57 protein-coding genes (1 of these 57 only partly in view) are annotated in these 55,684 nt (G+C 60.4%); 31 read left to right on the top strand and 26 right to left on the bottom strand.

All coding sequences use genetic code 11. From position 1 onward, the window contains the following. Window positions 1–113: 113 nt before the first annotated feature. The 7 genes from mreC to tldD all read left to right on the top strand — a co-directional run bounded on the left by mreC (window position 114) and on the right by tldD (window position 10,131). Window positions 114–1,238, top strand: coding sequence for a rod shape-determining protein MreC (gene mreC, locus J1G18_RS22420; RefSeq protein WP_223008496.1), 1,125 nt, complete (start codon window positions 114–116; stop codon window positions 1,236–1,238). Further along, window positions 1,238–1,729, top strand: coding sequence for a rod shape-determining protein MreD (gene mreD, locus J1G18_RS22415; RefSeq protein ID WP_223008494.1), 492 nt, complete (start codon window positions 1,238–1,240; stop codon window positions 1,727–1,729). The genes mreC and mreD overlap by 1 nt, the downstream gene beginning before the upstream one ends. A 44-nt stretch (window positions 1,730–1,773) precedes the next feature. Next, on the top strand, window positions 1,774–2,370 hold the full coding sequence (locus J1G18_RS22410; RefSeq protein WP_210558900.1) for a Maf family protein: 597 nt from the start codon (window positions 1,774–1,776) through the stop codon (window positions 2,368–2,370). Between the two features lie 58 nt (window positions 2,371–2,428). Further along, complete coding sequence (gene rng / locus J1G18_RS22405) at window positions 2,429–3,886, top strand: ribonuclease G (protein ID WP_007961585.1); 1,458 nt, start codon at window positions 2,429–2,431, stop codon at window positions 3,884–3,886. 75 nt (window positions 3,887–3,961) lie between these two features. After that, complete coding sequence (locus J1G18_RS22400) at window positions 3,962–7,765, top strand: YhdP family protein (protein ID WP_223008492.1); 3,804 nt, start codon at window positions 3,962–3,964, stop codon at window positions 7,763–7,765. Window positions 7,766–7,823: 58 nt separating this feature from the next. Next, window positions 7,824–8,684, top strand: a complete 861-nt coding sequence (locus J1G18_RS22395; protein WP_095139487.1) for a carbon-nitrogen hydrolase family protein — start codon at window positions 7,824–7,826, stop codon at window positions 8,682–8,684. A 4-nt stretch (window positions 8,685–8,688) separates the two neighbouring features. Next, window positions 8,689–10,131 carry a metalloprotease TldD gene (gene tldD / locus J1G18_RS22390; protein WP_007961588.1) on the top strand — a complete coding sequence of 481 codons (1,443 nt, stop codon included), beginning with the start codon at window positions 8,689–8,691 and terminating at the stop codon, window positions 10,129–10,131. A 51-nt stretch (window positions 10,132–10,182) separates the two neighbouring features. Here tldD and yjgA read toward each other — a convergent pair whose 3' ends face one another. Further along, a complete protein-coding gene (gene yjgA, locus J1G18_RS22385; RefSeq protein WP_003221672.1) occupies window positions 10,183–10,707 on the bottom strand; it encodes a ribosome biogenesis factor YjgA in 525 nt (174 codons plus the stop codon). A gap of 108 nt (window positions 10,708–10,815) precedes the next feature. On the opposite strand from yjgA, the gene pmbA reads away from it, so the two are divergent. The 6 genes from pmbA (at window position 10,816) to J1G18_RS22355 (ending at window position 16,174) form a co-directional block, all read left to right on the top strand. After that, entirely contained in the window at window positions 10,816–12,162 is a 1,347-nt protein-coding gene (pmbA, locus tag J1G18_RS22380) for a metalloprotease PmbA (protein ID WP_027610838.1), read from the top strand. A 242-nt stretch (window positions 12,163–12,404) separates the two neighbouring features. Then, window positions 12,405–12,812, top strand: a complete 408-nt coding sequence (locus J1G18_RS22375; protein ID WP_027610839.1) for a hypothetical protein — start codon at window positions 12,405–12,407, stop codon at window positions 12,810–12,812. Continuing rightward, entirely contained in the window at window positions 12,793–14,169 is a 1,377-nt protein-coding gene (locus tag J1G18_RS22370; protein ID WP_223008490.1) for a class II fumarate hydratase, read from the top strand. Before J1G18_RS22375 ends, J1G18_RS22370 begins: the two co-directional genes overlap by 20 nt. 27 nt (window positions 14,170–14,196) lie before the next feature. After that, window positions 14,197–14,637: a hypothetical protein gene (locus J1G18_RS22365; protein ID WP_096795353.1), complete on the top strand. Its 441-nt coding sequence runs from the start codon at window positions 14,197–14,199 to the stop codon at window positions 14,635–14,637. 1 nt (window position 14,638) lies between these two features. Beyond that, window positions 14,639–15,250 (top strand): superoxide dismutase, encoded by a 612-nt coding sequence (locus J1G18_RS22360; protein ID WP_115986705.1) that lies wholly within the window; start codon window positions 14,639–14,641, stop codon window positions 15,248–15,250. Between the two features lie 30 nt (window positions 15,251–15,280). Then, window positions 15,281–16,174: a ZIP family metal transporter gene (locus J1G18_RS22355; RefSeq protein WP_223008488.1), complete on the top strand. Its 894-nt coding sequence runs from the start codon at window positions 15,281–15,283 to the stop codon at window positions 16,172–16,174. 101 nt (window positions 16,175–16,275) lie between these two features. On the opposite strand, the gene J1G18_RS22350 is transcribed toward J1G18_RS22355, so the two are convergent. The 10 genes from J1G18_RS22350 to J1G18_RS22305 all read right to left on the bottom strand — a co-directional run bounded on the left by J1G18_RS22350 (window position 16,276) and on the right by J1G18_RS22305 (window position 23,302). Then, on the bottom strand, window positions 16,276–16,551 hold the full coding sequence (locus J1G18_RS22350) for an HPr family phosphocarrier protein (protein ID WP_003221684.1): 276 nt from the start codon (window positions 16,549–16,551) through the stop codon (window positions 16,276–16,278). A gap of 15 nt (window positions 16,552–16,566) precedes the next feature. Beyond that, on the bottom strand, window positions 16,567–17,424 hold the full coding sequence (gene rapZ / locus J1G18_RS22345; protein WP_027610844.1) for an RNase adapter RapZ: 858 nt from the start codon (window positions 17,422–17,424) through the stop codon (window positions 16,567–16,569). Between the two features lie 2 nt (window positions 17,425–17,426). After that, the gene (gene ptsN, locus J1G18_RS22340; protein WP_027610845.1) at window positions 17,427–17,891 is read right to left on the bottom strand and encodes a PTS IIA-like nitrogen regulatory protein PtsN; all 465 of its coding nucleotides are present in this window, start codon (window positions 17,889–17,891) and stop codon (window positions 17,427–17,429) included. 12 nt (window positions 17,892–17,903) lie between these two features. Next, on the bottom strand, window positions 17,904–18,212 hold the full coding sequence (gene hpf / locus J1G18_RS22335; RefSeq protein WP_025109458.1) for a ribosome hibernation-promoting factor, HPF/YfiA family: 309 nt from the start codon (window positions 18,210–18,212) through the stop codon (window positions 17,904–17,906). Between the two features lie 73 nt (window positions 18,213–18,285). Further along, on the bottom strand, window positions 18,286–19,779 hold the full coding sequence (locus J1G18_RS22330) for an RNA polymerase factor sigma-54 (RefSeq protein ID WP_027610846.1): 1,494 nt from the start codon (window positions 19,777–19,779) through the stop codon (window positions 18,286–18,288). 186 nt (window positions 19,780–19,965) lie between these two features. Beyond that, window positions 19,966–20,691 (bottom strand): LPS export ABC transporter ATP-binding protein, encoded by a 726-nt coding sequence (lptB, locus tag J1G18_RS22325; protein ID WP_007967211.1) that lies wholly within the window; start codon window positions 20,689–20,691, stop codon window positions 19,966–19,968. Beyond that, window positions 20,691–21,236, bottom strand: coding sequence for a lipopolysaccharide transport periplasmic protein LptA (gene lptA, locus J1G18_RS22320; protein ID WP_096795357.1), 546 nt, complete (start codon window positions 21,234–21,236; stop codon window positions 20,691–20,693). Before lptA ends, lptB begins: the two co-directional genes overlap by 1 nt. Continuing rightward, window positions 21,223–21,795 (bottom strand): LPS export ABC transporter periplasmic protein LptC, encoded by a 573-nt coding sequence (gene lptC / locus J1G18_RS22315; protein ID WP_027610848.1) that lies wholly within the window; start codon window positions 21,793–21,795, stop codon window positions 21,223–21,225. The genes lptA and lptC overlap by 14 nt, the downstream gene beginning before the upstream one ends. 8 nt (window positions 21,796–21,803) lie before the next feature. Beyond that, on the bottom strand, window positions 21,804–22,328 hold the full coding sequence (locus tag J1G18_RS22310) for a KdsC family phosphatase (protein ID WP_007967216.1): 525 nt from the start codon (window positions 22,326–22,328) through the stop codon (window positions 21,804–21,806). Further along, window positions 22,328–23,302, bottom strand: a complete 975-nt coding sequence (locus J1G18_RS22305) for a KpsF/GutQ family sugar-phosphate isomerase (RefSeq protein ID WP_027610849.1) — start codon at window positions 23,300–23,302, stop codon at window positions 22,328–22,330. The genes J1G18_RS22310 and J1G18_RS22305 overlap by 1 nt, the downstream gene beginning before the upstream one ends. A 275-nt stretch (window positions 23,303–23,577) precedes the next feature. Here J1G18_RS22305 and J1G18_RS22300 point away from each other — a divergent pair, with 275 nt between their 5' ends. From J1G18_RS22300 to hisC, 10 genes are all read left to right on the top strand, one after another. After that, on the top strand, window positions 23,578–24,387 hold the full coding sequence (locus J1G18_RS22300; RefSeq protein ID WP_003221703.1) for an ATP-binding cassette domain-containing protein: 810 nt from the start codon (window positions 23,578–23,580) through the stop codon (window positions 24,385–24,387). Further along, the gene (gene mlaE, locus J1G18_RS22295; protein ID WP_134785443.1) at window positions 24,387–25,184 is read left to right on the top strand and encodes a lipid asymmetry maintenance ABC transporter permease subunit MlaE; all 798 of its coding nucleotides are present in this window, start codon (window positions 24,387–24,389) and stop codon (window positions 25,182–25,184) included. The genes J1G18_RS22300 and mlaE overlap by 1 nt, the downstream gene beginning before the upstream one ends. Further along, a complete protein-coding gene (gene mlaD, locus J1G18_RS22290; protein WP_007967220.1) occupies window positions 25,184–25,651 on the top strand; it encodes an outer membrane lipid asymmetry maintenance protein MlaD in 468 nt (155 codons plus the stop codon). The genes mlaE and mlaD overlap by 1 nt, the downstream gene beginning before the upstream one ends. Window positions 25,652–25,662: 11 nt before the next feature. Then, complete coding sequence (locus J1G18_RS22285; protein ID WP_027610852.1) at window positions 25,663–26,316, top strand: phospholipid-binding protein MlaC; 654 nt, start codon at window positions 25,663–25,665, stop codon at window positions 26,314–26,316. After that, window positions 26,313–26,618, top strand: coding sequence for a lipid asymmetry maintenance protein MlaB (locus J1G18_RS22280; RefSeq protein WP_202370167.1), 306 nt, complete (start codon window positions 26,313–26,315; stop codon window positions 26,616–26,618). Before J1G18_RS22285 ends, J1G18_RS22280 begins: the two co-directional genes overlap by 4 nt. Window positions 26,619–26,734: 116 nt before the next feature. Next, window positions 26,735–26,974 carry a BolA family protein gene (locus J1G18_RS22275; protein WP_007953556.1) on the top strand — a complete coding sequence of 80 codons (240 nt, stop codon included), beginning with the start codon at window positions 26,735–26,737 and terminating at the stop codon, window positions 26,972–26,974. 22 nt (window positions 26,975–26,996) lie between these two features. After that, window positions 26,997–28,262 (top strand): UDP-N-acetylglucosamine 1-carboxyvinyltransferase, encoded by a 1,266-nt coding sequence (gene murA, locus J1G18_RS22270; RefSeq protein ID WP_027610854.1) that lies wholly within the window; start codon window positions 26,997–26,999, stop codon window positions 28,260–28,262. A 127-nt stretch (window positions 28,263–28,389) separates the two neighbouring features. Then, on the top strand, window positions 28,390–29,025 hold the full coding sequence (hisG, locus tag J1G18_RS22265) for an ATP phosphoribosyltransferase (protein ID WP_007967226.1): 636 nt from the start codon (window positions 28,390–28,392) through the stop codon (window positions 29,023–29,025). A 373-nt stretch (window positions 29,026–29,398) separates the two neighbouring features. Further along, window positions 29,399–30,724, top strand: coding sequence for a histidinol dehydrogenase (gene hisD, locus J1G18_RS22260; protein ID WP_027610855.1), 1,326 nt, complete (start codon window positions 29,399–29,401; stop codon window positions 30,722–30,724). Window positions 30,725–30,726: 2 nt separating this feature from the next. After that, a complete protein-coding gene (hisC, locus tag J1G18_RS22255; protein WP_027610856.1) occupies window positions 30,727–31,779 on the top strand; it encodes a histidinol-phosphate transaminase in 1,053 nt (350 codons plus the stop codon). Window positions 31,780–32,102: 323 nt separating this feature from the next. Here the strand turns inward: hisC and J1G18_RS22250 are convergent, their stop codons facing one another. The 3 genes from J1G18_RS22250 to algW form a co-directional block, all read right to left on the bottom strand. Continuing rightward, window positions 32,103–32,822: a DUF4198 domain-containing protein gene (locus tag J1G18_RS22250; RefSeq protein WP_223008486.1), complete on the bottom strand. Its 720-nt coding sequence runs from the start codon at window positions 32,820–32,822 to the stop codon at window positions 32,103–32,105. A 12-nt stretch (window positions 32,823–32,834) separates the two neighbouring features. After that, a complete protein-coding gene (locus J1G18_RS22245; RefSeq protein ID WP_223008484.1) occupies window positions 32,835–34,940 on the bottom strand; it encodes a TonB-dependent siderophore receptor in 2,106 nt (701 codons plus the stop codon). Between the two features lie 87 nt (window positions 34,941–35,027). Continuing rightward, the gene (algW, locus tag J1G18_RS22240) at window positions 35,028–36,182 is read right to left on the bottom strand and encodes a Do family serine endopeptidase AlgW (RefSeq protein ID WP_096795365.1); all 1,155 of its coding nucleotides are present in this window, start codon (window positions 36,180–36,182) and stop codon (window positions 35,028–35,030) included. 103 nt (window positions 36,183–36,285) lie between these two features. Between algW and J1G18_RS22235 the strand changes: the two genes are divergently transcribed. From J1G18_RS22235 to cysN, 3 genes are all read left to right on the top strand, one after another. Continuing rightward, the gene (locus tag J1G18_RS22235; RefSeq protein WP_135294968.1) at window positions 36,286–37,044 is read left to right on the top strand and encodes a Nif3-like dinuclear metal center hexameric protein; all 759 of its coding nucleotides are present in this window, start codon (window positions 36,286–36,288) and stop codon (window positions 37,042–37,044) included. 256 nt (window positions 37,045–37,300) lie between these two features. Then, window positions 37,301–38,218: a sulfate adenylyltransferase subunit CysD gene (gene cysD / locus J1G18_RS22230; protein ID WP_098967227.1), complete on the top strand. Its 918-nt coding sequence runs from the start codon at window positions 37,301–37,303 to the stop codon at window positions 38,216–38,218. Between the two features lie 9 nt (window positions 38,219–38,227). Beyond that, window positions 38,228–40,126 (top strand): sulfate adenylyltransferase subunit CysN, encoded by a 1,899-nt coding sequence (gene cysN / locus J1G18_RS22225; protein WP_223008482.1) that lies wholly within the window; start codon window positions 38,228–38,230, stop codon window positions 40,124–40,126. Window positions 40,127–40,911: 785 nt separating this feature from the next. Here cysN and J1G18_RS22220 read toward each other — a convergent pair. Genes J1G18_RS22220 through J1G18_RS22210 form a run of 3 tightly spaced genes read right to left on the bottom strand, consistent with a single transcriptional unit; the run spans window position 40,912 to window position 44,304 of the window. Then, entirely contained in the window at window positions 40,912–41,817 is a 906-nt protein-coding gene (locus J1G18_RS22220) for an acyltransferase (protein ID WP_223008480.1), read from the bottom strand. Further along, the gene (gene pta / locus J1G18_RS22215; RefSeq protein WP_098967230.1) at window positions 41,818–43,917 is read right to left on the bottom strand and encodes a phosphate acetyltransferase; all 2,100 of its coding nucleotides are present in this window, start codon (window positions 43,915–43,917) and stop codon (window positions 41,818–41,820) included. It lies immediately after the preceding gene. A gap of 60 nt (window positions 43,918–43,977) precedes the next feature. Continuing rightward, window positions 43,978–44,304, bottom strand: coding sequence for a DUF3565 domain-containing protein (locus tag J1G18_RS22210; protein WP_096795392.1), 327 nt, complete (start codon window positions 44,302–44,304; stop codon window positions 43,978–43,980). Between J1G18_RS22210 and J1G18_RS22205 the strand changes: the two genes are divergently transcribed. The 3 genes from J1G18_RS22205 (at window position 44,273) to J1G18_RS22195 (ending at window position 46,608) form a co-directional block, all read left to right on the top strand. Beyond that, a complete protein-coding gene (locus J1G18_RS22205) occupies window positions 44,273–44,758 on the top strand; it encodes a peptidylprolyl isomerase (protein ID WP_007968032.1) in 486 nt (161 codons plus the stop codon). The two genes, J1G18_RS22210 and J1G18_RS22205, sit on opposite strands and share 32 nt — an antisense overlap. Window positions 44,759–44,880: 122 nt before the next feature. Beyond that, window positions 44,881–45,363, top strand: a complete 483-nt coding sequence (locus J1G18_RS22200; protein ID WP_027610864.1) for a glutathione peroxidase — start codon at window positions 44,881–44,883, stop codon at window positions 45,361–45,363. A gap of 141 nt (window positions 45,364–45,504) precedes the next feature. Further along, complete coding sequence (locus J1G18_RS22195; RefSeq protein WP_223008478.1) at window positions 45,505–46,608, top strand: NADH:flavin oxidoreductase; 1,104 nt, start codon at window positions 45,505–45,507, stop codon at window positions 46,606–46,608. A 111-nt stretch (window positions 46,609–46,719) separates the two neighbouring features. Here J1G18_RS22195 and J1G18_RS22190 read toward each other — a convergent pair whose 3' ends face one another. The 3 genes from J1G18_RS22190 to cysZ all read right to left on the bottom strand — a co-directional run bounded on the left by J1G18_RS22190 (window position 46,720) and on the right by cysZ (window position 50,508). Beyond that, a complete protein-coding gene (locus J1G18_RS22190; RefSeq protein WP_223008470.1) occupies window positions 46,720–47,919 on the bottom strand; it encodes a glycosyltransferase family 4 protein in 1,200 nt (399 codons plus the stop codon). A gap of 84 nt (window positions 47,920–48,003) precedes the next feature. Beyond that, complete coding sequence (locus J1G18_RS22185) at window positions 48,004–49,575, bottom strand: family 20 glycosylhydrolase (protein WP_223008468.1); 1,572 nt, start codon at window positions 49,573–49,575, stop codon at window positions 48,004–48,006. A gap of 174 nt (window positions 49,576–49,749) precedes the next feature. Beyond that, window positions 49,750–50,508, bottom strand: a complete 759-nt coding sequence (gene cysZ / locus J1G18_RS22180; protein ID WP_223008466.1) for a sulfate transporter CysZ — start codon at window positions 50,506–50,508, stop codon at window positions 49,750–49,752. Between the two features lie 311 nt (window positions 50,509–50,819). On the opposite strand from cysZ, the gene trxB reads away from it, so the two are divergent. Beyond that, entirely contained in the window at window positions 50,820–51,782 is a 963-nt protein-coding gene (trxB, locus tag J1G18_RS22175) for a thioredoxin-disulfide reductase (RefSeq protein WP_003221727.1), read from the top strand. Between the two features lie 182 nt (window positions 51,783–51,964). Here trxB and J1G18_RS22170 read toward each other — a convergent pair whose 3' ends face one another. The 6 genes from J1G18_RS22170 to J1G18_RS22145 form a co-directional block, all read right to left on the bottom strand. Continuing rightward, window positions 51,965–52,303 (bottom strand): HopJ type III effector protein, encoded by a 339-nt coding sequence (locus J1G18_RS22170; protein WP_003221728.1) that lies wholly within the window; start codon window positions 52,301–52,303, stop codon window positions 51,965–51,967. After that, window positions 52,296–52,592, bottom strand: a complete 297-nt coding sequence (locus J1G18_RS22165; RefSeq protein WP_003221730.1) for a DUF1244 domain-containing protein — start codon at window positions 52,590–52,592, stop codon at window positions 52,296–52,298. Before J1G18_RS22165 ends, J1G18_RS22170 begins: the two co-directional genes overlap by 8 nt. 96 nt (window positions 52,593–52,688) lie before the next feature. Next, the gene (folX, locus tag J1G18_RS22160) at window positions 52,689–53,060 is read right to left on the bottom strand and encodes a dihydroneopterin triphosphate 2'-epimerase (protein ID WP_007968040.1); all 372 of its coding nucleotides are present in this window, start codon (window positions 53,058–53,060) and stop codon (window positions 52,689–52,691) included. Next, window positions 53,061–53,621, bottom strand: coding sequence for a GTP cyclohydrolase I FolE (gene folE, locus J1G18_RS22155; RefSeq protein WP_103369128.1), 561 nt, complete (start codon window positions 53,619–53,621; stop codon window positions 53,061–53,063). Window positions 53,622–53,642: 21 nt separating this feature from the next. Then, entirely contained in the window at window positions 53,643–54,353 is a 711-nt protein-coding gene (folM, locus tag J1G18_RS22150) for a dihydromonapterin reductase (protein WP_135294973.1), read from the bottom strand. A gap of 179 nt (window positions 54,354–54,532) precedes the next feature. Then, on the bottom strand, window positions 54,533–55,102 hold the full coding sequence (locus tag J1G18_RS22145; RefSeq protein ID WP_098967238.1) for an antibiotic biosynthesis monooxygenase: 570 nt from the start codon (window positions 55,100–55,102) through the stop codon (window positions 54,533–54,535). Between the two features lie 212 nt (window positions 55,103–55,314). Between J1G18_RS22145 and J1G18_RS22140 the strand changes: the two genes are divergently transcribed. Then, window positions 55,315–55,684, top strand: the beginning of a protein-coding gene (locus J1G18_RS22140) for a MerR family transcriptional regulator (RefSeq protein ID WP_096795375.1). The gene runs 590 nt beyond the window's last position; the window shows 370 of its 960 coding nt (coding positions 1–370); the start codon lies at window positions 55,315–55,317; the stop codon falls past the right edge of the window.

Here is a 55,684-nt window from a genome sequence, read left to right as displayed (position 1 = left end):
CACAGGCAGCACTTTGCAGTGCTGCCTGTTGGCGTTTATCTTCTGTCAGTCTTCATCCAGGCCGGTTTGATGCCGTATGAATAAACAGAACATTTGCCTGGGAGGAGCGGCTTATTAAACCGCTTTTCGCCAAAGGCCCTTCGTTGGGTGTGCGCCTGTTGGTGCTGGCCGTGCTGTCGGTCGCGCTGATGGTGGTCGATGCCCGCTTCGACCTGCTCAAACCCGCGCGCAAACAAGCGTCGCTGGTGTTGATGGACGCCTACTGGATCACCGACCTGCCCGGACGGCTGTGGGAAGGGATCGCCAGTCAGTTCGGCAGCCGCACCGAGCTGGTCGCCGAAAACGAAAAACTCAAGACCGAGAACCTGCTGTTGCAGGGGCGCATGCAGAAGCTTGCCGCCCTTACCGAGCAGAACGTGCGGCTGCGCGAGTTGCTCAATTCCTCCGCACTGGTCAACGAAAAGGTCGAAGTGGCCGAGTTGATCGGCATGGACCCCAATCCCTTCACCCATCGCATCATCATCAATAAAGGTGAGCGCGATGGCGTGGTGCTCGGTCAGCCGGTGCTCGATGCACGCGGTCTGATGGGCCAGGTGGTCGAGTTGATGCCGTACACCTCCCGGGTGCTGCTGCTGACCGACACCACTCACAGCATTCCTGTGCAGGTGAACCGTAACGGTCTGCGGGCGATTGCCAGCGGCACCGGCAACCCGGAACGTCTGGAACTGCGGCATGTTGCCGATACCGCTGACATCAAGGAAGGCGATCTGCTGGTCAGCTCCGGCCTGGGTCAGCGCTTCCCGGCCGGTTATCCGGTGGCGACGGTCAAGGAAGTCATCCACGATTCCGGCCAGCCGTTCGCAATTGTCCGCGCGGTGCCGACCGCTGCGTTGAACCGCAGCCGTTATCTGCTGCTGGTGTTCAGTGACAACCGCACCGCCGAAGAGCGCGCCAACGATGCGGCGCAGGCCCAGGAAAATCTCGATGCGCAGGGCGGTGGCCCGATGCTTCCGGCCACGGTGCCGAAAGTCGTCAACACACCGGCTGCCGCTGCAGCGCCAGCCGCCCCGGCAGCACCGGCCGCTGCGGCCAGCACCACGCCGGCCAAACCTGCTGCGAGCAAACCCGCTGCGGCCAAGCCTGCGGCGGCGGCCAAACCGCCAGCATCCCAGCCTGCTGCGCGTCCGGCGGCGAAACCGCCCGCCACTGCGCCGGGCAACACAGGGAGACAAGAATAATGGTCGGCGCTACCGCTTCGCGTAACGGCTGGATTGTCTGGCTGACTTTTGTCTTCGGCATCCTGCTCAGCGTTTCACCGCTGCCGATGTTCATGGAAATCCTGCGTCCCCTCTGGCTGGCCTTGCTGCTGACTTTCTGGGCGTTGTACATGTCGCATACGGTCGGCATGGTCACCGCGTTCTGCCTGGGGTTGGCCGAAGACGTGCTGCAGGGCGATCTGCTTGGCCAGAATGCCTTGATCCTGACGCTGATCACCTTCCTCGTGCTGTCGTTGCAGCAGCGTCTGCGGATGTTCCCGATGTGGCAGCAATGCCTGGTGATCCTGGTGATCTTCGGCCTCGCTCAACTGGTGCAGCTGTGGCTCAGCGCCTTGACCGGCAATCGTCAGCCCACCCTGGCGCTGGTACTGCCGGCACTGGTCAGTGCCTTGCTCTGGCCTTGGGTCAGCTTCGCTTTGCGTGGATTGCGCCGGCGCTACAAAATCAACTGATTCGGTCAGGCATGTGCCCGCACCTCGACAAGGGAGATGTCTTGATGAAGCCGCTTTACCTCGCCTCTGGTTCGCCGCGTCGGCGTGAGTTGCTCACGCAGATCGGCGTGCCGTTTTCCGCCATCAGTGCGGACATCGATGAAACCCCGCTCCCTGAAGAATCGCCCTCGGCCTATGTCGAACGCCTGGCGCGTGGCAAAGCCGAGGCCGGTCGACGCACGCTGGTGTCCGACGCGGCATTTTGCGTTCTGGGCGCAGATACCGCGGTGGTGCTCGACGGCAAAATTCTTGGCAAACCGGTGGACGAAGCCGATGCATGCGCCATGCTGATGATGTTGTCCGGCAAGGAGCATGAAGTGCTGACCGCCATCGCCGTGCTCGAAGGCGAGCGCTGTGAGTCGCGCGTGGTGCGCAGTCTGGTGCGGTTCCGCCCGATCAGCCGCGAAGAAGCGGCGGCCTACTGGGCCAGTGGCGAACCCCGGGACAAGGCTGGCGGTTATGGCATTCAGGGCCTCGGCGCGGTGTTTGTCGCCGGGCTCAATGGCAGCTATTCGGCGGTGGTCGGGCTGCCGGTTTGCGAAACCGCAGAACTGTTGGGCCATTTCGGCATACCCTGTTGGCAAAACCTGAACGCGCAATGAGCGTCGTACGAATCAAGATGCGGCCATTATCGTGAACATGCCTGAACGAGACCCTGCCATGAGTGAAGAGATTCTGATCAACATCACGCCGATGGAATCGCGCGTGGCGGTGGTCGAAAACGGTGTGCTGCAAGAAGTCCATGTCGAGCGCACGCAAAAACGCGGGATCGTCGGCAACATCTATAAGGGCAAGATTGTCCGGGTGCTGCCGGGCATGCAGGCGGCATTCGTCGACATCGGTCTGGATCGTGCGGCATTCATCCATGCCTCGGAAATTTCTTTGCGCGAAGGCCCGGCGGTGGAAAGCATCAGCGCGCTGGTGCACGAAGGGCAGAGCCTGGTGGTACAGGTGACCAAGGATCCGATCGGTTCCAAGGGCGCGCGCCTGACCACGCAGCTGTCGATTCCGTCGCGCTATCTGGTGTACATGCCGCGCACCGCCCACGTCGGCATTTCCCTGAAAATCGAAGACGAAGCCGAGCGCGAGCGCCTCAAGCAGGTGGTCAGCGATTGTGTGGCCAAGGAAGGAATCAAAGAGGCCGGTGGCTTCATCCTGCGTACCGCCGCCGAAGGTGCCGGGGCCGATGAGATTCTCATGGACATCCGCTACCTGCGCCGCCTGTGGGATCAGATCAATGCGCAGATCCAGACCATCGGCGCGCCGAGTGTGATCTACGAAGACCTCGGTCTGGCCCTGCGCACGTTGCGCGATCTGGTCAGCCCGAAGATCGAGAAAATCCGCATCGATTCCCGGGAAACGTTCCAGAAAACCACGCAGTTCGTCGCCGAACTGATGCCGGAGATTGCCGATCGTCTGGAGCACTATCCGGGCGAGAGGCCAATTTTCGACCTGTATGGCGTCGAAGACGAAATCCAGAAAGCCCTCGAGCGCAAAGTGCCGCTCAAGTCCGGCGGCTATCTGGTGGTCGATCCGGCGGAAGCCATGACCACCATCGACGTCAACACCGGCGCGTTTGTAGGCCATCGCAATCTCGAAGAAACCATCTTCAAGACCAACCTCGAAGCCGCCACCGCGATTGCCCGGCAGATGCGCCTGCGCAATCTGGGTGGGATCATCATCATCGACTTCATCGACATGGAAGATGAAGAGCATCAACGCCAGGTGCTGCGCACCCTGGAAAAACAGCTCGAACGTGATCACGCCAAGACCAACATCATCGGCATCACCGAGTTGGGCCTGGTGCAGATGACCCGCAAGCGCACCCGTGAAAGCCTTGAGCAAGTGCTGTGCGAACCGTGCAGCAGTTGCCAGGGCCGGGGCAAGCTGAAGACCCCGGAAACCATCTGTTACGAGATTTTCCGCGAGATTCTGCGCGAAGCCCGCGCCTATCAGGCCGAAGGTTACCGGGTGCTGGCGAACCAGAAAGTGGTGGACCGTTTGCTCGATGAAGAATCCGGTAACGTCGCCGAGCTTGAAGGGTTTATCGGCCGCACCATACGCTTTCAGGTCGAAACCATGTATTCCCAGGAACAATATGACGTGGTGCTGCTCTGAACCCCTGCAGCACAACTAATCCACAACGGCTGGCCTCAGCTTTCAGTAGTTTTTTTGCCATGGGAGCCAACTGACATGGAGCGTCTGACACGCATTTTGGCCGCACTGACCCGCTGGGGGCTGGGCCTGTGCGCGTTGGTTCTGGTGTTGATGGCGTTCTACGTCAGCCTCGGTCGGGAACTGACGCCACTGGTGGCGGAATACCGCACCGATATCGAAGACAAGGCCACGGCTGCGCTTGGCATGCCGTTGCAGATCGGCGAGCTGGAAGGCAACTGGAGCGGCTTCGCGCCGATTCTGCTGGCCCACGATGTGATGGTCGGTGACGGCGCCAATGCCTTGCGTCTGGATCGGGTGCGCGTGGTGCCTGACCTCTGGGCCAGTCTACTGTCGCGCGAAGTGCGTATCGCCCATCTGGAATTGAACGGCCTGAAGATCAGTGTCAAAGAAGCACAGGACGGCACCTGGGCGCTGGAAGGCCTGCCGGTGCAGAACGATCAGCCGCTGGATCCCGAACAATTGTTCAAGCGCTCGCAGATGGTTCAGCAACTGTCGGTGCTCGACAGTCAGGTGACCGTGCAGCCGCTGGATCAGGCGCCGATGACCTTTACGTATGTCGGCCTCAATCTGAAAACCGGCAGCAGCCGTCAGCGTCTTGATGCTCGTCTGACCTTGCCCGACGGGCAACCGGTGGCGATGAGCCTGCGTACACGGATTCGCCCCTCTCAATTGCCGGACAGTTCGCTGGAGGGTTATGTCAGCCTGCCGCAAAGCGATTGGTCGAAGTGGCTGCCGGAGCGTTTGACCCAACAGTGGAATTTTTCCGAGATCAAGGCTGGCGGCGAGCTGTGGGTGAACTGGAACGACGGCGCTCTGCAAAGCGCCGCCATCCGTTTGAACGCACCACAGGTGACCGGCGCTTATGCCGAGCGCAAGCCGATCAAGATCAGCAATCTGGCGCTCAACGGCTATTACCAGCGCGATGACGAGGGCGCGATTGTCACTCTCGATTCGCTGGCGATGAACTTCGGCGAGACCCGCTGGGAATCCCATGTGCAGCTCAAGCAGACGGTGGCCACCGATAAAACCGATGAGTTGTGGCACTTGCAGGCCGACCGCCTCGACCTGACACCGATCACGCCGTTGCTCAATGCGCTGGGGCCGTTGCCCGAAAACGTCGCTACGGTCGTCGACCACCTGAAGGTGACGGGTGGACTGCGCAACGTGCTGCTGGATTTTCGTCCCAATGCCACCGACGGCTCGAAATTCGGCTTTGCGGCCAACCTCGATAATGTCGGTTTCGATGCCTATCACGGTGCCCCGGCGGCGCGAAACGTCAGTGGCAGCCTCAGCGGCAACCTCGACGGTGGCGAGTTGCGCCTGGACAGCAAGGATTTCGTCCTGCACCTCGACCCGATCTTCGCCAAGCCATGGCAATACATCCAGGCCAATGCCCGACTGACCTGGAAGCTCGATAAAGAAGGTTTCACCCTGATCGCGCCGTACCTGAAAGTGCTGGGCGAAGAGGGCAAGATTGCCGGCGACTTCCTGATCCGCCTGCACTTCGACCATAGCCAGGAAGACTACATGGACCTGCGCGTCGGGCTGGTCGATGGCGATGGTCGCTACACCGCCAAATACCTGCCCGAAGTCTTGAGCCCGGCCCTCGACGAGTGGCTGCGTACAGCGATCCTCAAGGGCGCCGTGGATCAGGGCTTCTTCCAGTACCAGGGTTCGCTGAGCAAAAACGCCAAGGACGTGGATCGCAGCATCAGCCTGTTCTTCAAGGTGCATGACGCCGAGCTGGCGTTCCAGCCGGGCTGGCCGCACGTGAGCAAGGTCAGCGGCGATGTGTTCATCGAGGACAGCGGCGTGCGCATCGTGGCCGACAAGGGCCAGTTGCTCGACACCCAGGTCAGCGACGTTTTCGTCAACATTCCCCATGTGCCGGCCGGGCAACCTACCCATCTGTTGCTCGACGGCGGATTTGCCGGCGGGCTGGGCGATGGCCTGAAAATTCTCCAGACCGCGCCGATCGGTACCGGCGAAACCTTTGCCGGCTGGGAAGGCGAGGGCGATTTGCAGGGCAAGGTCAAACTCGACATTCCGCTGGAAAAGGGCGATCTGCCGAAGATCCTCGTCGATTTCAAAACCGCCAATGCGCGCCTGAAACTGGCCGAGCCGAAGCTGGAACTGAGCCAGCTCAAGGGCGATTTCCGTTTTGACAGCGCCAAGGGGCTGAGCGGGCAGAACATCGCCGCCAGGGCCTTCGACAAGCCGGTGACCGCGCAGATTTTCGCTGATGGCAGCCCGAACAAGCTCAAGACTCGGGTCGCGGCTTCCGGGCAGGTCGAGGTCAAGAAGCTCACTGACTGGCTGGGCGTGACTCAGCCGTTGCCGGTGTCCGGGACCCTTCCGTATCAGTTGCAGGTCAACCTTGACGGCACTGACAGTCAGCTCACTGTCAGCTCCAGCATGAAAGGCGTGGCAGTGGATCTGCCGGCACCGTTTGGCATGTCGGCCGAGCAGGGTCGTGACACGGTGTTCCGCATGACGTTGCAAGGTGCGGAGCGGCGTTACTGGGTCAACTACGATCAGCTGGCGAGCTTCACCTTCGCCGCGCCGCCGAGCAATATCGCCGATGGTCGCGGTGAGCTGTTCCTCGGTACGGGCGACGCCGTACTGCCGGAGGCCAAGGGCTTGCGCATTCGCGGTGTGCTGTCGGAGCTGGACGTCGCGCCGTGGCAGGATCTGGTCAGCAAATACGCCGGCAACGATCCGGGCGGCAGTGCCAAGCAATTGCTCAACAGTGCCGACTTCAAGGTGGGCAAGCTCACCGCCTTCGGCACCACGCTGGATCAGGCTGCTGTACAGGTCAATCGCAAGCCATGGGCGTGGAATCTGGCGCTCGAAAGCCAGCAGGCCAAGGGTTCGGCCAGCCTGCCCGATGCCAAGGGCGCGCCGATCGCGGTCAATCTGCAATACGTACGTCTGCCGGCGCCGGATCCGACGGTGCAGGCTGACGAGAATTCGCCTGATCCGCTGGTTTCGGTCGACCCGACCAAGATTCCCGCGCTGGATATCACCATCAATCAGTTGTTTCTGGGCCAGGATCTGGTGGGCGGCTGGTCGCTCAAGGTTCGACCGACGGCCAAAGGCATTGCCCTGAACAATCTCGATATGGGCCTCAAGGGCATTCTGTTGCAGGGCAATGGCGGCTGGGAAGGGGCGCCGGGTTCGACCAACAGCTGGTTCAAGGGCCGGATCAGCGGCAAAAACCTTGCCGATGTGCTCAAGGGCTGGGGCTTTGCGCCGAGCGTGACCAGTGAAGAGTTCCACATGGATGTCGATGGCCGCTGGCCGGGCTCGCCGGCATGGCTGGCAACCAAGCGCTTCTCCGGCACGCTGGATGCCTCGCTCAATAAAGGTCAGTTCGTTGAAGTGGAGGGCGGCGCGCAGGCGTTGCGGGTGTTTGGCCTGCTCAACTTCAACTCCATCGGCCGTCGCCTGCGTCTGGACTTCTCCGACTTGTTTGGCAAAGGCTTGAGCTACGATCGGGTCAAGGGCCTGTTGGTGGCTAATAACGGCGTGTATGTCACCCGCGAGCCGATTCGTCTGACCGGTCCTTCGAGCAATCTTGAGCTGGACGGTACGCTGGATCTGGTCGGCGATCAGGTCGACGCGAAATTGCTGGTGACCTTGCCGGTGACCAACAACCTGCCGATTGCCGCGTTGATCGTCGGCGCGCCGGCGGTCGGCGGGGCGTTGTTCCTGATCGACAAGCTGATCGGCGACCGCGTGGCACGCTTCGCCAGCGTCAAGTACACCGTCAAAGGCCCGTGGAAAGAGCCGAAAATCACCTTCGACAAGCCTTTTTGAACAGCCACATCCCAGGCCTATGGAGTAGCATGGCCGCATACCTGTTACGGAGTGCGCCATGTCTTTAGCGGTGATTCAAATGGTCAGCCAGAGCGATGTGCTGGCCAATCTGGCGCAGGCTCGACGCCTGCTCGAACAGGCTGCGGCCAGCGGCGCGAAGCTGGCAGTGCTGCCGGAAAACTTCGCGGCCATGGGCCGTCGCGACATCGCCGATATCGGCCGCGCCGAAGCGCTCGGCGAAGGGCCGATCCTGCCATGGTTGAAACAGACCGCCCGCGACCTCAAGTTATGGATAGTGGCCGGCACCTTGCCGTTGCCACCGCTCGGGCAACCGGACGCCAAGTCCCACGCCTGCTCGCTGCTGGTCAACGATCAGGGTGAAACCGTGGCGCGGTATGACAAGCTGCACCTGTTCGATGTCGATGTGGCGGACAATCGCGGGCGGTACCGTGAATCCGATGACTATGCTTATGGCAGTGGCGTGGTGGTCGCGGACACGCCGGTTGGCCGAGTTGGCCTGACCGTATGCTACGACCTGCGCTTTCCGGAGCTGTACAGCGAATTGCGCGCTGCCGGGGCCGAGTTGATTACCGCCCCATCGGCCTTCACCGCAGTGACCGGTGCGGCGCATTGGGACGTGCTGATTCGCGCCCGGGCCATCGAGACTCAGTGTTACGTATTGGCGGCAGCACAGGGCGGGACCCACCCGGGACCGCGTGAGACCTTCGGTCATGCGGCGATTATCGATCCGTGGGGCCGGGTGCTGGCGCATCAGGATCAAGGCGAAGCGGTGTTGCTGGCCGCTCGCGACAGTGATGAACAAGCGTCTATCAGGGCGCGAATGCCGGTGACGAATCATCGGCGGTTTTTCTCGCAGGGCGCCCAGCGGCCTGCTTCAGAACATGAATTTAAGGCGTAAACCTATGAGCGAGTTGTTGTCCTCAGTCAGTGATCACCTGTTGGCGCCCGGCGGCGTGACCATCGAGAGCCTGCAAGGCGTGCTCGGCGATCTGGCAGGCCCGGGCATCGATGCTGCCGACCTGTATTTCCAGGGCCAGATCTCTGAGTCGTGGTCGCTGGAGGACGGTATCGTCAAGGAAGGCAGCTTCAACCTCGACCAAGGTGTTGGCGTGCGTGCGCAGTCCGGCGAGAAAACCGGTTTTGCCTACAGCAACGCGATCACCCTCGAAGCCCTGGGCGCTGCCGCCCGTGCCGCCCGCTCGATCTCCCGCGCCGGGCAGAACGGCACGGTGCAGGCGTTCAGCACTCAGGATGTCGCGCAGTTGTATGCGCCGGACAATCCGCTGGAAGTGCTGAGCCGCGCCGAGAAAGTCGAGCTGCTCAAGCGCATCGACGTCGCCACCCGCGCCCTCGATCCACGGATTCAGCAGGTCAGCGTGAGCATGGCCGGGGTCTGGGAACGGATTCTGGTGGCGTCCACCGACGGAGGCCTGGCCGCTGATGTGCGTCCGCTGGTACGTTTCAACGTCAGCGTGATCGTCGAGCAGAATGGCCGTCGCGAGCGCGGCGGACATGGCGGCGGCGGGCGTACCGACTACCGTTATTTCCTCGCCGAAGACCGTGCCATGGGCTATGCCCGTGAAGCACTGCGTCAGGCGCTGGTGAATCTGGAAGCGATTCCGGCACCGGCCGGCACCTTGCCTGTCGTCCTCGGTTCGGGCTGGTCCGGCGTGCTGCTGCACGAAGCGGTCGGTCACGGTCTGGAAGGCGACTTCAACCGCAAGGGCAGTTCGGCCTACAGCGGGCGGATGGGCGAAATGGTTGCCTCCAAGCTCTGCACCATTGTCGATGACGGCACGTTGAGCGGTCGTCGCGGCTCGCTGAGCGTCGACGACGAAGGCACTCCGACCGAGTGCACCACGCTGATCGAGAACGGCGTGCTCAAAGGTTACATGCAGGACAAGCTCAATGCGCGTCTGATGGGCGTGGCCCGTACCGGCAACGGTCGTCGCGAGTCCTACGCGCATCTGCCGATGCCGCGCATGACCAACACCTACATGCTCGGAGGCGAGAGCGATCCGGCGGAAATCATCGCGTCGGTGAAGAAGGGCATCTACTGCGCCAACCTTGGCGGCGGTCAGGTCGACATCACCAGCGGCAAGTTCGTGTTCTCCACCAGTGAGGCGTACCTGATCGAGGACGGCAAGATCACCGCGCCGGTCAAGGGCGCGACGTTGATCGGCAACGGCCCCGAGGCGATGAGCCGGGTGTCGATGGTCGGTAACGATCTGGCGCTGGACAGCGGTGTGGGCACGTGCGGCAAGGACGGGCAGTCGGTGCCGGTGGGTGTCGGTCAGCCGACGCTGAAGATCGATGCGATTACCGTGGGTGGCACGGGCGCATAAAAAGAGGTGGAGCTGCGGGTGGCGCGCAGGGCGGCCACCCGATGGCGAGTATCAACGCAGGCCGCGTTGCGTATCGTCCAGCTCACGGATGTACTTGAAGATCTTGCGGCTGGAAGCAGGAGGTTTGTTTTGCGCAACCTCGTGCTGAGCCTGACGGATCAGGGAACGCAGTTGCTGGCGATCGGCGTCGGGGTATTCGACGACGAATTTCTCCAGCACGGCATCGTCACCGGCGATCAGGCGGTCACGCCAGCGTTCGAGGTTGTGGAAACGCTCGTTGTACTGACGGGTGGAGGCATCGAGTTGATCGAGCAGGACCAGAATCGCGTCAGTGTCCTGATCGCGCATCAGTTTGCCGATGAACTGCAGGTGCCGTTTACGCGCGATGTTCGCGGTGTGCTTCGGCGCATCAGCCAGGGCCCGGCGCAAGGCGTCGGTCAATGGCAGTTTTGCCTGCAAGTCGGGCTTGAGTGTTGTAAGGCGCTCGCCAAGGTCAACCAGAGCATGCAGCTCGCGTTTGACCTGAGATTTGCTTTTTTCTCCCGTATCGAGGGAGTCGTCGTAAGAATCAACCATGGTGGCAGTCCGCAAAGAAACGCCGCCATGATAACCAGTCGGGGGCCGCTTGTCCGGCCCGGTCGCTCGATGACCCCAGCCGAAAGTAGAATTTGAGTGGAGATGAGCATGAGTGCAGTTCAAAGCGTCGGCCCGCAAGCATTGCCGGCACTGCAGGAACAGGTCGAGCAGATCATCGCCGAAGCCAAGCGTCAGGGCGCCAGTGCCTGCGAAGTCGCGGTGTCGCTGGAGCAGGGTTTGTCGACGTCGGTGCGTCAGCGTGAGGTCGAGACGGTCGAATTCAATCGCGACCAAGGCTTTGGCATCACCTTGTATGTTGGCCAGCGAAAAGGCTCGGCAAGCACCTCCGCCACCGGGCCGGACGCGATTCGTGAAACCGTTGCCGCTGCACTGGCGATCGCCAAACATACCTCTGAAGACGAAGCCTCGGGCCTCGCCGATGCCGCGCTGATGGCCAGGGATGTGCAGGATTTCGACCTGTTCCACGAATGGGACATCACCCCGGAGCAGGCCATCGAGAAGGCGTTGCTCTGTGAAGCCGCCGCGTTCGACGCCGATGCGCGAATCAAGAACGCCGACGGCACCACCCTCAGCACCCATCAGGGCTGCCGTGTATATGGCAACAGCCACGGTTTCATCGGCGGTTACGCGTCGACCCGGCACAGCCTGAGCTGCGTGATGATCGCCGAAGCCGACGGCCAGATGCAGCGCGATTACTGGTATGACGTCAATCGTCAGGGCAGCCTGCTGGCGGATCCGGTGAGCATCGGCCAGCGTGCCGCGCAACGCGCCGCGAGCCGTCTGGGCGCGCGTCCGGTGCCGACCTGCGAAGTGCCGGTGCTGTTTTCCGCCGAGCTGGCGGGCGGGTTGTTCGGCAGTTTCCTGTCGGCGGTGTCCGGCGGCAGCCTGTACCGCAAATCGTCGTTTCTCGAAGGCACTTTGGGGCAGAAGCTGTTTCCGGAATGGCTGACCATCGACGAGCGTCCGCACCTGATGCGCGCCATGGGCAGTGCGTCCTACGACGGCGATGGTCTGGCCACTTACGCCAAGCCGTTCGTCGAGAAGGGCGAACTGGTGTCGTACATCCTCGGCACGTACTCCGGGCGCAAACTCGGCATGCCGAGCACCGCCAACGCGGGTGGCGTGCACAACCTGTTCGTCACTCACGGTGACGAAGACCAGGCGGCGCTGTTGAAGCGCATGGGCCGTGGGCTGCTGGTCACCGAATTGATGGGCCATGGCTTGAACATGGTCACCGGCGATTATTCGCGCGGGGCGGCGGGTTTCTGGGTCGAAAACGGCGAAATCCAGTTCGCGGTGCAGGAAGTGACCATCGCCGGCAACATGCGCGACATGTTCAAGCAGATCGTCGCGGTCGGTAATGATCTGGAGCTGCGCAGCAATATTCGCACGGGTTCGGTGTTGATCGAGCGGATGACTGTCGCGGGCAGCTAAGCCCCAGCGGTCAGACAAGAAAGGCGCGCCACCTCATCGGGTGGCGCGCCTTTTTTCTTGGCTCCACACAAAACCTTGTGGGAGCGAGCCTGCTCGCGAAAGCGGCCGACCCCAGCGGTGACTGACACGACGCCTTCGCGAGCAGGCTCGCTGCCCCGATGAAGTCTGTGTAATCAGGCGCTCTTGTTTTGGTTCTCATTATCATATAATAATAAATCTCATCTCCGAACGAGTCCCGGATCATGAGTTCTGCCTTGCACGAGCAGCCGTACCTCGAAAGCTGGCGCTGGATGAGTCGACAGATCCGTTGCGCGATGGATCCTGACGAACCACGCCTGATCGAACATTACCTGGCCGAAGGCCGTTATCTGGCCTGCTGTACGGCGACTTCCCCGTGGACCATCGCTGAAACCTCCTTCCGTCTGCTGCTCGACACAGCCACCGACATCGCGTTGCCGTGGCACTGGCGCAGCCTGTGTCTCGATCAAGCCTGGCGTCCGTTGCGTGAAATGGAGCGCCTGTCGCTGTGCAACTGCCGGCTCCAGCGCTGGCAGCGCTACACCTGGCAACTGGCGACCTGCGAGTTGCTTCCCTCGATTCCTCTCATTGAATTAGTCCAAGGATTTACCGATGACCAAGACTCGTATTGAGCGTGACAGCATGGGCGAACTGCACGTGCCGGTGGACGCTCTCTACGGCGCGCAGACCCAGCGCGCAGTGGATAACTTCCCGATCAGTGGCAAGCCGATGCCAACGCAATTCATTCGCGCGCTGATCCTCGCCAAAGCCGCCGCGGCGCGGGCCAACGTCGAACTCAACCAGCTCAGCGCCGGCCAGGGCAAGGCCATCAGCGATGCCGCCCAAGGCCTGCTCGAAGGCGATTTCATGCAGCATTTTCCGGTGGATATCTTCCAGACCGGCTCCGGCACCAGCTCCAACATGAACGCCAACGAAGTGATCGCGACCCTCGCCAGCCGCCTGCTCGATGAACCGGTCAACCCGAACGATCACGTCAACTGCGGCCAGAGCAGCAACGACATCATTCCGACCACCATCCACGTCAGCGCCGCCCTGGCGTTGCACGAACAACTGCTGCCGGCGCTGTTGCATCTGGTGCAGGTCATCGAAAACAAAGCCGATCAGGTGCACCACCACGTCAAAACCGGCCGCACGCACTTGATGGACGCGATGCCGGTGCGCATGAGTCAGGTGCTCAATGGCTGGGCGCAACAGCTCAAGGCCAACATCGGTCATCTGCAGGACTTGCTGCCGAGCCTGCAATCGCTGGCGCAGGGCGGTACGGCGGTCGGTACCGGGATCAACGCGCACCCGGAGTTTGCCAAGCGTTTCAGTCGCCAGCTCAGCCAACTGACGAACGTGCAATTCACTCCGGGCAAGGATCTGTTCGCCCTGATCGGCTCGCAGGACACCGCCGTCGCCGTCTCCGGTCAGCTCAAGGCCACCGCCGTGTCGCTGATGAAAATCGCCAACGACCTGCGCTGGATGAACTCCGGTCCGCTCGCCGGCCTTGGCGAGATCGAGCTGGAAGCCCTGCAACCGGGTTCGTCGATCATGCCGGGCAAGGTTAATCCGGTGATTCCGGAAGCTACTGCGATGGTCGCTGCGCAAGTGATCGGCAACGATTCGGTGATCACCATCGCCGGCCAGTCGGGCAACTTCGAACTGAACGTGATGCTGCCGATCATCGCCCAGAACCTGCTCAGCAGCATTGAGCTGCTGGCCAATGCCAGCCGCCTGCTCGGTGATAAGGCGATTGCCAGCTTCAAGGTCAACGAGTCGCGGCTCAAAGAAGCGCTGTCGCGTAATCCGATCCTAGTCACGGCGCTCAACCCGATCATCGGCTATCAGAAAGCCGCCGAAATCGCCAAGCAGGCCTACAAGCAGGGCCGCCCGGTGATCGACGTCGCGCTGGAGCACACCGACCTGTCGCGCAGCCAACTGGAAGAGTTGCTCAACCCCGAGAAACTCACCGCCGGCGGCGTGTAAACCCCGCAACCGCTTTGGAGGCTCACCATGGAGCACTGGAAACGCACGATCGAACGGGCCAATCGCTGCTTCATGTTGGGCGAGCTGATTGATGCCCGTGAAGCTTATCTGCAAGCCCTGGCCCTGGCGCAAGTGCTATTCGAGCGCTGGGCCGATGCCGACGAAGCGGTGGCGGCCTGCGTCATCTCCCACCACAACCTGGCGGATCTGCACCTGCGCCTGAATCAACCGGAGGAGAGCGCCGAATACCTTTGCGCGATTCATCAACGGCTGTTGCAGACCATGCAGGACGAGCGCCTGCGTCCGGCCCTGCGGGAAGCGGCGTTGCGCCAGAGCAGCAAGACCTACGTCGAACTGCTGAATTTCATCAGCGAACACGGCGAATACCCGCGCACCCAGCGCCTGCTGCACCCGGACACCGGCAATGCACGCCGCGCCTCAGTCTCACATCACCATGGAGTCCACTGAAATGGCTTTTACCTTGCCTGCCTTGCCTTACGCCTACGATGCCCTGGAACCGCACATCGATGCGCAAACCATGGAGATCCACTACACCAAGCACCACCAGACCTACATCAACAACCTCAATGCCGCCGTCGAAGGCACTGAGTACGCCGAATGGCCGGTGGAAAAACTGGTCGCCAGCGTTCAGCAGTTGCCGGAAAAACTCCGCGCGGCGGTGATCAATCAGGGTGGCGGGCATGCCAACCATTCGCTGTTCTGGGAAGTCATGGTGCCCAACGGCGGTGGTAAGCCGGACGGCGCGCTGGCCAAGGCCATCGAGGCGCAACTGGGCGGCCTCGACAGCTTCAAGGAAGCCTTCACCAAAGCCGCGTTGACCCGTTTCGGCAGCGGCTGGGCCTGGCTCAGCGTGACCCCGGAGAAAAAACTGGTCGTGGAAAGTAGCGGCAATCAGGACAGCCCGTTGATGAACGGCAACACGCCGATTCTCGGTCTGGATGTTTGGGAACACGCCTATTACCTGCGTTATCAGAACCGTCGCCCGGAATACATCAACGCGTTCTACAACGTGATCAACTGGCCGGAAGTTGCTGCGCGCTACCAGGCTGCACTGGTTTAAGTCTTCTATAAAAACAATCCAGGGCTGACTATGGGCACTGAAACACTGGCGATTGGCGGTGGGCGCATGTTTCGTTACGCGGTCGGGTCGCTGTTGCTGCTGGCGGGCATGACCCTGCTGGCCGTGCACGGGCTGGAATGGCTGGATCTGCAGCCGCGATTGTCACGCGCATTGCAGGGCGGCGCGATCTGCGCCCTCGGCACGGCGCTCGGCGCGGTGCCGGTGCTGGTGATCCGGCGTATGCCGCAGAGGCTCAGCGATACGCTACTGGGTTTCGGCGCCGGCGTGATGCTGGCGGCGACTGCGTTTTCGCTGATCGTGCCGGGCATCGCTGCTGCCGAAAGTCTGGGCCTGACACCGTTGGCCGCCAGCGGGCTGATTTGCTTCGGCATCATGCTCGGTGCATTCGGTTTGTATCTGGTGGATCTGAAACTGTCCGGCGCCTCACCGGAAATGCTCGTCGGTACCCCCGAGCACCCGGTGATTCCGCCGCGCATCTGGCTGTTCGTCTTCGCCATCATTGCTCACAACATCCCGGAAGGCATGGCGGTGGGGGTGTCCGCTGGCGGCGGCATGCCGGATGCCGACAGTCTGGCGATGGGCATCGCCTTGCAGGATGTGCCAGAGGGATTGGTGATTGCGCTGGTACTGGCGGGGGCGGGAATGTCGCGGGTCAAGGCATTCTTGATCGGTGCGGCGTCAGGACTGGTCGAACCGGTGTTTGCACTGCTCTGTGCCTGGCTGGTCAGTCTGGCGGAGCTGTTATTGCCGATGGGGCTGGCGCTGGCGGCGGGGGCGATGTTGCTGGTGGTGACGCACGAAGTCATTCCAGAATCGCGCCGCAATGGTCATGACAAGCTGGCCAGTCTTGGCTTGCTGATCGGGTTTTGTCTGATGATGGTGATGGATACGGCGTTGGGTTGAATATCAAAAGATCGCAGCCTGCGGCAGCTCCTACATTGGAATGCGTTCACTGTAGGAGCTGCCGCAGGCTGCGATCTTTTGATCTTTTGATCTTTAAACGATCAACCACCCTCATCGAAGTAGTTGTTGATCAACGCCACCAGCGCATCCAGCGCTTCCTGTTCCTGATGGCCTTCGGTGCTCAGATAGATCTTCGTACCCTTGCCGGCGGCGAGCATCATCATCGCCATGATGCTTTTGCCATCCACTGTGGTTTCTGGCGTGCGACCCACTCTGATCGTGCAATCCGGGAACTGGCCCGCCACCCCGACGAACTTGGCCGACGCTCGGGCGTGCAGGCCCAGTTTATTGATGATTTCGATTTCCAGAGCAGGCATCGCGGTGTGAATCCTTTAAGTGAGGTCGCGGTGGCGAACCTGGACGTTCTTCAGGGTTTTCTGCAGGGCCTGACCCAGACGTTCGGTCAGGTAAACGGAGCGGTGATGCCCGCCGGTGCAGCCAATGGCAATGGTGACATAGGCGCGATTACTCGCGGCAAAGCGTGGCAGCCATTTGTACAGGTAGCCGTAGATATCTTGAAACATCTCCTCAACCTCCGGTTGTGCAGCCAGGTACTCGGCGACCGGTGCGTCGAGACCCGATTGTGCACGCAGTTCCGGTTTCCAGTAAGGATTGGGCAGGCAGCGCACATCGAACACCAGATCCGCGTCCACCGGCATGCCGCGCTTGAAGCCGAACGACTCGACCAGAAACGCCGTGCCCGGTTCCGGCTGGTTCAGCAGTCGCAGCTTGATGGTGTCACGCAACTGGTACAGATTCAGATTGGTGGTGTTGACCTTGAGGTCGGCCAGGTCGGCGATCGGGCCGAGCAGGGCGGTTTCATCTTCGATCGCTTCGGCCAGCGAGCGGTTGGCAGTGCTCAATGGATGGCGCCGGCGGGTTTCCGAGAAGCGCTTGAGCAGGGTTTCTTCGTCGGCATCCAGATACAGCACATCGCACTGGATGTGCCGGGCACGGACTTCTTCAAGCAGTTCGGGGAAACGCGACAGGTGGCTCGGCAGATTGCGTGCATCGATCGACACGGCCACCAGCGGCTGGGCCAGTTCGGTGTGAATCAGGGCGCGTTCGGCGAGTTCCGGCAGCAGACCGGCCGGCAGGTTGTCGATGCAGTAGTAGCCGTTGTCCTCAAGGACATTCAGGGCGGTACTTTTACCCGAGCCGGAGCGGCCGCTGACGATGATCAAACGCATGATTAATGACCGTTCTGCTCGCTCAGGACGACCTGATACAAGGCTTCGTTGCTCGGTGCGCTGCGCAGTTTTTCGCGCACTTCCTTGCGATCGAGCATGCTGGCGATCTGGCGCAGTAATTCCAGGTGGGCATCGGTGGCCGCTTCCGGGACCAGCAGTACAAACAGCAGGTCGACCGGTGCGCCGTCGATGGCATCGAAATCGATGGGGGCATCAAGGTGCATCAACGCGCTGATAGGCGCTTCACAGCCTTTGAGGCGACAGTGGGGAATGGCGATGCCGTTGCCGAAACCGGTGGATCCGAGTTTCTCACGGGCTACCAGGCTCTCGAAAACATCCTGCATGGCCAGATCCGGCACTTCTTTATGGATGAGGTTGGCAATCTGTTCGAGGGCTTTCTTTTTACTGCCGCCCGGCACGTTCACCAGGGAACGGCCGGGGGTCAGGATACTTTCAAGTCGGATCATGGGTTGGGAGTGTTAACGACCTGTCGCGCCCTGAAGGAGGCTCTGGGTCTTTTCCTTATGCTTTTTGAGTTGGCGATCCAGCTTGTCGGTCAGTGAGTCGATCGCAGCGTACATGTCAGTATCTTCTGCGTTAGCGACCACTTCGCTGCCGGGTATATGCAAGGTGGCTTCGATTTTCTGCTTGAGCTTTTCGACGCACATCGTGACTTGCACGTTGGTGATCTTGTCGAAATGGCGCTCCAATCGTTCGAGTTTCTCGTTGATGTAGGTGCGCAGAGGTTCGGTCACTTCCAGTTGGTGTCCACTGATGTTGACTTGCATACAGCTTCTCCTTCGTTGCCAGTGCATAAAGCGGCAGGCCGAAGAGCCTGCCACTGGAACGCTGTAACGTGGCTTACATCAACCGCTTGCGTTCGCTCGAAGGCGCGATCCCGAGGGATTCGCGGTACTTGGCGACGGTGCGGCGAGCCACCTGAATGCCTTGTGCCTCCAGTAAACCAGCGATCTTGCTGTCACTCAACGGCTTTTTCTGATTTTCCGCCGCAACCAGTTTTTTGATGATCGCGCGGATCGCCGTCGACGAGCATTCACCGCCTTCGGAGGTGCTGACGTGGCTGGAGAAAAAGTATTTCAGTTCATAAATACCGCGCGGGGTATGCATGAATTTCTGCGTGGTGACCCGGGAAATCGTCGATTCGTGCATGCCGACCGCCTCGGCGATGTCATGCAGGACCAACGGCTTCATGGCTTCATCGCCATACTCCAGGAAGCCGCGCTGATGCTCGACGATCTGGGTGGCCACCTTCATCAGGGTTTCGTTGCGGCTTTGCAGGCTCTTGATGAACCAGCGTGCCTCTTGCAACTGGTTGCGCATGAAGGTGTTGTCGGCGCTGGTGTCGGCGCGACGGACGAAACCGGCGTACTGCGCGTTAACCCGCAGACGGGGCACTGACTCCTGATTCAGCTCGACCAGCCAGCGTTCGTTATCCTTGCGCACAATGACGTCGGGCACCACGTACTCGGCTTCGGTCGATTCGATCTGCGAGCCCGGACGCGGATTGAGGCTTTGCACCAGTTCGATGACCTGACGCAACTCGTCTTCCTTGAGCTTCATACGCCGCATCAACTGGCTGTAGTCGCGACTGCCGAGCAGATCGATGTAATCGCTGACCAGACGTTTGGCTTCGTTGAGCCACGGGGTCTTGGCCGGGAGCTGACGCAGTTGCAGCAGCAGGCATTCGCCGAGGTTGCGCGCGCCGATACCGGCCGGTTCGAACTGCTGAATGCGGTGCAGAACGGCTTCGATCTCGTCCAGCTCGATGTCGAGCTCCGGATCAAAGGCGTCGAGAATTTCTTCGAGGGTTTCGTCCAGGTAGCCCTGATTGTTGATGCAATCGATCAGGGTCACGGCGATCAGGCGGTCGGTGTCGGACATCGGCGCCAGGTTCAATTGCCACAGCAGATGGCTTTGCAGGCTTTCGCCGGCGGACGTGCGGGTGGTGAAGTCCCACTCGTCGTCATCGCTGCTGGGCAGGCTGCTGGCGCTGGTCTGGTAGACGTCTTCCCAGGCGGTATCAACGGGCAGTTCGTTAGGAATGCGCTCGTTCCATTCGCCATCTTCCAGATTGTCCACCGTCGGGGCGGCTTCCTGATAGGACGGTTCCTGAATGTCGGTGTTGGGTTTTTGTTCGGCGTTGTCGGCCAAAGGATCGGTATTGTCGAAGTCGTCGCCTTCTTCCTGGCGTTCGAGCATCGGATTGGATTCCAGGGCCTCCTGGATTTCCTGTTGCAGGTCCAGGGTCGACAATTGGAGCAGGCGGATGGCCTGTTGCAGCTGCGGTGTCATCGTCAGCTGCTGGCCCATTCTCAAGACTAGCGATGGTTTCATGGCAGGGGCTTAACACCTTATTCGCCGGCGCGCATGCGCCATCCACTACAGGGCGCCGGAGCGCCAAACTTAAGCAAATTATATGCCTGAAACTGTCGTGTTTGCCTAGAGCGCTGTAACAATAAAAGCGTATAAAAGCCTGCTTCATCGATACAGCACCCAGAGGCTGGCCAAGTGCCTTGGTGCTTACAGGCGGAACTCGTGGCCCAGATACACTTCCTTCACCAGATCGTTGGCAAGGATGGTCGCAGCATCGCCTTCGGCGATCAGTTGACCGTCGTTGACGATGTAGGCGGTTTCGCAGATATCCAGGGTCTCACGCACGTTGTGGTCGGTGATAAGAACACCGATGCCCTTGGCCTTGAGGTGATGGATGATCTGCTTGATGTCGCCGACCGAAATCGGGTCGACACCGGCGAACGGTTCGTCGAGCAGGATGAATTTCGGTGCGGTCGCCAGGGCGCGGGCGATTTCCACCCGGCGGCGTTCACCACCGGACAGGCTCATGCCGAGGTTGTCGCGGATGTGGCTGATGTGGAATTCCTGCAGCAGGCTTTCCAGTTCCTTGCGACGACCGGCCTTGTCGAGTTCCGTGCGGGTTTCGAGGATGGCCATGATGTTATCGGCCACCGACAATTTGCGGAAGATCGACGCTTCTTGCGGCAGATAGCCGATACCGGCCTTGGCGCGGCCGTGCATCGGCTGATGGCTGACGTCCAGATCATCGATCAGCACGCGACCCTGATCGGCCTGCACAAGGCCGACGATCATGTAGAAACAGGTGGTCTTGCCGGCACCGTTCGGGCCGAGCAGGCCAACGATCTGGCCGCTGTCGATCGACAGGCTGACGTCGCGCACAACCTGGCGGCTTTTATAGGCCTTGGCCAGGTGTTGAGCTTTCAGAGTTGCCATTACTGGGTTTTCTCGTCGGTTTTCTTCTTCGGCTGGATCACCATGTCGATACGCGGACGCGCTTCGGTGACTTTGCTGCCGGTAGCGCGACCGGCACTGGCCAGTTTCTTCACCGTGTCATAGACGATTTTCTCGCCCTGAGTGGTGTTGTTGTCCTTGTCGACAACCTTGGCCTTGTCGATCAGCACGACGCGGTTTTGCGCGGCGTGGTACTGAATCGTCACGCCCCAGCCCTGAACAGGCTTGGCGTCACCCTGGGTTTGCAGTTGCTCGAAGTAGGCAAGGTTGCCCACCGAGGTCACCACGTCGATATCGCCGGTCGGAGTACGGGTGATGGTCACCGTATTGCCCTTAACGATCATTGAGCCCTGGGTGATGATCACATCACCTTTATAGGTGGCGATGCCGTTCTTGTCGTCCAGTTGGGCGTCGTCGGCCTGAATGCGGATAGGTTGCTGCTGATCGTTCGGCAGAGCCCAGGCGCTCACGCTTCCCAGTGCTGCGCCCAGACTGAGCAAAATAGGGAGGGTTTTAACGAGCCTCATACTGTCCTCTTACGTTCGATTGCAGGTGTATCCTGCTTTCCTTCAAATACGCCTTCATTCCCACGCCAGTCGATACACCGCCAGCGCCGTCGATTCTAACGGGTTGCTCGGTCTGCGCATATTGCTGCTGAGGGAACACCGTCATGCGTGTGCTGGTGATCAGGGTGTCGCGTTTCTTTTCATCGGTGCGCTTGATGCGTACCGAGTCGATCAATTCTACCTGCGTTCCGTCCGGATTCACTTCGCCGCGTTCGCTGGTCACGTGCCACGGAAACTCGGTGCCGCGATACATGTTGAGGTCGGGTTTGGTAACCAGAGTCACATCCGTCGCTTTCAGGTGTTCGGCCTTGTCCGACGTCATTTCGTACTGCACTTTGCCGTCCGGCAGATATTGCAGGGTATGCGTATTGGTGGCGTACCAGTCGATGGCAGTGTCTTCGACCTTGGCCACAGGCTTGTCGAGGAAACGTTCCGGACTGATGTTCCAGTAGCCGACCGCCGCAAACATCGCAGCGATGCAGCCGAACAGCAGGAAGTTGCGAAATTTTTTGCTAAACATGATTTGGCTCACAGGTACGCGGCGTTGGCCGCATCGAGGCGGCCCTGGGCGCGCAGGATCAATTCGCAGAATTCGCGGGCGGCACCTTCGCCACCGCGGGCCCGAGTGACGCCATGGGCGTGTTCGCGCACGAAGTCGGCAGCATTGGCAACGGCCATGCCCAGCCCTACGCGGCGGATCACCGGCAAGTCAGGCAGGTCGTCACCCAGGTAGGCGACCTGTTCATAGCTTAGGCCCAGTTGCGCCAGCAGGCCGTCCAGAACCACCAATTTGTCTTCGCGACCCTGAAACAGGTGCGGGATACCGAGGTTCTTCGCCCGGCGTTCAACCACCGGGGTCTTGCGGCCACTGATGATGGCAGTCTCGACACCGGCATTCATCAGCATCTTGATGCCCTGGCCGTCGAGGGTGTTGAAGGTCTTGAATTCGCTGCCGTCTTCGAGGAAGTACAGGCGCCCGTCGGTGAGGACGCCGTCGACGTCGAACACCGCCAGTTTGATCGCTTTGCCGCGTTGCAGCAGATCGGTGGTCATTACATCACTCCTGCACGCAGCAGATCGGAGAGGTTGAAGGCGCCGATCGGGCGATCTTCTTCGTCCACGACAACCAGTGCGTTGATTCGGTGGTCTTCCATGATTTTCAGGGCTTCGGCGGCGAGCATCTCGGGCCGTGCGGTCTTGCCGTGTGCGGTCATGACCTGGTCGATGGTGGCGCTGCGGATGTCGATGCTGCGGTCCAGCGTGCGGCGCAAATCGCCGTCGGTGAAGATTCCGGCCAGTTTGCCATCGGCTTCAACGATCGCGGTCATGCCCAGACCCTTGCGGGTCATTTCCATGAGCGCGTCCTTGAGCAGGGTGCCGCGCTGCACTTGCGGCAGCTCTTGCCCGGCATGCATGACGTTTTCCACTTTCAGCAGCAGGCGTCGACCCAGAGCGCCGCCCGGGTGTGAAAAGGCAAAATCTTCGGCGGTGAAACCCCGCGCTTCCAGCAGCGCCACGGCCAGGGCATCGCCCATGACCAGCGCGGCGGTGGTCGAGGAAGTCGGTGCCAGGTTCAGCGGGCAGGCTTCGTGTTCGACATGAACGTTGAGATTGACTTCGGCAGCTTTGGCCAGCGGCGACTGCGGATTGCCGGTGAGGCTGATCAACTGGATGCCGAGGCGCTTGATCAATGGCAGCAGGGTGACGATTTCGTTGGTCGAGCCGGAGTTGGAGAGGGCGAGGATCACGTCGTCGCGGGTGATCATGCCCATGTCGCCATGGCTGGCTTCGGCCGGGTGGACGAAAAATGCCGGGGTGCCGGTGCTGGCCAGGGTCGCGGCAATCTTGTTGCCGACGTGCCCGGATTTGCCCATGCCGACCACGACCACACGGCCTTTGCTGGCCAGAATCATCTCGCAAGCGCGTACGAAATCGGCGTCGATATGGGGCAACAAGCCTTGTACGGCTTCCACTTCGAGGCGGATGGTGCGTTGTGCCGATTGAATCAGGTCGCTGGATTGGCTCATGTCAGAAATCGTATAGCCCGATGAAAAGGCGGCGATTATAGCGGTTATGTTGAAAAGCCTCACGCAAGTTCGTCGTGCTTTGTCATTCCTCGTAACCAAAACCCTGAAAAAGCGCGGCCGCGCCTGTCATATCGCTGAACACAGGGGGGCATGGGCCTTGGGCGCTTGGCCTTTGCAGTGATATAGTTCGCCGCCAGTTCGGCCTGCCCGGGAGGTATGTGCTTTCTGCGGAAAGCCAGGCGTCCGAGTGAGAGGCTGCATCGCAAGGAGTTTAGATGAGTGCCGATAACGCCTACGCGGTCGAGCTGAAGGGAGTATCCTTCAAGCGCGGTGCGCGCAGCATTTTCAATAACGTCGATATTCGCATCCCGCGTGGCAAGGTTACCGGCATCATGGGACCTTCCGGGTGCGGCAAGACCACTTTGTTGCGCTTGATGGGTGCACAGTTGCGTCCTTCCAGCGGCGAAGTCTGGGTCAACGGCCAGAACCTGCCGACGCTGTCGCGCAGTGATCTGTTCGATGCGCGCAAGCACATGGGCGTGCTGTTTCAAAGCGGCGCGCTGTTCACCGATCTCGATGTCTTCGAGAACGTCGCTTTCCCCCTGCGCGTTCATACGCAATTGCCGGATGAAATGATCCGCGACATCGTCCTGCTCAAATTGCAGGCGGTCGGTCTGCGCGGTGCGATCGAGCTGATGCCCGACGAGCTGTCCGGGGGCATGAAGCGTCGGGTCGCCCTGGCCCGGGCGATTGCGCTCGATCCGCAGATTCTCATGTATGACGAGCCTTTCGTCGGTCAGGATCCGATCGCCATGGGCGTGCTGGTACGCCTGATCCGTCTGCTCAACGATGCGCTGGGGATCACCAGCATCGTGGTCTCCCACGATCTGGCCGAAACCGCGAGCATCGCTGACTATATCTATGTAGTGGGTGATGGTCAGGTGCTGGGGCAGGGCACGCCGGACGAATTGATGAATTCGGATGAACCGCGTATTCGCCAGTTCATGACCGGCAACCCCGATGGCCCGGTGCCGTATCATTTTCCAGCGACGGATTACCGCGCAGATCTTCTGGGGAAGCGCTGATGCGCAAAATTTCATTAATAGAACGCGTACGCCGGTTCGGCGAGGCGGCGATCGACGCCGTCGCGGTGTTTGGCCGCGCGACCCTGTTCCTGTTTCACGCCCTGCTCGGTCGTGGCGGTATCAGCGGCGGTTTCGGCCTGCTGGTCAAGCAGTTGCATTCGGTCGGCGTGATGTCGCTGGTGATCATCGTCGTGTCGGGGATTTTCATCGGCATGGTGCTGGCGCTGCAGGGCTTCAGTATTCTGTCGAGCTACGGTTCGGAGCAGGCGGTGGGGCAGATGGTCGCCCTGACGTTGCTGCGTGAACTGGGGCCAGTCGTGACGGCGTTGCTGTTTGCCGGGCGTGCCGGTTCGGCGCTGACCGCAGAAATTGGCAACATGAAGTCCACCGAACAGCTTTCCAGCCTGGAAATGATCGGTGTCGATCCGCTCAAATACATTATTGCCCCGCGTCTGTGGGCCGGTTTCATTTCCCTGCCGGTGCTGGCGATGATTTTCAGCGTGGTGGGAATCTGGGGCGGTTCGTGGGTGGCTGTCGACTGGCTTGGCGTGTATGAAGGCTCCTACTGGGCGAACATGCAGAACAGCGTGAACTTCACCAGCGATGTGCTCAACGGCGTCATCAAAAGTATCGTTTTCGCCTTCGTCGTGACCTGGATCGCCGTTTTCCAAGGCTATGACTGTGAGCCCACTTCCGAGGGCATCAGTCGCGCCACCACCAAGACCGTGGTATTCGCCTCGCTGGCGGTACTGGGCCTGGACTTTATTCTGACCGCTTTGATGTTTGGAGATTTCTGATGCAAAACCGCACCCTGGAAATCGGTGTCGGCCTGTTCCTGCTGGCAGGGATCCTGGCTTTGTTGCTACTGGCTCTGCGGGTCAGTGGCCTGTCTCCGACTTCGACCACCGACACCTATAAACTGTATGCCTACTTCGACAACATCGCCGGTTTGACGGTCAGAGCCAAAGTGACCATGGCTGGCGTAACCATCGGCAAGGTCACGGCCATCGATCTGGATCGCGACAGCTTCACCGGTCGGGTAACCCTGCAAGTGGATAAAAAGGTCGACAACCTGCCGACCGACTCCACAGCGTCTATCCTGACCGCTGGCCTGTTGGGCGAGAAGTACATCGGTATCAGCGTGGGCGGGGAAGACACCCGTCTGAAGGATGGTGGAACCATCCACGACACGCAGTCGTCTCTGGTACTGGAAGACCTGATCGGTAAATTCCTGCTCAATACCGTTAGCAAAGACGCCAAATGAGGAGCTTTTGAATGATCTCTACCTTGCGACGTGGCCTGTTGGTGTTGCTTGCGGCACTGCCGATGCTGGCAAGCGCTGCGCCCGGACAGTCGGCGCACGACCTGATTCAGGACACCACGAACCGGATGCTGGCCGACTTGTCGGCCAATAAAGAGAAGTACAAGAAGGATCCGCAGGACTTCTACACGGCGCTGAACACCATCGTCGGACCTGTGGTGGATGCCGAAGGCATTTCCAAGAGCATCATGACGGTCAAGTATTCGCGCAAGGCCACGCCGGCGCAGATGCAGACCTTCCAGGAAAACTTCAAGCGCGGCCTGTTCCAGTTCTATGGCAACGCTTTGCTCGAGTACAACAACCAGGGCATCACGGTTGATCCGGCCAAGGATGAGTCCGGCGATCGCACCAGCGTCGGCATGACCGTCAAGGGCAACAACGGCGCGATCTACCCTGTGCAGTACACGCTGGAGAAGATCAACGGCGAGTGGAAACTGCGCAATGTGATCATCAACGGCATCAACATCGGCAAGCTGTTCCGTGATCAGTTCGCCGACGCGATGCAGCGTAATGGCAACGATCTGGACAAGACCATCAACAATTGGGCTGGCGAAGTGGCCAAGGCCAAGGAAACCACCGAGAAAGCTGCCGAGAAGCCAGCGCAATGAGTGAGGCGGCAGTTCGTATGAGTGACGTCGACGAGCTATTGCTCAGCGGAGTGCTGGATTACCGCACAGGTCCCGACCTGCGCAAGGAAGGCCAGGCGCTGATCAAGTCCAGCAAGGCGGCATCGCTGGTCATCGATTGCTCGGCAGTGAAGAAGTCCAGCAGCGTCGGCTTGTCTTTGCTGCTGTGCTTCATGCGCGATGCCCAGGCGGCCGGCAAGGCCGTCAGCATCCGTGCGATGCCGGAAGACATGCGCGAAATCGCTCAGGTCAGTGAGCTGACCGAGTTGCTGGCGCACCCCTGAACCCGCATCGATAAAAAAGCCCCCCGTCAGAGTCCTGCCAATGCGGGGTTCGCAGGCGCGGGGCTTTTTTGTATGATGTCCGACCCGTGCGCACAGGGCGCCGATTGAGGTTGAGCATGCAGGCCGTAGAAGTGAAGAGCTTCCTTGAAGGAAAGCTGCCAGGAACGCAGGTGGAAGTTGAAGGCGAAGGCTGCAACTTCCAGCTGAACGTGATTAGTGATGAACTGGCGGCGTTGAGCCCGGTCAAGCGTCAGCAAAGCATCTATGCCCATTTGAACCCTTGGATCGCCGATGGCAGCATCCACGCGGTCACTATGAAATTTTTCAGCAGCGCGGCCTGGGCCGAGCGCACCTGAGCCCTAGGGCGTCGAGATTCTTATGGATAAATTGATTATTACCGGTGGCGTTCGTCTTGATGGCGAAATCCGTATCTCCGGGGCGAAGAACTCCGCCCTGCCGATTCTGGCTGCCACCCTGCTGTGCGATGGCCCGGTGACCGTTGGCAACCTGCCGCACCTGCACGACATCACCACCATGATCGAGCTGTTCGGTCGCATGGGCATCGAGCCGGTGATCGACGAGAAGCTCAGCGTCGAAATCGACCCGCGCACCATCAAGACCCTGATCGCGCCGTACGAACTGGTGAAAACCATGCGTGCCTCGATTCTGGTACTGGGCCCGATGGTTGCGCGTTTCGGTGAAGCCGAAGTCGCCCTGCCTGGCGGTTGCGCCATCGGTTCGCGTCCGGTCGACCTGCACATTCGTGGCCTCGAAGCCATGGGCGCGGTGATCGATGTTGAAGGCGGCTACATCAAGGCCAAGGCGCCTGAAGGCGGTCTGCGCGGTGCGCACTTCTTCTTTGATACCGTCAGCGTGACCGGTACCGAAAACATCATGATGGCAGCTGCCCTGGCCAAGGGCCGCAGCGTCCTGCAGAACGCTGCGCGCGAGCCTGAAGTGGTTGACCTGGCGAACTTCCTCAACGCCATGGGCGCCAAGGTATCTGGCGCCGGTACCGACACCATCACCATCGATGGCGTCGAGCGTCTGGGTTCGTGCTTCTACAAAGTCATGCCTGACCGTATCGAAACCGGCACCTACCTGGTGGCCGCTGCGGTCACCGGTGGCCGCGTGAAGGTCAAGGACACTGATCCGACCATTCTTGAAGCGGTCCTGGAAAAGCTCCGTGAGTCCGGTGCGGAAATCACCTGCGGTGAAGACTGGATCGAGCTGAACATGCACGGCAAGCGCCCGAAAGCGGTCAACGTGCGTACCGCGCCGTACCCGGCGTTCCCGACCGACATGCAGGCGCAGTTCATCTCGCTCAACGCCATTGCCGAAGGCACCGGTGCAGTGATCGAGACGATCTTCGAAAACCGTTTCATGCACGTTTACGAACTGCACCGCATGGGCGCCAGGATCCAGGTCGAAGGCAACACCGCGATCGTCACCGGTACTGAAGTCCTGAAGGGCGCGCCAGTGATGGCCACCGACCTGCGTGCTTCGGCCAGCCTGGTGATCTCGGCACTGGTGGCCGAAGGCGACACCCTGATCGACCGCATCTACCACATAGACCGTGGTTACGAGTGCATCGAAGAAAAACTGCAGATGCTGGGCGCCAAGATCCGTCGCGTTCCGGGCTGATTGCTGCATGCGGACACAGGGACGTGTCCACTGAATTTGTTTCGAGTCAAGCCGGTATCCGGCTCGATGTGTGTCCGGCGCCGATTGCGACCGGACATGAGTACCTTGATAAGGACTGACGTTTCCCATGTTGACCATCGCACTGTCCAAGGGCCGCATCCTTGACGACACTCTGCCGCTTCTCGCTGAAGCCGGCATCGTGCCGACCGAGAATCCGGACAAGAGCCGCAAGCTGATCATCCCTACCACTCAGGATGACGTACGTCTGTTGATCGTGCGTGCCACCGACGTGCCGACCTATGTCGAGCATGGCGCGGCCGACCTCGGCGTCGCCGGTAAAGACGTGCTGATGGAATACACCGGTCAGGGCCTTTACGAGCCGCTGGATCTGCAGATTGCCCAGTGCAAGCTGATGACCGCCGGCAAGATCGGCGCGGCCGAGCCCAAGGGCCGTCTGCGCGTGGCGACCAAGTTCGTCAACGTCGCCAAGCGTTACTACGCCGAACAGGGGCGTCAGGTCGACATCATCAAGCTCTACGGTTCGATGGAGCTGGCGCCGCTGATCGGTCTGGCCGACAAGATCATCGACGTGGTCGACACCGGCAACACCCTGCGCGCCAATGGCCTGGAACCTCAGGAACTGATCGCCACGATCAGCTCGCGCCTGGTGGTCAACAAGGCTTCGATGAAGATGCAACACGCCCGAATCCAGGCGTTGATCGATACCCTGCGCAACGCAGTGGAATCGCGACACCGCGGCTGATTCACCTGCGTGACCTTGAGTCGCGCCCGTCTATCCGCCTCATAGCCAGAATCTCAGGTGCCCAAGCGGAAACGACTGGCTAGGGAAGGTGCGCTGACGTTTAATAACGACCGCGCCTTACTCCAAAAGGCAATCTAACAGCAGCAGAACAATTTCTCAGAAGTATAAACGCGTAGTGGCCAGCCTTTTGAAGCAAGGCCCTACGGGTTGGCACTGTGCCCGCACCATGCTGCGTTGCGGGACTCGGTAAGGAAAAACCCTTACCTTCGTCCCACGCCTTGCCTGGTGCGGGCACAGTACCAACGCGATCGTTATTAAACGTCAGCGCACCTTCGGGCGCCTGAGTTTTTGCCATTCCTATGAGGCTCTCGCTATGACCGCACCGACTGCAATTCGCCGACTCAACGCTGCTGACCCGGATTTCGCGCATCATCTGGATCATCTGCTGAGCTGGGAAAGTGTGTCTGACGACTCGGTCAATCAGCGCGTGCTGGACATCATCAAGGCGGTGCGCGAGCGCGGTGACGCGGCGCTGGTCGAGTTCACCCAGAAGTTCGACGGCCTCGAAGTGGCGTCGATGGCCGACCTGATCCTGCCGCGCGAGCGTCTGGAACTGGCCCTGACCCGCATCACCGTGGCACAGCGCGAAGCGCTGGAAAAAGCCGCGGCGCGGGTGCGCAGCTATCACGAAAAACAGAAACAGGATTCCTGGAGCTACACCGAGGCCGACGGCACCGTACTCGGGCAGAAGGTCACGCCGCTGGATCGCGCCGGCCTGTACGTACCGGGCGGCAAGGCGTCGTACCCGTCTTCGGTGTTGATGAACGCGATTCCGGCCAAGGTCGCCGGCGTGACCGAAGTGGTCATGGTCGTGCCGACCCCGCGCGGTGAGCTCAATGAACTGGTGCTGGCGGCGGCGTGCATTGCCGGCGTTGACCGGGTGTTCACCATCGGCGGCGCACAAGCGGTTGCCGCGCTGGCTTACGGCACCGAAAGCGTGCCGCAGGTGGACAAGGTCGTCGGCCCGGGCAACATCTATGTCGCCACCGCCAAGCGTCACGTGTTCGGTCAGGTCGGCATCGACATGATCGCCGGCCCGTCGGAAATCCTTGTGGTGTGCGACGGCCAGACCGATCCGGACTGGATCGCCATGGATCTGTTCTCCCAGGCCGAGCACGACGAAGACGCGCAGGCGATTCTGGTCAGCCCGGACGCCGAATTCCTCGACAAGGTCGCTGCGAGCATCGACAAACTGCTGCCGACCATGGACCGCGCAACCATCATCGAAACCTCGATCAATGGTCGCGGTGCACTGATTCATGTGCGCGACATGGCGCAAGCCATCGAAGTCGCCAACCGTATCGCCCCGGAACACTTGGAGCTGTCGGTCGCTGATCCACAAGCGTGGTTGCCGCAGATCCGTCACGCCGGCGCGATCTTCATGGGCCGCCACACCTCCGAGGCGCTGGGCGACTACTGCGCTGGCCCGAACCACGTGTTGCCGACCTCCGGCACTGCGCGGTTCTCCTCGCCGCTGGGTGTGTACGACTTCCAGAAACGTTCGTCGATCATCTTCTGCTCCGAGGCCGGTGCTTCCGAGCTGGGCAAGACCGCTTCGGTGCTGGCCCGTGGCGAATCCCTGAGTGCGCACGCACGCAGCGCCGAATACCGCATCAAAGCTGAGCAGAAGGGGAACTGATCATGAGTAAATTCTGGAGTCCGTTCGTCAAGGATCTGGTGCCGTATGTGCCGGGCGAACAGCCAAAGCTGACCAAACTGGTCAAGCTCAACACCAACGAAAACCCCTACGGCCCGTCGCCAAAAGCCCTGGCGGCGATGCAGACCGAACTCAACGACAACCTGCGTCTGTACCCGGACCCGAACAGCGATCTGCTGAAAAACGCCGTCGCTAACTACTACGGCGTGCAGAGCAATCAAGTGTTTCTCGGCAACGGTTCGGACGAAGTGCTCGCGCACATCTTTCACGGTCTGCTGCAACACGAGCAGCCGCTGCTGTTCCCGGACATCAGCTACAGCTTCTATCCGGTGTATTGCGGTCTGTACGGCATTCAGTTCGATGCCGTGCCGCTGGACGCGCAGTTCCAGATCAACCCGGCGGACTACGCCAAACCGAACGGCGGGATCATTTTCCCGAATCCGAACGCACCGACCGGTTGCCTGCTGGCACTGGAAGCGGTCGAGCAGATCCTCAAGGCCAGCCCGGATTCGGTGGTTGTGGTGGACGAGGCTTATATCGACTTCGGCGGCGAAACCGCGATCAGTCTGGTGGATCGTTATCCGAACCTGCTGGTGACCCAGACCTTGTCCAAGTCGCGCTCACTGGCCGGGCTGCGCGTTGGTCTGGCGGTGGGTCATCCGGATCTGATCGAAGCGCTGGAGCGGATCAAGAACAGCTTCAACTCCTACCCGCTGGATCGCCTGGCGATTGTCGGGGCGGCGGCAGCGTTCGAGGATCGCGAGTATTTCGACAAGACCTGCCGTCTGGTGATCGAGAGCCGTGAGTGGGTCATCGCGCAATTGCAGGCCAAGGGCTTTGAGGTGCTGCCGTCGGCGGCGAACTTCATCTTCGCCCGGCACCCGCAACACGATGCTGCGGGGCTGGCGGCCAAGCTGCGCGAGCAGGGCGTGATTGTGCGCCACTTCAAGCAGGAGCGGATTGCCCAGTTCCTGCGGATTTCGATCGGTACGCCGGAGCAGAACCAGGCGCTGATCGACGGCCTCGGCAACCTCTAAAAGCCAAAGCCCCTCACCCTAGCCCTCTCCCAGAGGGAGAGGGGACTGATTGGGGGATATTGCAGAGTTTCGCCGACGTGAGAGTGCTGTACTGAATCCATAATCGACTCGGATTTTCAGGTCGACGTACTTCGCAAGACAGCTCGGTCTGCTCCCTCTCCCAGAGGGAGAGGGGCTGATTGGGGGATATTGCAGAGTTTCGCCGACGTGAGAGTGCTGTACTGAATCCGTAATCGACTCGGATTTTCAGGTCGATGTACTTCGCAAGACAGCTCGGTCTGCTCCCTCTCCCTCAGGGAGAGGGCTGGGGTGAGGGTGCGCTTTTACTCGTGATGCGGTTCGCCAAGGAACGTCAGCGAACTGAACAGCCCGCGACTGTTCACATCAGCGCTGTCCTTCACCGGCACTTCCACCTGCGCCGCAATCACATTCAATCCTTCATTACGCACCAGCACTTGCGCACGACCGTCCTTGTCCGTTTCAGTGCTCAGGGTGTTCGGTGCATTGCGATAGTCGCCAATCAGCTTCACGCCCGCTGCCGGCTTGCCATCGAGCAGCACCCGTACCGGCAGTGAATTGCCCGGGCCGACGGTCAGCGGGTCGACCTCCGGCAAAATCAGCAACTTGATCTGCTCAAGCCTGGGCAACTTCGCCCCCGGTTGATAAATCGCCAGGCTGTACTTGAACGTCTCGGTGGCTTCGACAGCGCCCGGCACTTTGCTGCGGCCTTCGTTGATCCATTTTCTGTCGGCGGTTTGCGACCACATACCGTTGTTCAGTGCGACGGCCATGACCGCCGGTGTTTCTAGCGGCTTCAGGCGCGCGTGATCGGGCAGGCGTTCGACGCTGACCGGGATCATTTTGCCGCTTGTGTCATAGGCCCAGGCGCCGCTGATTTTCTGCGCCTTGAAGGCATTGTCTTCGGCGCCATGGCCGTAGATCACTTCGATGTTGCCGCGCCGTTGTTCGGTCCACAGGCCGTGGGCCGAGGCCTGAGTGGCGAACAGGGCGGCGATGATCAGCAGGGTTTTGCGGCATTGCATGGTGACGTCCTTTTACAGGTTGAGTGTCAGGCTGACGGTGAAATTGCGCGGCTCGCCGGGGTTGACCCAGTAATTGCTGTAGGAGCGCTCGTAGTATTTTTCGTCGAAGAGATTGTTCAGGTTCAGGCCAACCGTGACGTTGTCGCTGGCCTTGTAATGGGCCAGCAGATCGAAGGTGTGATAGGCCGGCATTTCAAAATCACCGCCGGCTTCACCGGAGCGATCGCCGACATAGGTGAACGCCGCGCCGACGTCCGAGCCGCGCAAATGGCCGTCCTGAAATTCGTACACACCGAGCAGGCTGCCACTGCGCTTGGCCACGCCGAGGATGCGGCTACCGGTCGGGATTGCCGCGTCGCCCTTGGTCACTTCAGCGTCGATGTAAGCGAAGGCACCCATCACCCGCACGGCATCGGTCACTTGCCCGGTCACTTGCCAGTCGAAACCGCGACTGCGCGCCTTGCCCATCGCGCGGCTGGTATCGGTGCCCGGGTCGAGGGCGAGGACGTTTTCCTTGTCGATGTGGAAGAAGGCGAGGGTGCTGCTCAGGCGCTCGTCGAACAGTTCGTTCTTGATCCCGATTTCGTAGCCGACACCTTCTTCGGGATCGAAGGATTTGCCGGAGGCGTCGAGGCCGTTATTCGGTTTGAACGAGGTCGAGGTGTTGGCGAACAGGCCGGTGTTCGGCGTCAACTGATAGAGCAGGCCGGCGCGTTGGGTGAGGGCGTCGTGAGTCTGCTGGCTTTTGGCATCGCGGGTGTGATCGTCGATGCGTTGATCAAAGTGTTCGAAGCGTGCGCCGATCATCCCGCGCAGTTTGTCGGTGAAGATGATTTGATCCTGCAGGTTCAGTGCGTGGCTTTCGACGTGTTCGAAGAAGTCAGTACCCGAGCGTGGGCCGTTGGGTTTCGGTTGGCCGTAGATCGGCTTGTAGATGTCGATGGTGTAGGGACCGCCAGCGATGGTAGTGACGCGTTCGTTCTTGCGGAAGTTCTCGTATTCGGTGCCGATCAGCAGTTCGTGCTGCCATGGGCCGAGGTCGAACAGACCGCGCAGCTCCAATTGGGTGATGCTGTCGTGCCAGTTAGTGTCCCGTTCGCGGTAGCGTCGGTTGACCGTGTGACCATCGGCGTTCAGCGCACGACTTTCAGACGCGTCGCCCCACAGTTTGCCTTCCTTGTAGTGGCTGGCCAGACGCAGTTTCCAGCTGTCGCTGAGGTGATGTTCGAGGGTGGCCTGGAGCAGGTTGTTGTGGTTGTCGATGTTGCCGTCGTTCGGTTCACCGAGGAAGGCCGAGCGCGAAACGCCGCTCCATTTGTTGTTCGGCGCGACGATTCCTCGGTCGAACGTGGAGTTGTGCCGGACGATTTCGCTTTCCACCAACAACGAAGTGTCCGGGCTCAGTTGCCAACTGATCGAAGGTGCGACGAAGACCCGCTGGCTGTCGACGTGATCACGGAAGCTGTGGTTGTCTTCGACCGCGAGGTTGATCCGTGAGAGCACGTCCCCCTGCTCGTCGAGCGGCGTGTTGACGTCCAGTGCCGTGCGATAACGATCCCAGCTGCCAGCGCTGGTCTGCAGGGTGGTGAACGCTTCGGGCTGCGGCTTTTTGGTGACGATGTTCACCGTGCCGCCAGGATCGCCACGGCCATACAGGCTCGCGGCCGGACCTTTGAGGACTTCGATGCGCTCCACATTGGCCGCGTCCGGCGTGCTTGGGTAGCCGCGATTGGCGCTGAAACCATCCTTGTAGAACTCTGAGGTGGTGAAGCCGCGTACGCTGTATTCGTACAGCGTCAGGCCGCCAAAATTGTTCTGCTTCGACACGCCGCCGGCAAATTCCAGTGCGCGTTCGACATTGTGGCTGCCCAGATCCTTGAGCACGCTGGCCGGCACCACGCTGATCGCTTGGGGAATGTCGCGGATGGCGGTGTCGGTTTTGGTTGCACTGGCGGAGCGCGTCGCGCGGTAGCCGCTGACCGGCCCGCTGGGGGATTCATAATCGGAAGTGACGCTGATGGCGTCGAGTTCGAGGGGTTGCGGATCTTCGGCGAAGACCGGATCGCCCAGCAGGCCAAGGGTCAGGCCAAGCAGCGAAGCCTTTTTTCGAGACGACATGTTATGTTGTTCCAATCGTTAAATTGAAACAATATAACATGCCTGTTGAGAGTGTCTTTCATTCGCGCACTCGGCGCGAATAAAGTTTTACTCTTCTTCTTTCACCGGTGCAGGCGGCGGACGCAGGCCGATTTCAGCGGTGAGCTTCAGTTCTTTGCCGTTGCGCATGACCTGAATGGTCACCTTGTCAGTCGGCTTGATCCGCGCCACCTGGTTCATGGACTTGCGGCCATCACCAGCCGGTTCGCCGTCGATACTCAGAATCACGTCACCCAGTTGCAGGCCGGCCTTCTGTGCCGGGCCATCGCGGAAGATCCCCGCCACGACAATCCCCGGACGCCCGGACAGGCCAAACGACTCGGCCAGTTCCTGGGTCAGCGGCTGCACTTCAATACCGAGCCAGCCACGAATCACCTGACCGTGCTCGATGATCGATTTCATTACTTCCATCGCCAGTTTCACCGGGATCGCAAAACCGATGCCCTGCGAGCCGCCGGACTTGGAGAAGATCGCCGTATTGATGCCGGTGAGGTTGCCGTTGGCATCGACCAGCGCGCCGCCGGAGTTGCCCGGGTTGATCGCCGCGTCGGTCTGGATGAAGTCTTCGTAGTTGTTCAGGCCCAACTGGTTACGCCCGGTGGCACTGATGATGCCCATGGTCACGGTCTGGCCGACGCCGAACGGGTTGCCGATGGCCAGCGCGACATCGCCGATGCGGATGCTGTCGGAGCGGCCGACGGTGATCGCCGGCAGGTTTTTCAGGTCGATTTTCAGCACCGCGAGGTCGGTTTCCGGATCGCTGCCGATGACGCGGGCGAGGGTTTCGCGACCGTCCTTGAGCGCCACCACGATCTGGTCGGCGCCGGTGGTCACGTGGTTATTGGTCAGAATGTAGCCTTCCGGGCTCATGATCACCCCGGAACCGAGGCTCGATTCCATGCGTTTCTGCTTCGGCGAGTTGTCACCGAAGAAGCGCCGGAACTGCGGGTCTTCAAACAGCGGGTGCGCCGGTTTGTTGATGACCTTGGTGGTGTAAAGGTTGACCACCGACGGTGCGGCGATGGTCACCGCGTCGGCATAGGACACCGGCCCCTGCTGCACGCTGGTGGTTTGCGGGGCCTGTTGCAGGTTGACATCGAGGCTCGGCAGCCCGACCCACTGCGGGTAACGCTGAATAATCAACAGAGCGATAAGCACACCGGCCAACAGCGGCCAGCCGAAAAAACGCAGCGCCTTGAGCATTAAGCACGTCCTGGAAAAGTTGCAGGCGGGGTCAGACCGCCCATAATGTCGCGCATTATACGAGGCCGCGCGCGCCTCTGAACGGGATTTTCAGGAGTCTTTCATGGCCGTCGCCCTCAGCACCCTCGTCGAAGAAGCCGACCGTTACCTTGGCAGTGCGAAAATCGCCGATTATTGCCCCAACGGCCTGCAGGTCGAAGGCCGTCCGCAGGTGATGCGCATCGTCAGTGGCGTCACCGCCAGTCAGGCGCTGCTTGACGCGGCGGTGGAGGCCGAGGCCGATCTGATACTGGTGCATCACGGTTATTTCTGGAAAGGCGAGAACCCGTGCATCACCGGCATGAAGCAGCGGCGCTTGAAGACTTTGCTCAAGCACGACATCAGTCTGCTCGCCTATCACTTGCCGCTGGATCTGCATCCGGAGGTCGGCAACAACGTGCAACTGGCGCGTCAGCTGGACATTACCGTTGAAGGGCCACTGGATCCGGACAACTTCAAAATTGTCGGACTGGTCGGGTCGTTGAGCGAGCCAATGACCCCAAGGGATTTCGCCCGCAAGGTTAAAGACGTCATGGGCCGCGAGCCGCTGCTGGTCGAGGGCAGTGGGATGATTCGTCGGGTCGGCTGGTGCACCGGTGGCGGGCAGGGCTATATCGATCAGGGCGTGGCGGCGGGTGTCGATCTGTTCCTCAGTGGTGAAGCCTCCGAGCAGACCTTCCACAGCGCGCGGGAAAACGACATCAGCTTCATCGCCGCCGGCCACCACGCCACCGAGCGCTACGGTGTGCAGGCACTGGGTGACTACCTGGCAAAACGCTTCGCTCTCGAACACATCTTCATCGATTGCCCGAACCCGATCTAAGGCTAAACCTTATTTCAGTGTGGGAGCGGGCTTGCTCGCGAATGCGGTGGTTCAATCAGCGGCGATGTTGGATGACACACCGCTTTCGCGAGCAAGCCCGCTCCCACAGGAACAGCATTGCTCGGCCGAACCGGCAGGCATATTCATATGCCCTTTCGATCTAGTAGGCGTCCTGATTAGAAGAGGTCGCTGTGCTAGGATTCCCCGCTCGAACACGGCCCGCTGGCCGTTCATAAGAAAGCTTTCGTGAGTAGCCATGGTCGACAAACTGACGCATCTGAAACAGCTGGAGGCGGAAAGCATCCACATCATCCGCGAGGTGGCCGCTGAGTTCGACAACCCGGTGATGCTGTACTCCATCGGTAAAGACTCCGCCGTGATGCTGCATCTGGCACGCAAGGCGTTCTTCCCGGGCAAACTGCCGTTTCCGGTGATGCACGTCGACACTCGCTGGAAATTCCAGGAGATGTACAAGTTCCGCGACAAGATGGTCGAAGAGCTGGGCCTGGACCTGATCACCCACATCAACCCCGATGGCGTGGCGCAGAACATCAACCCGTTCACCCACGGCAGCGCCAAACACACCGACATCATGAAGACCGAGGGCCTGAAACAGGCGCTCGACAAGCATGGTTTCGACGCCGCGTTCGGCGGCGCCCGTCGCGATGAAGAGAAATCACGCGCGAAAGAGCGCGTGTACTCGTTCCGCGACAGCAAGCACCGCTGGGACCCGAAGAACCAGCGTCCGGAGCTGTGGAACGTCTACAACGGCAAGGTCAACAAGGGCGAATCCATCCGCGTGTTCCCGTTGTCGAACTGGACCGAGCTGGACATCTGGCAATACATCTACCTCGAAGGCATCCCGATCGTGCCGCTGTACTTCGCCGCCGAGCGCGAAGTGATCGAGAAGAACGGCACGCTGATCATGATCGACGACGACCGTATCCTCGAACACCTGTCCGACGAGGACAAGGCACGCATCGTCAAAAAGAAAGTGCGTTTCCGTACCCTTGGCTGCTACCCGTTGACGGGCGCGGTGGAGTCCGAGGCCGAAAGCCTCACGGACATCATTCAGGAAATGCTCCTGACGCGAACTTCCGAGCGCCAGGGCCGGGTCATCGACCACGATGGCGCAGGCTCGATGGAAGACAAGAAACGTCAGGGTTATTTCTAAGGGGTTGTCATGTCGCACGCATCTGATTTGATCAGCGAGGACATCCTCGCCTACCTGGGCCAGCACGAACGTAAAGAGCTGCTGCGCTTTTTGACCTGCGGTAACGTCGATGACGGCAAGAGCACCCTGATCGGGCGCCTGCTGCACGACTCCAAGATGATCTACGAAGATCACCTGGAAGCGATCACCCGTGATTCGAAGAAAGTCGGCACCACCGGTGACGACATCGACCTGGCGTTGCTGGTCGATGGCCTGCAGGCTGAGCGTGAGCAGGGCATCACCATCGATGTCGCCTACCGCTATTTCTCCACCGCCAAACGCAAATTCATCATCGCCGACACTCCTGGCCATGAGCAGTACACCCGCAACATGGCCACCGGTGCCTCCACCTGTGACCTGGCGATCATCCTGGTCGACGCCCGTTACGGCGTGCAGACCCAGACCCGTCGCCACAGCTTCATCGCCTCGTTGCTGGGCATCAAGCACATCGTCGTCGCCATCAACAAGATGGACTTGAAAGACTTCGATGAAGGCGTGTTCGAGTCGATCAAGGCCGACTACCTGAAGTTCGCCGAAGGCTTGAAGATGAAGCCGACCAGCATGCACTTCGTGCCGATGTCTGCCCTCAAGGGCGACAACGTGGTGAACAAGTCCGAGCGCTCGCCTTGGTACAAAGGCCAGTCGCTGATGGAAATCCTCGAGACCGTGGAAGTGGCGGGCGACCGCAACTTCACCGATTTGCGTTTCCCGGTGCAGTACGTCAACCGTCCGAACCTGAACTTCCGCGGTTTCGCTGGCACCCTCGCCAGCGGCATCGTGCACAAGGGCGACGAAGTGGTCGTTCTGCCGTCGGGCAAGAGCAGCCGCGTCAAATCCATCATCACCTTCGAAGGTGAGCTGGAGCAGGCCGGCCCGGGTCAAGCGGTGACGCTGACCATGGAAGATGAAATCGACATCTCCCGTGGCGACCTGCTGGTGCATGCCGACAACGTGCCGCCGGTCACCGACAGCTTCGAAGCGATGCTGGTGTGGATGGCTGAAGAGCCGATGCTGCCGGGCAAGAAATACGACATCAAGCGCGCCACCAGTTACGTGCCGGGCTCGATTGCCAGCATCGTCAACAAGGTCGACGTCAACACCCTCGAAGAAGGCCCGGCGAGCGCGTTGCAGCTCAACGAAATCGGCAAGGTGAAGATCGCGCTCGACGCGCCGATCGCCCTCGACGGTTACGACAGCAACCGCACCACCGGCGCGTTCATCGTCATCGACCGTTTGACCAACGGCACCGTCGGCGCCGGCATGATCGTCGCTCAGCCAGTGGCTCACGGGACTGCCTCGCACCACGGCAAACTGGCTCACGTTGCCACTGAGGAACGTTCCCAGCGTTTCGGCCAGCAGCCAGCGACCGTGCTGTTCAGCGGCCTGTCGGGCGCGGGCAAGAGCACGCTGGCCTACGCGGTCGAGCGCAAGCTGTTCGACATGGGCCGTGCGGTGTTTGTGCTCGATGGTCAGAATCTGCGTCACGACCTGAACAAAGGGCTGCCGCAGGATCGTGCCGGTCGTACCGAGAACTGGCGGCGTGCTGCGCATGTGGCGCGTCAGTTCAACGAGGCGGGTCTGTTGACCCTGGCGGCGTTTGTTGCGCCGAGTGCTGAAGGTCGTGAGCAGGCCAAGGATCTGATCGGCAAGGAGCGTCTGCTGACGGTTTATGTGCAGGCCTCGCCGGCGGTGTGTGCCGAGCGTGATCCGCAAGGGTTGTATGCTGCGGGTGGCGATAATATTCCGGGTGAGTCGTTCCCGTATGACGTGCCGCTGAATGCTGATCTGGTGATCGACACGCAGTCGCTGTCGCTGGAAGAGAGCGTCAAGCAGGTGCTGGATCTGCTGCGCAAGCGTGGCGCGATTTAAGCTTTAGCCGGAAATGAAAGGCCCGCGGATGAGTGATCATCGGCGGGTTTTTTATTGGGGGGCATTTGGTTTTCGGCGGTGGCGGCCTTTAGGCCGACCATGCTCTGGGTGGGTTGTGTGAATATCCGTTTCTTCGGGTGTTGCTGATTACGGTTCCGCCCTTACGGCGGGTCACTTTTTACAAACGCCTAAAAAGTAACCAAAAACGCTTGCTCCTGCGTTCGGCCCGCTCGCTGGGGCTCGGGGTCCCTTCGCTGCGGGATTGATCCGGGGGGCAGCGCCTACGGTTTGCTTCGCTGCACCTCCTCTCGCTGTGTTTGGCTTCGCCAAACGGTCGCTGCGCTCCCACCCCCGGATCAATCCCTACGCTCAGCCTTCCGACGTCGCCCGTGGATCAAGATCAAAAGCTTTCGGCGAGCTGACACTCGGCCATTTGAGTGGTGAAAAGCGTGCGCCTGGCTTTAGCTTTTCCTGTGGGAGCTGGCTTGCCAGCGATGGCGGCCTGACAGCCGACCAATCTCTACCTGAATACACCGGTTTCAAACTGTGGGAGCGAGCTTGCTCACGAAGGTGGTCTGACAGCCGACTAATCTCTACCTGAATACACCGTGTGCAAACTGTGGGAGCGGGCTTGCTCGCGAAGGCGGCCTCACAGCCGACCAAGCTCTAACTGAATGCACTCCATCCAACTGTAGGAGTGAGCCTGCTCGCGATAGCGGTATGTCGTTCAACATTGGGAGTGGCTGTTCCACCGCTATCGCGAGCAGGCTCGCTCCTACAGGGGATTAACGTTTGTCTGCGAATTCGCGGTGCATCTGTTCCAGCAGCGCATCCTTGTCCTGCCACAGCTGATTGATCCATCCCTGGAATTGCAGGCGATACTCACCGTCCTGGTCGTAGTTCTTGCCGATGAAGGCCGGCGGGATTTTCAGCTCTTCAAAGTGCACCACCACGTCGCGCACGTTGCCGCACAGCAGATCCCAGAAACCCGGACGCCCGCCCGGATAGTGGATGGTCACGTTGACGATCGACTCCAGTTGCTCACCCATCGCGTCCAGCACGAAGGCGATGCCACCCGCCTTGGGTTTGAGCAGGTATTCGAACGGTGACTGCTGTTGCGCATGTTTGCCTTCGGTGAAGCGCGTGCCTTCGACGAAGTTGAAAATCCCCACCGGGTGGTTGCGGAATTTCGCGCAGGTCTTGCGCGTGGTTTCCAGGTCTTTGCCTTTCTTCTCTGGATGCTTTTCCAGGTACGCCTTGGAGTAGCGCTTCATGAACGGGAAGCCCAGCGCCCACCACGCCAGACCGATCACCGGGACCCAGATCAGCTCCTGCTTGAGGAAGAATTTCAGCGGCTGGATGCGGCGGTTGAGCACGTATTGCAGCACCAGAATGTCGACCCAGCTCTGGTGGTTGCTGGTGATCAGGTATGAGTGTTGGTAGTCCAGACCTTGCAGGCCGCTGATGTGCCAGCGGGTGCGGCGCACCAGGTTCATCCAGCCTTTGTTGTTGCTGATCCAGGCTTCGTGGGTGTGGCTCATCAGCCACAGTGAGGCGCGGCGGGCGAGGTCGAAGGGCAGCACTTTGATCAGCGCGACGCAGAACAGGAACGAGCACAGCAGAATCGTATTGAGTGCCAACAGCAGCGCGGCGATCACGCCGCGAATCGGGGCGGGCAGGAAGTCCAGCATTTACACATCCATAGGTCGGTTGGCGGCTTGAATCGCGGTCAGGGCGATGGTGTAGACGATGTCGTCGACCTGCGCGCCACGCGGCAGGTCGTTCACCGGTTTGCGCAGGCCTTGCAGCATCGGGCCGAGGCTGACGCAGTCGGCGCTGCGCTGCACGGCTTTGTGGGTGGTGTTGCCGGTGTTCAGGTCGGGGAACACGAACACCGTGGCGCGACCGGCCACCTGGCTGTTCGGCGCCAGTTGCCGGGCAACGTCTGCGTTGGCAGCGGCGTCGTATTGCAGCGGGCCGTCGATCAGCAGCGAGTGCTGTTGCTCGTGGGCGAGCAGGGTGGCTTCGCGGACTTTCTCGACTTCTTCACCGCTGGCCGATTCGCCGCTGGAGTAACTGATCATCGCCACGCGCGGGGTGATGCCGAATGCTGCTGCGGAATCAGCGCTTTGCAGGGCGATCTCCGCCAGTTCGGCGGCGCTCGGGTGCGGGTTCATCACGCAGTCGCCGTAGACCAGCACTTCTTCGGGGAACAGCATGAAGAACACCGACGACACCAGCGTGCAGCCCGGTGCAGTCTTGATCAGTTGCAGGGCCGGGCGGATGGTGTTGGCGGTGGTGTTGATCACGCCCGAGACCAGGCCGTCGACCTCATCCAGCGCGAGCATCATGGTGCCAATCACCACGGTGTCTTCCAGTTGCTGTTCGGCCATCGGCGCGTTGAGGCTTTTGCTTTTGCGCAGGGCGACCATCGGCTCGATGTAGCGCTCGCGGATCAGGTCCGGATCGAGAATCTCCAGCCCCGGCGGCAACTCGATACCTTGCGCACGGGCCACGGCTTCGACGTCTTCGGGTTTGGCCAGCAACACGCAACGGGCGATGCCGCGCTCCTGGCAGATTGCTGCCGCTTGCACGGTGAGCGGCTCGCTGCCTTCGGGCAGGACGATACGTTTGTTCGCCGACTGCGCCCGTTGAATCAGTTGATAGCGGAATACCGCGGGTGACAGGCGCATTTCCCGCGGCGTGCCGCAGCGTTGATGCAGCCATTTCGCGTCGAGATGGCTGGCGACGAAGTCAGTGATGATCTCCGCACGCTCGCGGTCATCGATGGGGATTTCCTTGTTCAGGCCATTGAGCAGGTTGGCGGTGTCGTAGGAGCCAGTGCTCACCGACAGCACCGGCAGACCGGCCTGCAACGCGCCACGGCATAGGTCCATGATGCGTGGATCGGGCAGGGTGTCGCTGGTCAGCAACAGCCCGGCCAGCGGTACGCCATTGAGTGCCGCGAGGCTGACCGCGAGGATGATGTCGTCGCGATCACCCGGGGTCACCACCAGTACGCCGGGCTTGAGCAGCTCCACGGTGTTGCGCATGGTCCGTGCACAGATGATGATTTTGGTCATGCGCCGGGTTTCGTAATCGCCGGCGTTGAGCACCTGCGCGCCCATCAGGTCGGCGACGTCACGGGTGCGCGGTGCGTTGAGTTCGGGCTGGAACGGAATGCAACCGAGCAGGCGGAAATCACCGCTGCGCAACAACGGCGAATGCTCTTTGAGGCGCGTGGCGAAGGCGTCCATGCTCTCCTCGGTCTTGACCTTGTTGAGGATTACGCCGAGGACTTTTGGATCTTTCGGGCCGCCGAACAATTGCGCCTGCAATTCCACGCGGCCGGAGAGTTCGGCAAGCACTTCGTTTTCCGGCGCCGAGACCAGAATCACCTCGGCATCCAGGCTTTTAGCCAGGTGCAAATTGACCCGCGCGGCGTAACTGGCGCTGCGGGTAGGCACCATGCCTTCGACCACCAGCACGTCTTTACCGATGGCGGCTTGTTGATAAAGGGCGATGATTTCTTCGAGCAACTCATCGAGCTGACCGTCGCCGAGCATCCGCTCGACATGGGCCAGGCCCAGTGGCTGCGGCGGTTTCAGGCCGTGGGTGCGCGCCACCAGTTCGGTGGAGCGCTCAGGACCAGTGTCGCCCGGATGCGGCTGGGCAATCGGTTTGAAGAAGCCGACTTTCAGTCCGGCCCGCTCCAGGGTACGCACCAGCCCGAGGCTGATGGAGGTCAGACCCACGCCAAAATCGGTGGGCGCGATAAAAAAAGTTTGCATGCGGATTCTCTAAAGGTGCATGGCAATGGTGGCGATCTATACGTGACCGCCTACCGCAATTCAGTCGCCAAGGTTATCGCTAACCGAGCCTTGTGCGCACCAACCGCAGTCAAAGGGTTGGCCTATTTTTTCAATACGTTGCGCCGGGTCCAGGACCCATGGCCGCGATTGCCACGGCGGCTGGTGACGCAGGTGCTGGGTGTGGCCACAGGAAAGCTCGGCCACCCAGTGACCGTCTTCATCCTGATGGAAGCCGGCGATTGTCGAATCCCGTTTGTCCGGGTTGTGTTCGCTTTCGCGCGATTGCTTCGCTAAACTTGGCCTTTCTATATTCTTCTGCAAAAGGTCTCGCCCCATGCTGATCGCCGCCAATAAGGCTGTCTCCATCGACTATACCCTGACCAACGACGCTGGTGAGGTCATCGACAGCTCCGCCGGCGGCGCTCCGCTGGTCTACCTGCAAGGCGCAGGCAACATCATCCCGGGCCTGGAAAAAGCTCTGGAAGGCAAAGCTGTTGGTGACGAGCTGGAAGTGTCCGTTGAGCCGGAAGACGCTTACGGCGAATATGCTGCCGAGCTGGTCAGCACCCTGAGCCGCAGCATGTTCGAAGGCGTTGACGAGCTGGAAGTCGGCATGCAGTTCCACGCTTCGGCGCCGGATGGCCAGATGCAGATCGTGACCATCCGTGACCTGGACGGCGACGACGTCACCGTCGACGGCAACCACCCACTGGCCGGTCAGCGCCTGAACTTCAAAGTGAAGGTCGTTGCTATCCGTGACGCCAGCCAGGAAGAAGTCGCTCATGGCCACGTCCATGGCGAAGGTGGCCATCACCACTGATTTTCTGCGCTAAGCTTCGAGTACTGGAGAGGCGCCTGCGGGCGCCTTTTTAGTCCGCGGCTGTCCTTGGTGCTCTCGCCAAGTGGCTGTTTCGAGTAGAACACGGGAATCTGGAGTCCGTCATGAGTGCTTTTCACGACCTTAAGTTGACAGCCCTGGATGGTCAGGAGCTACCGCTGGCGCCTTTCAAAGGCCAAGTCGTGCTGGTGGTCAACGTCGCCTCCAAATGCGGCTTGACCCCACAGTACGCGGCGCTGGAAAACCTCTACCAGCAATTCAAGGGCAAGGGCTTCAGTGTGCTGGGCCTGCCGTGCAACCAGTTTGCCGGTCAGGAGCCAGGTACCGAACAGCAAATCCAGGAGTTCTGCAGCCTGAACTATGGCGTGACGTTCCCGTTGTCGAGCAAGCTTGAAGTCAACGGCCATGATCGTCATCAGTTGTACCGCTTGCTGGCGGGCGAGGGTGCGGAGTTTCCGGGGGATATCACCTGGAACTTCGAGAAATTCCTGCTCGGCAAGGATGGCCGGGTATTGGCGCGATTCTCGCCGCGCACGCCGCCGGATGATCCGACCATTGTCCACGCGATTGAAAAAGCGCTGGGCTGAAACACAAAAATCGCAGCCATCGAGCTGCGATTTTTTTTGCCTGACTTTTGACCCTTAATCATTCAAATCAATAGTGCTGTTAAAAGACGCTAACTGTTCATATTATCGCCGTCATAAAGTCATTCCCTGTGGAGCCTTCCAATGCCGGTGCAAGCCCTGTTCAAACCGTTCCACCTCGGTGCCCTCGAACTGCCGACCCGCGTGGTGATGGCGCCGATGACCCGCTCGTTTTCCCCGGGTGGCGTACCCAATTCCAAAGTGATCGAGTACTACCGTCGCCGCGCTGCGGCCGGTGTTGGCCTGATCATCACCGAAGGCACCACTGTCGGTCACAAGGCTTCCAACGGTTACCCGAATGTGCCGCAGTTCTTCGGCGAAGCGCCACTGGCCGGCTGGAAAAAAGTCGTCGACGCGGTGCATGCCGAGGGCGGGAAGATTGTTCCGCAACTGTGGCATGTCGGCAGCGTGCGCCGCATTGGCACCGAGCCGGACGCCAGCGTCCCGGCTTACGGCCCGACGGAAAAACTCAAGGATGGCCAGGTCGTGGTGCACGGCATGACCAAACAGGACATTCAGGACGTGATCGGTGCTTTCGCCCAAGCGGCGAAGGATGCGCAAAGCATCGGCATGGACGGCGTGGAAATCCACGGCGCCCACGGCTATCTGATCGACCAGTTCTTCTGGGAAGGCAGCAACCAGCGCACCGACGAATACGGCGGCAGCCTGGCCAACCGTTCGCGCTTCGCCATCGAGTTGATTCAAGCGGTGCGCGCGGCAGTCGGTGAAGGCTTCCCGATCATCTTCCGTTTTTCGCAGTGGAAGCAGCAGGATTACACCGCGCGTCTGGTGCAGACCCCGGAGGCGCTGGGCGAATTCCTCAAGCCGTTGGCCGACGCCGGGGTGGACATTTTCCACTGCTCGACGCGGCGTTTCTGGGAGCCTGAATTTGACGGTTCCGAGCTGAACCTGGCCGGCTGGACGCGCAAGCTGACCGGCAAACCGACCATCACCGTGGGCAGCGTCGGTCTGGACGGCGAGTTCCTGCAGTTTATGGTCAACACCGATAAAGTCGCGCAACCGGCGAGCCTGGAGAAGCTGCTGGAGCGTCTGAACAACGACGAGTTCGATCTGGTGGCAGTGGGCCGTGCGCTGCTGGTGGATCCGGACTGGGCGCTGAAAGTCCGTGAAGGGCGTGATCAGGACATTCTGCCGTTCAGCCGTGAGGCGTTGATGACGCTGGTTTAAACTTCGCCTTTAACGCCCTCTTCGCGAGCAAGCTCGCTCCCACATTTTGAAATGCATTCCAAATGTGGGAGCGAGCTTGCTCGCGAAGAGGGCATCAGAGTCGACGATGATCTAAGGTAATGTCTGCGCATTCGGCAACACCTGCTCCCGTACACACGCCCCACGCAAATGCTTTTCAAATTGCTCGATGATCGCCGCCCACCCCTGACGACTGGCATGCTGGCGCGCATTCAGGCGCACGCAACGCAAGGTCTCATCTTCCTCCAGCAACCACGCCGCCGCATCGCAGAACGCTTGTTCATCACCGGGCATCGCCAACACGCCGTTGTAACCGTGGCGAATGTGCTGCGCTGCCGCAGCCTGATCGTACGCCACCACCCCCAGCCCTGACGCCAGTGCTTCCAGCACCACATTGCCGAAGGTTTCGGTCATGCTCGGGAACAGGAAGATATCGCCGGACGCATAGTGCGCCGCCAGCGCTTCGCCGCGTTGTGAACCACAGAAGATCGCCTCGGGCAGCTCCTTTTCCAACGCAGGCCGTTGCGGCCCGTCGCCGACCACGATCAGCTTCAGTTTGCGCTGTGGATAAGTGCCGCACAGGGTGTCGAAGCAGCGCTTGAGCAGGCCGAGGTTCTTCTCCGGGGCCAGACGTCCGACGTGAATCACCGCGATGTCCTGCTCGGACAAACCCCATTGTTCACGCAAGCCGTTCAGACGCTTGGCCGGGTGAAACAACTGGCTGTCCACGCCGCGGGAGAGCAGGGCGAGGCGGTCGAAATGCCGACGCTCCAGTTCCAGGCGCTGACTGACGCTCGGCACCAGGGTCATTGCCGAGCGATTGTGAAACCAGCGTAGATAATGGGTCAGCAAGCGCGTCAGCAAACTCAGTCCGTACTGGTGGGTGTATTGCTGGAAATTGGTGTGAAAACCGCTGACCACCGAGATCCCCAGGCGTCGCGCCGCACGCAACGCCGACAAACCGAGCGGGCCTTCGGTGGCGATGTAAAGCACGTCCGGGCGCTGGCGTTTCCAGCGCCGCAGCAGCTTGTGCATCGACGACTGTCCCCATTGCAGACCGGGATAACCCGGCAACGGCCAGCCTCGACACAACAGCAAGGCATCGTCCTCGACGCGCTGCGGATCTCCCGCCTGGCGCGGTCGCACCAGTTCCACCTGATGCCCACGCGCGCGCAAGCCATCGCACAAGCGACCAAGGGTATTGGCCACCCCGTTGATTTCCGGTGGGAAGGTTTCGCTGATCAGAGTGATATGCAGAGCTGTCGTCATGACCTCAGTGTCGGCTGAGGCCATGTCGTGCCTGTGACGTTCGGATGATGGATTTGTGACTGCTGCCCAGACGGCGGTTGAAGTGCTCGTGCAGGCGTCAGCCAGACATTACCACCAAGGTACTGGCGGGGGCGTTTGCATGACGCGTGACAGAAGCGGCAGGTTTCTGAGGCGCTCGACAGCATGCGGTGAACCCCAGGTACGCTGGCCTAGCGGTGATAGCCAGGGTCCCAGTTGAGTCCACATTTCCTCGGGGGAGCTGAAGGTCGGTCGCTCGATCCACAACTGAATGCCGCCCCCGACCATTGCCGGATGCCCTACGGCAATCTCGGTGTATTTGTTTCCCGCTTCGTCCATGAACCGATTGGGGCGCCACACATCGTGGATCCCGCGTGGTGAGTGCAGGGGGTGATAGCGGTTGTCCCAGCTCCGGTTGACGATAAAGTAAAAATCACCATGGGCGTTGATGACGCTGTACCCGGAATCGACCAGATCCTTCACGTTCAAATTCCCGCGAACGCTGCCCCATATGCTCCAGCACTCGATTTGCACCTGTTTATCCAACGTAATGTGTTGAACCGTTTGCACGGCGCCATCGTTCCAGACGCGAGCGATTTTGCCTTTTTCCTTGATCAGGTTTGCGACATCGTTGACGAAATACCGCACGGCATCTTCCGAAGTTGCGCTCGGATTGCCTGATGCAGCACGGGCGTAGGCCGCCAGTTGCGGGGTATTTGCCGGTGTGATCGGGCTCAGAAAATACTCATCGGCACCGAGGTGGATGTAACGACTGTCAGGGAACAGGTTCATCAAATCGCTGAAGAGTGTCTTCATGAACGCCCTCGCGGCGGTAAGGCTGAAGTCGAGGGCTTTGGTGACGACCGTTCCGTTGCTCAGTTTCAACTGGAGTTCTGGTCGGTTGCGCAGGATCCAGTTCATGTGGCCGGGCATGTCCAGTTCGGGAATCACCTGAACGTAATAACTGGCAGCCGTGTCGAGCACGCGCTTGAGGTCCGCGGCGCTCCAGGCATCGCTGCTCGACAGGTCAGGATAAGAAGGAAAGATGACGCGGACACCCTCATTATCAGTGAGGTGCAAATGCAAGGTGTTGAGCTGGTTCCAGGCCATTTCCTGAATCAGGCAGATCATCCAGTCCGGGGTGAATTGCCGACGCCCCATATCAATCATCACTGAGCGTTCGGCAAATGCCGGGGCATCGATGACTTTGCATCGCGTCAGCTCGGTTGAGATTCTGACGGCTTTATGCAGCGTTGTGAGTCCTCGCGCCATGGCCGTCAGGTTGGACGCTGTAACGCGAATGAACGCTGTGACATCGATTCGGTATTTCTCTGGTTCTCCGTGCACGGGGATCACCACGCCACTGGTGTCGGGAACCTCAAGCCTCAGCTCCACGTCACCGCTGCCTGCTTGTTCCGGTGAGCCCGACATCAGCACGATTGCTGGCGGTGTGGTCAGCTCGGCGGCTCCGACAAAACCCTGCGCCAGGCGGGTAGCCAGCGGACGCAGGCTCTCGTGAGAGATGTAGATACGTGTGGTCGCGAGAATGTTGTAGGGGACGCCGGTGTGGCCGGTGGCGAACAGTACGCAAGGGCTCATTTCAAGCCAGGGATACTCCCTGCTGACGAGTTCTCGGGGTTTGGCAGCTGAAATCCTGGTCATAAGTGCAATCTCCAAATGGATGAAGGCTTCACTTGACCGGACAACAGGAGCACTCTCGATGACGGATCAGCCGAGGGTGTAGTTGATGCTGGAAATTGGCAACTGCCAACTGTCATAAGTAACAGGTTGCAGCGCAGAGGCCACGGTGATACGAGGCGTCTGCGCCAGAATCGCTCAAGAGATTGGCGGGGGCGTCAGCGACTTTTCTCCCTGTTCGCGTACCCAGAACAACGTCGCTCCCGCTACCGCCGCCGGCATCATCAGAATGTTCACCACCGGAATCAGCAGCGCCAGATAGACGATCCCGCCAAAACTCATGCTCTGCCAGCGTTTCTGCCGCAGCCAGGCGAGCATCTCGTTCCAGCCCAGTTTGTGGTTGTCCGCCGGGTAGTCGATGTACTGGATCGCCATCATCCACACGCCGAACAGCAGCCACAGCGGGGCGGCGACGATGTTCACCACCGGGATGAACGAGAGAATGAACAGGCCGATCGCCCGCGGCAGGAAATAGCCGAGTTTGCGCATTTCCCGGGCTAGGGTGCGCGGGATCATCGCAATCAGTTCGCCCCAGCTGAAGGCCGGGAAATCATCGGTGCCGCGTACCACCACTTCGACTTTTTCCGCGAGGAAACCGTTGAACGGCGCAGCGATCACGTTGGCGAGCATGGTGAAGGTGAAGAACACCATCAACGCCACCAGCACCACGAACAGCGGCCAGAGGATGTAGCTGAGGAAACTCAGCCAGTCGGGCAGCGACGGCATCAGGCTGTCGACCCACAGGCTGAACTGATGGCCGGCCAGATAGATCAATCCGACGAACAGCACCAGGTTGATCGCCAGCGGCAGCAACACGAACAGGCGCAGGCCCGGGCTGAGAACCAGTTTGAGGCCTTCGCGCAGGTATTGCGGGCCGGACAGAACAGGGGCGGGCATAAGGTGCTCCGAGCAAGGGAAAACGCGCCGACCTTACCGACTTTGCAACAGGTGTGAAAGCGCGGCAGAGCGATCGACATTCACTGTAACAAAGACGTCGATCTGGTCGGAGTCTGCGTATAGAGACCACCTATGAGCTGGATTGTTAATCCGTATTTCCTTAATCTTGCCCCCCTCGATACGCTGCACCCAACTTTTTACAGGACTGTCGAGCTCATGCCTTCCCCAAGGTTATCCACAGTCCTTTTTTATTCCCGCCGGCAGTCCGGCGTTCCGCGCCAGTGTTTCGGCCCGGTCAACAGGAGCAGGTCATGTCTGAAGTCCGTCATTCGCGAGTGATTATTCTCGGTTCCGGCCCTGCCGGTTACAGCGCTGCGGTCTACGCCGCCCGTGCCAACCTCAAGCCACTGCTGATTACCGGCATGCAGGCCGGCGGTCAATTGACCACCACCACCGAAGTCGACAACTGGCCGGGCGACGTGCACGGCCTGACCGGTCCGGCCCTGATGGAGCGGATGCGCGAGCACGCCGAGCGTTTTGAAACCGAGATCGTTTTCGATCACATCAACGCCGTGGACTTCGCTGCCAAGCCGTACACCCTGACCGGCGACAGCGCGACTTACACCTGCGACGCCCTGATCATCGCTACCGGTGCCAGCGCTCGTTATTTGGGCCTGCCGTCGGAAGAGGCGTTCATGGGCAAAGGCGTTTCGGCCTGCGCGACCTGCGACGGTTTCTTCTACCGCAACAAGCCAGTGGCTGTGGTCGGTGGCGGCAACACCGCTGTTGAAGAGGCACTGTACCTGGCCAACATCGCCAGCACCGTGACCCTGATCCACCGTCGCGAAACCTTCCGCGCCGAGAAGATCCTGATCGACAAGCTCAACGCCCGCGTGGCCGAAGGCAAGATCATCCTCAAGTTGAACGCCAACCTCGACGAAGTGCTGGGCGACAACATGGGTGTGACCGGTGCGCGCCTCAAGAACAACGACGGCAGCTTCGACGAGATCAAAGTCGACGGCGTGTTCATCGCCATTGGCCACACCCCGAACACTTCGCTGTTCGAAGGCCAGTTGACCCTGAAAGACGGTTACCTGGTTGTGCAGGGCGGTCGTGACGGCAACGCCACTGCCACCAGCGTCGAAGGTATCTTCGCTGCCGGCGACGTGGCTGACCATGTTTACCGTCAGGCCATCACCTCGGCCGGCGCCGGCTGCATGGCGGCACTGGACACCGAGCGTTACCTGGACGGTCTGCAGAACGCTTCGTTCTAAATCGCAGACACAAAAAAACCGGCTTCGGCCGGTTTTTTTATGCCCGTATTTCCGCTACATCGCATAACCCTGTGGGAGCGGGCTTGCTCGCGAAAGCGGTGTGTCAGACAAAGAAAAGTCGCCTGGCACGGCGCCTTCGCGAGCAAGCCCGCTCCCACAGGGAATGGGGTTGGCTATGGAAATCAGCGACGGGTCAGGGGCTGCGTTTCGAACTTCACACCCGCCAGCCCGTGCTTGATCAGCGCGCGGATATTGCCGTGGTCGCTGCCCTCAGGCGTCGCCACCACCGAGCGGTAATGCTCGCCGAATGCCAGCAGCGCTTCTTCATCGCTCAAGCCTTCCAGTAGCGCCAGACCCAGGGTCTTGCACGAACCTTCGTTCTGCCCGGCGGCGTTTTCCACGCCACCGTTGTTGAACGCCTGAGGCTGGTAGTCGTAACCGGCGGCGATGAAAGCCAGGGTGTCGGCGAAAGCGTGTTCGCCGCTCTTGAGGCTGGCGCGCAGGGTGTTCAGATCACTCATTGGGTTTTCCTTTGGCGAACGCCGCCTGTTGTTCGGCGCTGGCTTCTTGCTGGTATTGGGCTTTCCACTCGGCGTAAGGCATGCCGTAAACCACTTCACGGGCGTCGTCGAGGCTGACCTCGATCTGCTGTTCATCGGCGGCAGCCTTGTACCACTTGGACAGGCAGTTGCGGCAGAACCCGGCAAGGTTCATCAGGTCGATGTTCTGCACGTCCTTGCGGCTGTCCAGGTGGGCGACCAGCCGGCGGAAGGCGGCGGCTTCGAGTTCGAGGCGTTGTTGCTCGGTCATGGGAGTCTCTGCGAGACAGCTTCAAGCGACGAGCTTCAAGCTGCAAGATGGGTGGCGTTGATACGAAGTTTACAGTTTGCCGCTTGAAGCTTGAAGCTAGCGGCTCGCTGCAAGCGTGATTGACACCGACTCGGCAAAACGCAGCGCATGCGGCTTGTCGACTTCGACTTCGGCGTACAGCACCGCAGCATGAGTCATCACCAGATCCAGCAGTTCCTGGGTCAGGCGTTCGAGCAGCGCAAACCGATTGCCCTCGACGTGGGCGATGATCGCCTTGGTGATGGTGCGGTAATTCAGCGCGTGATCGATGTCGTTGTCGCGCACCGCTTCCTGCGCCGCGTACAGGATCGTGAGATTGATCAGCACATCCTGCTTGTTGAGGATCTCGTCCTCGTTGATCCCGATAAAGGTGCGCAAGCGCAGATCCTTGACCCGGATGCGCGCCATTCCCGGTTGAAGTTGTGACATTTACTTGCTCCGTCCAATCAATTGCAGGAACTCCTGGCGGGTGTTGCTCGAGTCGCGAAAGGCGCCGAGCATGACCGAGGTGTTCATGGTCGAATTCTGTTTCTCGACACCGCGCATCATCATGCACATGTGCCGGGCCTCGATGACCACCGCGACGCCGGCGGCATCGGTGACCTGTTGCACCGCATCGGCAATCTGCCGGGTGAGGTTTTCCTGAATCTGCAGGCGCCGGGCGAACATGTCCACCAGCCGCGCGATCTTCGACAGCCCCAGCACCTTGCCTGTCGGAATATAAGCCACATGGGCCTTGCCGATGAAGGGCAGCAGGTGATGTTCGCACAACGAGTAGAGCTCGATGTCGGCGACGATGATCATCTCGTCGCTGTCGGAGGCAAACAGCGCGCCGTTGACGATCTGCTCCACACTCTGTTCATAGCCGTGACACAGGTATTGCATGGCCTTGGCCGCGCGCACCGGGGTATCGAGCAGACCTTCGCGGTCGGGGTCTTCGCCGAGGCCGATGAGGATCTCGCGGTAATTCTCGGGCAGGGAACGGGTCATGGGAGATCCTCGCGCAGCAGCTTATTTGACGTGCCGTCCGCCGTTGACGGTCAGGGTTGTGCCGGTGACATAGGGGTTGTCGAGCAGATAGCGCAGGCTCTGGTAGATCACTTCGCTGCCGGGCTCGATGCCCAGCGCGGATTTGGCCAGCGCCCTGGCGCGGTACGCCGCGTCGTCGTCGGGATTGAACAATAGCAGGGCCGGCGCGATGCCGTTGACCTTGATTGCCGGCGCATAGCGCGCGGCGAAGGACAGGGTCAGGCTGTCGAGCCCGGCCTTGCTGGCGCAATAACCGATGTGCTTGCTGCTGCCCTTGCGCGTGACATCGTCGCTGATGTGGATGATGTCGGCCGGGGTCGAGCCTTTGAGCAGGTCGGCGCAGTGCAGGTTGATCAGATACGGCGCGAGCATGTGCACGTTGAGCATGCGCGAGAAGGCCTCGGCTTCACTGCCCGGGGTTTCCGCCAGCCATTCGGAGGCGTTGTGGACGATGGCGCGCAGGCAGTCGGTGTGGGTTTTCAGTTCATCGATGAAGGCGAGGATGGTGGCTTCGCTGGAGAAGTCCGCGAACACCGCGACAGCGCCCAGATCACGCAGGGCTTGTACGCCCGGACGTTCGCTGCGGTAGGTGAAGATGACCCGATGGCCGTCTTCAAGCAAACGCTGTGCGCAGTGCAGACCGACACGCTGGCCGGCACCGGTGATGAGGATCGGGGCGGAGGATATGGACATGAACGGCTCGCGTCGCGGTGGGAGCAAAAACTATAACAGTGACGCGGGGTGCCCACCTATCGCAAGACGGGTGCTGTGCTTTTGTGGGAGCCGGGCTTGCTCGCGAAGGCGGTGTGCCAGGCACGGATACATCAACTGACACGACGCTTTCGCGAGCAAGCCCGCTCCCACATGGGCGCTCAGCGGTTTTGAGACACTGGTTCAACAGGCAGTCGAGGTGCCGGGACGCTGTTCAGCCAACCCGCCAGCAACCGTGTCGACAGTGGAATAAAGAAATACACCATCAACGGCGTCAGGCACGCCGTACTGACCAATACCCGCGGCAGCAGGCTCATCTCGCCGAGCAGCGGTCCGAGGACAAAGTTGAACAGCAGCGACACCGGGAAGAACGCCAGCCAGATCGCCACGGCCTGTTTCCAGCGTGGTGGCCGTTGACCGGCAGCGCCGAACCAGCCTTCGATGCCGCTGACCCGATGCTCCTTGGGATGCTCGAACAGATCGCTGCCCCGCGCCAGCCACGCGGTACGCGAGACCGAGTGCTCCCAGGCGTGCAGGGTCTGCTCGTCGACGAAGCGGAAAATGATCTGGAATTCGTTGTCACCGGGTGGCGGAGCGAGCACGCCGGAACCTAGATAACCGGGAAAGTCAGTGGCCAGTTGTTCGCCTTCGCGCAGCCAGGCAATCAGGTCCTGATAGCGGCCGTCGGCGACGCGACGCGCAACCATCAGCGTGACGGGGGAAGTAGACATTGTGTATCTCCATATTTCGAGTGCGGCGCTCCGGGTAGGAGGTTTCGCATTGCGCAAACCGGGGTAGGGGTCTGCGCTTTTCAACAAGCAAGGATTATTCCCGATTTTGATGACAGTTTCAGAGACTTTCGTCTCTGTTTATTGGGTTGAACCGACAGAGGGCATCGGATGTAGAATGGGATCCAAATTTACCGAGCGGACACATCAGCACCATGGCTGTTATCACGGACGCTAACCCTGCCTCGCAGGCCTCTGTCGCACTTGAGCGCGAAGAGTTGTTCCCTATTCGGGAGGTGTCGCGGCTGACCGGCGTCAACCCGGTAACGCTGCGTGCATGGGAGCGCCGCTACGGTCTGATCCAGCCGACGCGCACCGAAAGCGGGCACCGGTTGTATTCGATGACCGAAATCGAGCGCGTGCGCAGCATTGTCGACTGGATTGATCGCGGCGTTGCCGTGAGCAAGGTCGGCAAGATCCTGGCGAGGACCGAGCCGCTGAAAGCCTTGGCCCATATCATCCCCGATGATCTGGTCCAGGCCGATTACGCGCAATGGCAGCAGCAGGTGCAATTGGCCGTCAGTT

Source organism: Pseudomonas sp. MIS38 (assembly GCF_019891575.1).
Taxonomy (GTDB): domain Bacteria; phylum Pseudomonadota; class Gammaproteobacteria; order Pseudomonadales; family Pseudomonadaceae; genus Aquipseudomonas; species Aquipseudomonas putida_A.
The sequence above is the reverse complement of the archived record's forward strand: the minus strand, read 5'-3'. Positions and strand labels throughout refer to the sequence as shown.

Coding starts and splice junctions, on each gene's coding strand:
- J1G18_RS22285 (WP_027610852.1), top strand. CDS start 25,663: ATGATCTCTACCTTGCGACGTGGCCTGTTGGTGTTGCTTGCGGCACTG.
- hisD (WP_027610855.1), top strand. CDS start 29,399: ATGACCGCACCGACTGCAATTCGCCGACTCAACGCTGCTGACCCGGAT.
- J1G18_RS22165 (WP_003221730.1), bottom strand. CDS start 52,592: ATGACCGAGCAACAACGCCTCGAACTCGAAGCCGCCGCCTTCCGCCGG.
- J1G18_RS22145 (WP_098967238.1), bottom strand. CDS start 55,102: ATGTCTACTTCCCCCGTCACGCTGATGGTTGCGCGTCGCGTCGCCGAC.
- pta (WP_098967230.1), bottom strand. CDS start 43,917: ATGCAAACTTTTTTTATCGCGCCCACCGATTTTGGCGTGGGTCTGACC.
- J1G18_RS22190 (WP_223008470.1), bottom strand. CDS start 47,919: ATGGCCTCAGCCGACACTGAGGTCATGACGACAGCTCTGCATATCACT.
- J1G18_RS22355 (WP_223008488.1), top strand. CDS start 15,281: ATGGGCACTGAAACACTGGCGATTGGCGGTGGGCGCATGTTTCGTTAC.
- pmbA (WP_027610838.1), top strand. CDS start 10,816: ATGAGTGCAGTTCAAAGCGTCGGCCCGCAAGCATTGCCGGCACTGCAG.
- rapZ (WP_027610844.1), bottom strand. CDS start 17,424: ATGCGTTTGATCATCGTCAGCGGCCGCTCCGGCTCGGGTAAAAGTACC.
- J1G18_RS22220 (WP_223008480.1), bottom strand. CDS start 41,817: ATGCTGGACTTCCTGCCCGCCCCGATTCGCGGCGTGATCGCCGCGCTG.
- J1G18_RS22275 (WP_007953556.1), top strand. CDS start 26,735: ATGCAGGCCGTAGAAGTGAAGAGCTTCCTTGAAGGAAAGCTGCCAGGA.
- trxB (WP_003221727.1), top strand. CDS start 50,820: ATGTCTGAAGTCCGTCATTCGCGAGTGATTATTCTCGGTTCCGGCCCT.
- lptB (WP_007967211.1), bottom strand. CDS start 20,691: ATGGCAACTCTGAAAGCTCAACACCTGGCCAAGGCCTATAAAAGCCGC.
- J1G18_RS22365 (WP_096795353.1), top strand. CDS start 14,197: ATGGAGCACTGGAAACGCACGATCGAACGGGCCAATCGCTGCTTCATG.
- folE (WP_103369128.1), bottom strand. CDS start 53,621: ATGACCCGTTCCCTGCCCGAGAATTACCGCGAGATCCTCATCGGCCTC.
- J1G18_RS22410 (WP_210558900.1), top strand. CDS start 1,774: ATGAAGCCGCTTTACCTCGCCTCTGGTTCGCCGCGTCGGCGTGAGTTG.
- folX (WP_007968040.1), bottom strand. CDS start 53,060: ATGTCACAACTTCAACCGGGAATGGCGCGCATCCGGGTCAAGGATCTG.
- hisG (WP_007967226.1), top strand. CDS start 28,390: ATGTTGACCATCGCACTGTCCAAGGGCCGCATCCTTGACGACACTCTG.
- mlaE (WP_134785443.1), top strand. CDS start 24,387: ATGCGCAAAATTTCATTAATAGAACGCGTACGCCGGTTCGGCGAGGCG.
- J1G18_RS22170 (WP_003221728.1), bottom strand. CDS start 52,303: ATGAGTGATCTGAACACCCTGCGCGCCAGCCTCAAGAGCGGCGAACAC.
- J1G18_RS22375 (WP_027610839.1), top strand. CDS start 12,405: ATGAGTTCTGCCTTGCACGAGCAGCCGTACCTCGAAAGCTGGCGCTGG.
- J1G18_RS22310 (WP_007967216.1), bottom strand. CDS start 22,328: ATGACCACCGATCTGCTGCAACGCGGCAAAGCGATCAAACTGGCGGTG.
- J1G18_RS22350 (WP_003221684.1), bottom strand. CDS start 16,551: ATGCCTGCTCTGGAAATCGAAATCATCAATAAACTGGGCCTGCACGCC.
- murA (WP_027610854.1), top strand. CDS start 26,997: ATGGATAAATTGATTATTACCGGTGGCGTTCGTCTTGATGGCGAAATC.
- hisC (WP_027610856.1), top strand. CDS start 30,727: ATGAGTAAATTCTGGAGTCCGTTCGTCAAGGATCTGGTGCCGTATGTG.
- lptC (WP_027610848.1), bottom strand. CDS start 21,795: ATGTTTAGCAAAAAATTTCGCAACTTCCTGCTGTTCGGCTGCATCGCT.
- J1G18_RS22300 (WP_003221703.1), top strand. CDS start 23,578: ATGAGTGCCGATAACGCCTACGCGGTCGAGCTGAAGGGAGTATCCTTC.
- J1G18_RS22330 (WP_027610846.1), bottom strand. CDS start 19,779: ATGAAACCATCGCTAGTCTTGAGAATGGGCCAGCAGCTGACGATGACA.
- J1G18_RS22205 (WP_007968032.1), top strand. CDS start 44,273: ATGCTGATCGCCGCCAATAAGGCTGTCTCCATCGACTATACCCTGACC.
- J1G18_RS22370 (WP_223008490.1), top strand. CDS start 12,793: ATGACCAAGACTCGTATTGAGCGTGACAGCATGGGCGAACTGCACGTG.
- J1G18_RS22400 (WP_223008492.1), top strand. CDS start 3,962: ATGGAGCGTCTGACACGCATTTTGGCCGCACTGACCCGCTGGGGGCTG.
- J1G18_RS22250 (WP_223008486.1), bottom strand. CDS start 32,822: ATGCAATGCCGCAAAACCCTGCTGATCATCGCCGCCCTGTTCGCCACT.
- J1G18_RS22305 (WP_027610849.1), bottom strand. CDS start 23,302: ATGAGCCAATCCAGCGACCTGATTCAATCGGCACAACGCACCATCCGC.
- J1G18_RS22235 (WP_135294968.1), top strand. CDS start 36,286: ATGGCCGTCGCCCTCAGCACCCTCGTCGAAGAAGCCGACCGTTACCTT.
- folM (WP_135294973.1), bottom strand. CDS start 54,353: ATGTCCATATCCTCCGCCCCGATCCTCATCACCGGTGCCGGCCAGCGT.
- tldD (WP_007961588.1), top strand. CDS start 8,689: ATGAGCGAGTTGTTGTCCTCAGTCAGTGATCACCTGTTGGCGCCCGGC.
- mlaD (WP_007967220.1), top strand. CDS start 25,184: ATGCAAAACCGCACCCTGGAAATCGGTGTCGGCCTGTTCCTGCTGGCA.
- ptsN (WP_027610845.1), bottom strand. CDS start 17,891: ATGATCCGACTTGAAAGTATCCTGACCCCCGGCCGTTCCCTGGTGAAC.
- hpf (WP_025109458.1), bottom strand. CDS start 18,212: ATGCAAGTCAACATCAGTGGACACCAACTGGAAGTGACCGAACCTCTG.
- cysD (WP_098967227.1), top strand. CDS start 37,301: ATGGTCGACAAACTGACGCATCTGAAACAGCTGGAGGCGGAAAGCATC.
- algW (WP_096795365.1), bottom strand. CDS start 36,182: ATGCTCAAGGCGCTGCGTTTTTTCGGCTGGCCGCTGTTGGCCGGTGTG.
- J1G18_RS22210 (WP_096795392.1), bottom strand. CDS start 44,304: ATGGAGACAGCCTTATTGGCGGCGATCAGCATGGGGCGAGACCTTTTG.
- J1G18_RS22360 (WP_115986705.1), top strand. CDS start 14,639: ATGGCTTTTACCTTGCCTGCCTTGCCTTACGCCTACGATGCCCTGGAA.
- mreD (WP_223008494.1), top strand. CDS start 1,238: ATGGTCGGCGCTACCGCTTCGCGTAACGGCTGGATTGTCTGGCTGACT.
- J1G18_RS22200 (WP_027610864.1), top strand. CDS start 44,881: ATGAGTGCTTTTCACGACCTTAAGTTGACAGCCCTGGATGGTCAGGAG.
- J1G18_RS22195 (WP_223008478.1), top strand. CDS start 45,505: ATGCCGGTGCAAGCCCTGTTCAAACCGTTCCACCTCGGTGCCCTCGAA.
- cysN (WP_223008482.1), top strand. CDS start 38,228: ATGTCGCACGCATCTGATTTGATCAGCGAGGACATCCTCGCCTACCTG.
- J1G18_RS22245 (WP_223008484.1), bottom strand. CDS start 34,940: ATGTCGTCTCGAAAAAAGGCTTCGCTGCTTGGCCTGACCCTTGGCCTG.
- J1G18_RS22280 (WP_202370167.1), top strand. CDS start 26,313: ATGAGTGAGGCGGCAGTTCGTATGAGTGACGTCGACGAGCTATTGCTC.
- cysZ (WP_223008466.1), bottom strand. CDS start 50,508: ATGCCCGCCCCTGTTCTGTCCGGCCCGCAATACCTGCGCGAAGGCCTC.
- J1G18_RS22185 (WP_223008468.1), bottom strand. CDS start 49,575: ATGACCAGGATTTCAGCTGCCAAACCCCGAGAACTCGTCAGCAGGGAG.
- yjgA (WP_003221672.1), bottom strand. CDS start 10,707: ATGGTTGATTCTTACGACGACTCCCTCGATACGGGAGAAAAAAGCAAA.
- lptA (WP_096795357.1), bottom strand. CDS start 21,236: ATGAGGCTCGTTAAAACCCTCCCTATTTTGCTCAGTCTGGGCGCAGCA.
- rng (WP_007961585.1), top strand. CDS start 2,429: ATGAGTGAAGAGATTCTGATCAACATCACGCCGATGGAATCGCGCGTG.
- J1G18_RS22395 (WP_095139487.1), top strand. CDS start 7,824: ATGTCTTTAGCGGTGATTCAAATGGTCAGCCAGAGCGATGTGCTGGCC.